This is a genomic window from Streptomyces tailanensis (assembly GCF_008386495.1).
Taxonomy (GTDB): Bacteria; Actinomycetota; Actinomycetes; order Streptomycetales; family Streptomycetaceae; genus Streptomyces; species Streptomyces tailanensis.
On the sequence record NZ_VTHJ01000002.1, the window covers coordinates 51,128 to 106,611 of the forward strand.

Below are 55,484 nucleotides of genomic sequence, written 5' to 3' on the forward strand. Positions count from 1 at the left end.
ACCAGAACACGCTCGCGTGTCCTTGATTGCCACCTGCTCACCACCCCTTCGACAGGGCGCTCAACAACCTCGTCGGCTGGCTCGCCCGCCGTGGCGTCAGCCTCGCCGGCACGGCCGAACTCTCAGTGCGTGGCCGCAAGAGCGGCGAGTGGCGCCGTCTGCCCGTCAACCCCCTGCCGTACGAGGGCAGCCCCTACCTCGTCTCCGCGCGCGGCCATTCCGAGTGGGTCCGGAACATGCGGGCCGCGGGCGGCGGGCGACTCCAAGTCGGCCGCCGGGTGCAGGAGTTCACCGCGGTCGAGCTGACCGACGAGGAGAAGCCCGTCGTGCTGCGGACCTACCTCAAGAAGTGGGGCTGGGAGCTGGGCCGCTTCTTCGGTGACGTCAACGCCGACTCGACCGAAGAGGAACTGCTCGCCGCCGCCCCCAGGCACCCCGTCTTCCGGATCACCGTCAAGTAGGCCCCGACAGTGACCAGCGGCCCGAGTGCCCGTGCCTACTTGTCGAACGCGGTAAGGGCGCGCTGCGCGATCGGGTGGCTCCGGACGATCTCCCCCAGAGACGTCGAACCGCGCACGATGTCCACGAAGGCCCGCCAGGCGGGCCGGAAGCCGGTGAGCGCCGCGTGGAAGAGGCCGGGGCGGCGCTCGAACGCGACCAGCAGCCGTTTGCCGACGCTCATCTCGACGCCGAGCCCCGCCTTGACGGCGAACGCGTAGTTCAGCGCCTGTCGGCGCGTGTCCACCGCGTCGTGCGCCTCGGCGATCCGCACCGCCCACTCCCCGGCGAGCCGTCCCGAACGCAACGCGAAGGAGATCCCCTCCCGCGTCCACGGCTCCAGCAGCCCGGCCGCGTCCCCGCACACCAGCACCCGCCCCCGCGACAGCGGCGAGTCGTCGGCCCGACAGCGCGTCAAGTGCCCGGTGGAGACGCTCGGTTCGAAGCCGGCCAGGCCGAGCCGCCCGATGAAGTCCTCCAAGTACCGCTTGGTGGCGGCACCTTCACCACGCGCGGAGATCACTCCGACCGTCAACGTGTCGCCCTTGGGGAACACCCACCCGTAACTGCCGGGCATGGGGCCCCAGTCGATGAGCACGCGCCCCTTCCAGTCCTCGGCGACGGTCTCCGGCACTGGGATCTCCGCCTCCAGGCCGAGGTCGACCTGCTCCAGCTTCACCCCGACATGCGCTCCTATGCGGCTGGCGCTGCCGTCTGCGCCGACGACGGCCCGCGCGAGCAGCGTCTCACCGCTCTGCAGGACGAGGGCGACCGTGCGCCGGTCCGGTACGGCCGAGCCGTGCTGCTCGACCCGGGTGACCGTGGCACCCGTACGCAGCTCGGCGCCCGCCTTCTGCGCGTGCTCGACGAGCTGCTGGTCGAACTCGGGCCGGCTGATCAGCCCGAACAGCATCTGCTTGGACTTGCGCGTACGGGCGTAGCGGCCGTCGAGGGAGAAGGTGACCGCGTGGACCCGGTCCTTGAAGGGCAGTTCGAAGCCGGGGGGCAGGGCGTCGCGCGAGGGGCCGATGATGCCGCCGCCGCATGTCTTGTACCGGGGCAGCTCCGCCTTCTCCAGCAACAGGACGCTGCGTCCCGCGACCGCCGCCGCGTAGGCGGCCGAAGCCCCCGCGGGCCCCGCGCCCACCACGACGACGTCCCACACCCGCTGCACGTCGTCCGCCGAAGAGTTCTCGCTGCTCACGATGGTCTGCTGCTCCCGATCCAGCCGCCTGCCGCACCTGTCCCACGCATCCTACGGCGGGTGTCGCCGAGGTCCGCTGTGGGAGGATCGGCAGCGCGTGCGCCCTGCACCGATACACCGGGTACGCGCGTACGCACCCACCTACCCAAGCGGACAACGTCGCACCCACGAGGAGCGTGCCCATGTCGTCGAATCCGGTCGCCGAGACCGTCGCCTCACTGATACCGAGGGCGAAGGAGGAGCTGGCCGAACTGGTCGCCTTCAAGTCGGTGGCGGACTTCGACCAGTTCCCGAGGAGCGAGAGCGAGGGCGCCGCGAACTGGGTCGCCGACGCGCTGCGCGCCGAGGGCTTCCAGGACGTGGCCCTGCTCGACACCCCCGACGGCACCCGGTCCGTGTACGGCTACCTGCCGGGCCCCGAGGGCGCGAAGACGGTGCTCCTCTACGCGCACTACGACGTCCAGCCGCCGCTGGACGAGGCCACCTGGCTCTCGCCGCCGTTCGAGCTGACCGAGCGCGACGGCCGCTGGTACGGGCGCGGCGCGGCCGACTGCAAGGGCGGCGTGATCATGCACCTGCTCGCCCTGCGCGCGCTCAAGGCCGACGGCGGCGTCCCGGTCCACATCAAGGTGATCGCCGAGGGCTCCGAGGAGATGGGCACCGGCGGCCTCCAGCAGTACGCCGAGCGGCATCCGGAGCTGCTCGCCGCCGACACGATCGTCATCGGCGACGCGGGCAACTTCCGCGCCGGACTGCCGACGGTCACCTCGTCCCTGCGCGGCATGATCCTCATGCGAGTGATGATCGACGCCCTCGAAGGGAACCTGCACTCGGGGCAGTTCGGCGGCGCCGCCCCCGACGCGCTGGCCGCGCTGATCCGCGTACTGGACTCGCTGCGCGCCGAGGACGGTACGACGACCGTCGACGGGCTCGCGAGCGACGGAACGTGGGACGGACTGGCGTACGACGACGAGCAGTTCCGCAAGGACGCCAGGGTGCTCGACGGGGTGGAGCTGGTCGGGGCCGACACGGTCGCGGACCGCGTCTGGGCGCGCCCTGCCGCCACCGTGCTCGGCATCGACGCCCCGCCGGTGGTCGGCGCCACCCCGTCGATCCAGGCGAGCGCCCGCGCCCTGATCGGCCTGCGCGTGCCGCCGGGCGTGGACGTGCAGCACGCGATGAAGCTGCTCGAAGCCCACCTGACGGCGCACACCCCGTGGGGTGCCCGGGTGAGCTGCGAGCCGATCGGCCACGGCCAGGCCTTCCGCGCCGACACCTCCAGCCCGGCGTACGAGGCGATGGCCGCCGCCATGGCCGTCGCCTACCCGGGCCAGGAGATGCAGTACGCGGGCCACGGCGGCTCCATCCCGCTCTGCAACGCCCTCGCCGCCCTCTACCCGACCGCCGAGATCCTCCTCATCGGTCTCAGTGAACCGGAGGCCCAGATCCACGCGGTCAACGAGAGCGTGTCTCCGGAGGAGTTGGAGCGCATGGCGGTGACGGAGGCGCTGTTCCTGCGCAACTACGCGGCGAGCTGACCCAGTTCACGGCGGGCGTACCCGGGCCGGACCAGTCACACCGGTACGCCCGCCTCCAGATACAGCGCGGCGCCCCGCTCGCGCGCCCGCAACGCCCAGCGCAGCCGCTCGTACCGTACGGGCGGCAGCAGGTCGGCGGCCTCCTCCTCGGTCACGAAGCGCCAGTCGCGCAGTTCGGGGCCGGGCAGGACGGGCCGTTGGGATCCGGTCATGTCGAGGCGCCCGCCGTCGAAGAGGAGGCGCAGTCCGCCGTATCCGGGGGGCGTGGGCGACTCCCAGTCCACGACCAGCAGCCGGGGTACGTCGTCGAGCCGTATCCCGGTCTCCTCGACGACCTCCCGCATGCCCGCCCGGGCCGGCGCCTCGCCGGACTCCACGACCCCGCCGGGGAACTCCCAGCCGGCCTTGTACGTCGGATCGACCAGCAGGACCCGGTCGTCGTCGTCGAACAGCAGCACCCCCGCGGCGACGGTCTCGGCGGTCGGCTCAGGAGTCTGCACGATGTCGCACGGGGGTGCGTCCCCCGTGGCCACGGCGTCGGCGATGCGCCGTGCGGTCTCGTACGGGGTGAGGGCGCTGGTGTCGACGAGGTGGGCGTCGGCGGTGAGCCAACCGCCCAGGGCGGCGCGGTAGGGCGCGATGTGGTCGTACGCCCATTGACGCATCCGCATCTCGCCGTCGGGGAGGTCGGGTGGTATGTCCCGCCCGGCTATTCGCTCTCGCAGTATCGTTTCGGCCGGGGCCAGAAGCAGATGCCGTACGGGTATGCGGCGGGAGGCGAGGCCGCCGAAGATCTCGTCGCGGTACTCCTGCCGGAGCAGGGTCATGGGGACCACGAGGATGCCGCCCAGCTCGGCGAGCAGGGCGGCGGCGGTGTCGACCACGAGCCGTCGCCAGCTCGGCAGGTCCTGGAAGTCGCCGACCTCGGCGAGGCGTTTGGCCGGCAGCATGTGTGTCAGTGCGCCGCCGATGACCTCGGGGTCGAAGAGTGTGCTGTTCGGGATCAGGTCGATCAGTTCCCGTGCGGTGGTGGTCTTCCCCGCACCGAACGCGCCGTTGATCCAAACGACGGTCACGGTTCCCCCTCTTCTGTTGACCCCCTGAGGCTTGCCCTCCACTCCGCCACGGAAACCAGCCGCTGATGAAGAGCCGAAAACACGGTGGCGGGTCCCCCACCGAGTGGAGAACCCGCCGCTGTGCCGGGCGAGACGGACGGGAAATCGGCCGTCTCCTACAAGGCTGTCAGCCCGCCTTGCCGCCGTGGCCCAACTGACCCCGCTGGTCCTGCTGGCCCTGCTGCTTCTGGCCGGTCTTGCCGCCCAGAGCGTCGTCGGCGAGGGCCAGGGGGTCGCCGGCGACCGTCTTACCGACCTTGCCGAGGGTGCCCTCGACGTCCAGTTTGCTGAGCCCGTCGGTCTTTCCGAGTGTGTCCGCGGGCTCGTGACCGTGCGACGGCGTGATGGCCGCGACGACGAAGCCGGTGGCGAGGGAGGCGATGGCGAGCATGCTGCGCTTCTTCATGCCCCGCACAACGGCGGAACGGGGCGAGAGGTCACGGCTGGGTCACGGCCGGTTCTCGACGCCCCGCCAGCGCCGCCGCGGCCGCGCCCACGAGTCCCGCGTCCGCGCCCATCACGGCGGGCGCGACCGTCAGATGCTGGACGAACGACAGCGTGGCGTAGTTCTTCAGCGCGGTACGCAGCGGGGCGAAGAGGACGTCGCCCGCGCCCGCGACTCCCCCGCCGATGACGGCGATGTCGATCTCGACGAGGACCGCGGTGGCCGCGATGCCGGCGGCGAGGGCCTGGGCGGCGCGTTCGAAGGAGGCCCTGGCTATGGGGTCGCCGGCCCGGGCGGCGGCGGCGACCGCCGCGGCCGAGGTGTCGCCGTCGGGGCCGGGCCGCCAGCCGTTCTCCAGGGCGCGGCGGGCGATGTTGGGGCCGCTCGCGATGCGCTCCACGCAGCCGCGGGCACCGCAGGGGCAGGGGTCGCCGTCGAGTTCGACGCTGATGTGCCCGATGTGGCCCGCGTTGCCGGTGGGGCCCGGATGCAGTTTGCCGCCGAGGACGAGTCCGCCGCCGACGCCCGTCGAGACGACCATGCACAGCGCGTTGTCGCGGCCGCGGGCGGCGCCCTGCCAGTGCTCGGCGGCGGTGATGGCCACACCGTCGCCGATCAGCTCGACGGGCAGCCCGCCGGTCACCGCCCGGACCCGTTCGACGAGGGGGAAGCCGCGCCAGCCGGGGACATTCACCGGGCTGACCGTGCCGGCGGAGGCGTCCACGGGGCCGGCGCTGCCGATGCCGACGGCCGTGGCGCGGCTCCACAGCGGGGTGGCGGTCAGTTCGCCGAGCACCTCCTCGACAGCCCGCATCACGGTGGCGCCGTCCTCCTGCGCGGGCGTCGGGCGTTGCGCGCGCACCAGGATCCGGCCGTGGCCGTCCACCAGCGCCCCGGCGATCTTGGTGCCGCCGATGTCGAGCGCGGCCACGAGGTCGGTCTGCATCAGTGTCAGTTCTCCCGCTGCGAGTCTCCTACCGGGTACCCGAATCCAGCGACACCCGGATCTCCGGCCGGAAAAACTGGCAGCACGACGCTCGCCTGGTGGGGGGCGCCGGCCAGAGAATGCGATAGACAGTCTCTCCCGGCTGTGACAACGTTGTCCAGGCTCTATGCTCGACGCCACATCCTCAACAGCGACACAAATCCGACACGGCGCCACCGACAACACCGGTGGACAACACGACACCACCGACAAGGCCGTGAACGACACGGCCTCACCGACAACGCCCGTGGACGACAGGACAGGACAGCGCATCGTGCCCGAGACGGCCCACAGCATCGCCCGCCGACCCGAGAACCGCTATGGCAACCGTCCCACGATGAAGGACGTCGCGGCCCGGGCGGGCGTAGGACTGAAGACGGTCTCCCGGGTGGTGAACGGCGAGCCGGGGGTCACCCCGGACACCGAGCGCCGGGTCCAGGAGGCGATCGAGGCGCTCGGGTTCCGGCGCAACGACAGCGCGCGGGTGCTGCGCAAGGGCCGTACGGCCAGCATCGGCCTGGTCCTCGAAGACCTCGCCGACCCGTTCTACGGCCCCCTCAGCCGGGCGGTGGAGGAGGTGTCCCGCGCGCATGGATCGCTGCTGATCAACGGGTCCAGCGCCGAGGACCCGGACCGCGAGCAGGAGTTGGCTCTGGCGCTGTGCGCGCGCCGCGTCGACGGGCTCGTGATCATTCCGGCCGGTGACGACCACCGGTATCTGGAGCCCGAGATCAGGGCGGGTGTCGCCACGGTGTTCGTGGACCGCCCGGCGGGGCGGATCGACGCCGACGTCGTGCTGTCGGACAGCTTCGGCGGGGCCCGCGACGGCGTCGCCCACCTCATCGCCCACGGCCACCGTCGCATCGGCTTCATCGGCGACATGCCCCGCATCCACACCGCCGCCGAGCGGCTGCGGGGCTACCGGGCGGCCATGGAGGACGCGGGCATACCGGTCGAGGAAGGGTGGATGTCGCTGGGTGTCACCGACCCGGAGCGCGTCCGCAGGGCGGCCGAGGAGATGCTGTCCGGCCCGGCGCCCGTCACCGCGGTCTTCGCGGGCAACAACCGGGTGACGGTCACGGTCGTACGGGTTCTCGCCGAGCACGCCCGCCGGGTCGCCCTGGTCGGCTTCGACGACTTCGAGCTGGCCGATCTGCTCCGGCCGGGCATCACGGTGGTCGCCCAGGATCCCGCCCGGCTGGGCCGTACCGCCGCCGAGCGCCTCTTCCAGCAGCTGGACGGCTCCCTCCTCACCCCTGAGCGCATCGAACTACCGACCCGGCTGATCGCCCGCGGTTCCGGCGAGCTCCCGCCCGCGGACTGACCGTTGGGCGCCCCCGACCCTCGTGCGCTCGAAGCGCTCGGTCTCGCCGTGGCGCCGCGTGAGGATCCGCTGAGCTATCCGGGCGCCCGGCCCCCGCGCTCCGCGCTCCTGGACGGCAACCGGATGCTGCCCCTGGACACACTCGTCCACGAGGACCGCGTCCCCGTCCTCTCGGTGGGCTCCAACGCCTGCCCCGCCCAGCTCATGCACAAGATGGCGGAGCACGGCGTGGAGTGCCGGATCCCCATGGTCAAGGCGAGGGTCACCGGCGTCGGCGTCGGTGTCTCCGCCCATGTGAGCCTGCTGGGCTACATGTCCGCGTCCCCCTTCCACTCCCCCGACTCCACCAGCGAACTCTTCATCACTTGGCTCGACGAGCGACAACTCGCCGTCGTCGACAGGAGCGAGGGCGTCGACTCCCCTACGGGGAACTTCCACCGCGCCACCCTCCCCGCCACCGACTTCCGAGTCGAGCTGGAGTCGGGCGAAGTCCTGGACCACGCCTGGATCTACGTCAACCGGTGGGGCGTCCTGCACAACGGCGGCCCTGGCCCGCGCTCCCACCCCGGCCGCCAGCGTCCGCTGATCACCGAACTGCTCGCCGCGTCACCGGAGTTACGCGACCTGTTCGGCACCACGCCCGACGAGTTCAGCGCCCGAGCACGCGGCAACCGGGCGCTGTGCGTCCGGGGCCGACAGCTGTTCGCCGAGCTGAACTGGACGACGGTGTCGGGCCTGGAGCAGTACGTACGGCCGCATCCGCAGTCGTAAGCCGGTCCTCGGCCCCGCTCGCTTACCGGCCGGAAATCGTCAGGTTCGCCCGTCGGGGGGTCGCGAAGGCCTCCAGGTCGGGGCGGGTCAGGCCGGTTGCCTTGGAGACCTCGTCGATGTCGAGGGCGCCGCAGTCGAGGCCGCGCAGGAGGTAGCCGCTGAGCGCCTTGGCCGTGGCGGGCTCGTCCATGACATCGCCGCCGACGCGGCCCGCATACCGGGACAGGCGGGCGGCGGCCTGTTCATAGCCCTCGCGGTAGAAGGCGAAGACGGCGGCGTAGCGGGTGGGGATGTGTCCGGGGTGCATGTCCCAGCCCTGGTAGTAGGCGCGGGCCAGGGCGCGGCGGGTGAGGCCGTAGTGCAGGCGCCAGGCGTCGTGGACCTTCTCCGTCGGGCCGACCGGCAGGACGTTGGTGGAGCCGTCCGAGACCCGTACGCCGGTGCCCGCCGCCGCGACCTGCATGATCGCCTTGGCGTGGTCGGCGGCGGGGTGGTCGCTGGCCTGGTGGGCGGCGGAGACGCCGAGGCAGGCGCTGTAGTCGAAGGTGCCGTAGTGGAGCCCGGTGGCGCGGCCCTCGGCGGCGTCGATCATGCGGGCGACGGTGGCGGTGCCGTCGGCGGCGAGAATGGCCTGGCTGGTCTCGATCTGGATCTCGAAGCCGATCCGGCCGGGCGTGAGCCCCCGCGCCTTCTCGAAGGCCTCCACGAGCCGGACCATGGCCGAGACCTGCTCGGCGTACGTGACCTTGGGCAGGGTCAGCACCAACCCGTCGGGCAGGCCGCCGGCCTCCAGCAGGCCGGTGAGGAAGATGTCGAGCGTGCGGATGCCTCGGTCGCGTACCGGCGCCTCCATGCACTTCATGCGGATGCCCATGTACGGGGCGGCCGTGCCCTTGGCGTACGCCTCGGCGATCAGCCGGGCGGCGCGGGCGGCCGTCTCGTCCTCCTCGGCGTCGGGGCGAGGCCCGTAGCCGTCCTCGAAGTCGACGCGCAGGTCTTCGATCGGCTCGCGCTCCAGCTTGGCGCGGACGCGGTCGTACACGGGTCCGGCGAGGTCGTCGCTCAGGCCGAGGACGGCGGCGAAGGACGCGGCGTCGGGAGCGTGCTCGTCGAGAGCGGCGAGGGCTCGGTCGCCCCAGGTGCGGAGGGTGTCGGCGGCGAAGACGTCACCGGGGACGTAGACGGTGTGCACGGGCTGACGGGTGCCGGGGTCTCCCGGGTAGCGGCGCTCCAGCTCCGCGTCGACCGGGGCGAGGGAGGCGCTGATCTCCTCGCTGACGGCGCCCGCGAGACTCGTCGCCACGTTCTCCTGCCGGTCCTGCCCCATTCCACACCCTCCATTTTCCGCAGACCGGAATAGACAGTCCGCAAAACGAAGCTAACTGTCGATCTTCACCACGGTCAACACCGTCTCGAAGTGGGATTCCCCATCCTTTCCCCCTGGTCACTGCCGACCCGCCCTCTTCTTCCGTACTCATTGGGCAAGCTTCATCGTGACTTGCAAGGGGAGGGAGATCACGTGCCGAACGAGGTCGGAGTGACGCGCCGCCGGGGGCTCAAGGCCGCGGCGGCCGCCGCCATCGCAGGACCGCTGCTCACCACCGCAGGCTCCACACAGCCCGCTTCCGCCGGCGAGTACGAGGGCGCCCTGAACGTCATGACGTTCAACGTGCGCTTCTCGACCGTCGTCGACAAGACACCGCGCTGGGCCGTGCGCCGACCGGTGATGCGCGAGCTGCTGCGCCGCGAGCGACCGCATGTCATCGGCACCCAGGAAGGGCTCTACCAGCAACTGCGCATGATCGAGAAGGATCTCGGCGGGCACTACGACTGGATCGGCACCGGACGCGGGGGCGGCAGCAAGGACGAGTTCATGGCGATCTTCTACGACACCCGCAGACTCGACCCGATCGAGTTCGATCACTTCTGGCTGTCCGACACCCCGTACACGATCGCCTCGAACACCTGGGACGCGGACTGGCTGCGCATGGTGACCTGGGTCCGCTTCGCCGATCTCGCCGACGGGGGCCAGGAGTTCTACGTCCTCAACACCCATCTGGACAGCGTCAGCCAGTACGCCCGCGAGCGCTCCGCGGGACTCATCGGCGAGACCCTCGCCGGGTGGGACCGGTCGTTGCCGGTCATCGTCACCGGCGACTTCAACGCCGAAGCCCACGACAACAAGGTGTACGGCCTCATGCTGGACATCGGACTGGTGGACGCCTGGGACGCGGCGGCCTCGCGGAGTCCGGCGTACGGGACGTACCACGGCTACCGGGGGCTCAGGCCCGGCGGGCGGCGCATCGACTGGATCCTCACCACGCCCGGGGTGACCACGCACTGGGCCGCGATGAACACCTTCTCCATGGACGGGATGTACCCCAGCGACCATCTGCCGGTGCAGGCCTCGCTGACCCTGGGATGAGCCGAGGCCCCCGTGACCGTAGGTGCGGTCACGGGGGCCTCGTACGCCCGGAGTCGATCAGCCCTTGCGGGCCTTGATCTCCTCGGTGAGCTGCGGGACGACGTCGAAGAGGTCGCCGACCACGCCGTAGTCGACCAGGTCGAAGATCGGGGCCTCGGCGTCCTTGTTGACGGCCACGATGGTCTTCGAGGTCTGCATACCGGCCCGGTGCTGGATCGCGCCGGAGATACCGGAGGCGATGTACAGCTGCGGCGAGACGGACTTGCCGGTCTGGCCGACCTGGTTGGTGTGCGGGTACCAGCCCGCGTCCACCGCGGCACGCGAGGCGCCGACGGCCGCGCCGAGGGAGTCGGCGAGGGCCTCGATGATCGCGAAGTTCTCCGCGCCGTTGACACCACGGCCGCCCGAGACCACGATCGCGGCCTCGGTCAGCTCCGGACGGCCGGTCGACTCACGCGGGGTGCGGCCGGTGACCTTCGTACCGGTGGCCTTGTCGGAGAAGGTCACGGCCAGCGCCTCGACCGCGCCGGCGGCCGGGGCGGCCTCCACGGCGGCGGAGTTGGGCTTGACCGTGATGACCGGGGTGCCCTTGGAGACACGGGACTTGGTGGTGAAGGAGGCGGCGAACACCGACTGGGTGGCCACCGGGCCCTCGTCGCCGGCCTCCAGGTCGACGGCGTCGGTGATGATGCCCGAGCCGATGCGCACCGCGAGACGGGCGGCGATCTCCTTGCCCTCGGCGGAGGAGGGGACGAGCACGGCGGCCGGGGAGACGGCGTCGTACGCGGCCTGGAGGGCGTCGACCTTGGGGACGACGAGGTAGTCGGCGTACTCGGCGGCGTCGTGGGTGAGGACCTTGACCGCGCCGTGCTCGGCGAGCGCTGCGGCGGTGTCGGCGGCGCCGTTGCCCAGCGCGACGGCGACGGGCTCGCCGATGCGGCGGGCCAGGGTCAGCAGCTCCAGGGTGGGCTTGCGGACGGCACCGTCCACGTGGTCGACGTAGACGAGAACTTCAGCCATGGGATTGCTCTCCTGCTTGGATCAGTTTGAGGGGCGGTCAGCGACTGCGGGGCCTTAGATGAACTTCTGGCCCGCGAGGAACTCAGCGAGCTGCTTGCCGCCCTCGCCCTCGTCCTTGACGATCGTGCCCGCGGTGCGCGCCGGGCGCTCGGTCGCGGAGTCGACGACCGTGTAAGCGCCCTCCAGACCGACTTCCTCGGCCTCGATGTCGAGGTCGGACAGGTCCCAGGACTGAACCGGCTTCTTCTTGGCCGCCATGATGCCCTTGAAGGACGGGTAACGCGCCTCGCCCGACTGGTCAGTGACCGACACGACCGCCGGAAGCGAGGCCTCCAGCTGCTCGCTCGCGGCGTCGCCGTCCCGGCGGCCCTTGACCGTGCCGTCCTCGACGGAGACCTCGGAGAGCAGCGTGACCTGCGGAACGCCCAGACGCTCGGCGACCAGCGCCGGGACGATACCGCCGGTGCCGTCGGTGGAGGCCATGCCGGAGATCACCAGGTCGTAGCCGGCCTTCTCGATCGCCTTGGCCAGCACCAGCGAGGTGCCGATGGCGTCGGTGCCGTGCAGGTCGTCGTCCTCGACGTGGATGGCCTTGTCGGCACCCATCGACAGCGCCTTGCGCAGCGCGTCCTTGGCGTCCTCGGGGCCGACGGTCAGCACGGTGATCTCCGCGTCGTCCGCCTCGTCGGCGATCTGCAGCGCCTGCTCGACCGCGTACTCGTCCAGCTCGGAGAGCAGACCGTCCACGTCATCACGGTCGACGGTCAGGTCATCGGCGAAGTGCCGGTCGCCAGTGGCGTCGGGCACGTACTTCACAGTGACAACGATCCTCAAGCTCACGCCGGCTCTCCTACTGCATCGTCTTTTTCCGGGCTGCCTTCTATCCAGGCAGCATAGGCGCCTGAAGCGGCCGATCCCGATCGGGGCGACCCGCGCTCCGAACGAAATATTACTCGCCAGTACGACACCTACGTTCCCGCACTCCGCCACCGCTGAGCAAGCGCTTTGGCTGTGAGTTAGGCAACCCTCTGTAACCAGATGTGAATCTACCCGAAGCCTCGTTCCGCGGCTCAGTCCCTCAGCCCGTTGAACCGCCCCTGGTGGTACAGCAGCGGTCGCCCCACGCCCGACGGGTCGCCGAAGACGACCTCGGCGAGGACGATGCGGTGGTCGCCGGCCGGAACCCGTGCCGCCACCCGGCAGACCAGCCAGGCGAGTACGTCGTCGAGGACGGGAACCCCCTCCGGGCCGCTACGCCAACCGGTGGGCGCCCCGAACCGGTCCGCGCCGCTGCGGGCGAACGTGGCGGCCAGCTCCTGCTGATGCTCGCCGAGTATGTGCACGCCCACGTACTCCGCCTCGGAGATCACCGGCCAGCTGGAGGCGCCGGAGCCGATGCCGAACGAGAGCAGCGGGGGCTCGGCGGAGACCGAGGTGAGCGAGGTGGCGGTGAAGCCGACGGGCCCGGTGCCGTCCTGTGCGGTGATGACGGCGACACCGGCCGCGTGCCGGCGGAAGACCGAGCGCAGGAGATCGTGGGAGGCCGTCTGGGGGGAGGCGAGTCGGGGAAGACCGAGGCCGGAGGTGGCCGTCATGGAGTTGTTTCCCTGGGCATACAAGTCAGGCTGGCGATCGATCATGCGTACAGTCAAGTACGTTCCGTCATCCGGAAGATGCGACACAGGTCACTCCTCGAACGCTCGAACCTCACACGGCGAACTCTCGAACCTCACACGGCCTCGCCGAGCGCGGCGATGACATCCGCCTTGCGCGGCTGTCCCGTCGCGCGCCGCACGATCCGGCCGTCGGCGTCGAGGACGAGCACGGTCGGCGTCTTGAGGATGTCGAGCCGGCGGACGAGGTCGAGATGCTCTTCGGCGTCGATCTCCACATGGGCGACGCCGGGGATCATGCCCGCGACTTCGGTGAGCACCCGGCGGGTGGCCCGGCAGGGGGCACAGAAGGCGCTGGAGAACTGGACGAGCGTGGCCCGTTCGCCGAGTCCCTCCCCCAACTCCGCCACTCCGAGCCGCTTGTCGCCGTCCCGCCCGCGCACTCTGACTCTCCCGCTCCGCCGCCGCTGCAGCACTCCGTAGACGCTCGCCGCGGCGAGCACCAGCACACACACCACGAGTCCGGTCACAGCGTGCTTCAGCGTTCACGCGACTGCAAAGATTCCCGGCGCCTGAACGGGATCGGCTTGCGGAATGCTTGCCTCATGGACATCGATGCGAGAGGTCCGCGTTTCGGCGCGGCCGTGACGACCGTCGTGCTGGCGGTCGTCCTGATCACCGGCAGCGCCTGGCTGCTGGCCTGGCAGACGTTCGCGTTCGCGCTGGGCGCGGCGGGCGGGGTGGCGCGTGCGCCGTACGGCTGGGTCTTCCGCAAGGCCGTACGGCCGCGGATCGGGCCGCCGACAAAGTTCGAGGCGCCCGAACCGCCGCGCTTCGCGCAGGCCGTGGGCCTGGTCTTCGCCGTCGTGGGGCTGGCCGGCTACGCAGTGGGGCCCGAGTGGCAGGGGCTCGCGGCCACCGGGGCGGCGCTGGCGGCCGCCTTCCTCAACGCGGTGTTCGGGTACTGCCTGGGGTGCGAGATGTACTTGCTCATCCGGCGGGTGAGCGTACGCGCGGAGTAAAGGCGAGGTGAAGCCAGATGGTCGGACATGTGACCGACGTGACGAGAATCTCGCCCTTCACAGGTACCAGGACTGGCTACTCGCCCGTTCTTGGGGCACCATCTGCGAGATGCCGTAAACCTACGGCTGCGTAACTTCCCGCCGGGAGCCCCCCTTCCCAGGCAGAGAGAAGGGTCCACTCCGTCCATGGCAGAGCTTGCCTACCGTCCAGCCATCGGTCTCGCCCGCACCCTGTTCAAGGCATGGGACCTGCAGATCGACTGCAAGGGCTCGGAGAACATCCCGCGCTCGGGCGGCGCGGTCCTGGTGAGCAATCACATCAGCTATCTGGACTTCATCTTCGACGGCCTGGCGGCGCTGCCGCAGAAGCGTCTGGTGCGCTTCATGGCCAAGGAGTCGGTGTTCCGGCACAAGATCTCCGGCCCGCTGATGCGCAACATGCGGCACATCCCGGTGGACCGCAAGCAGGGTGAGGCGGCCTACGCGCACGCGCTGGACTCGCTGCGCTCCGGTGAGATCATCGGTGTCTTCCCCGAGGCCACCATCTCGCAGTCGTTCACCCTGAAGAGCTTCAAGTCGGGTGCGGCCCGCCTGGCCCAGGAGGCGGGCGTCCCGCTGATCCCGATGGCCGTGTGGGGCACGCAGCGGCTGTGGACCAAGGGCCACCCGCGCAACTTCAAGCGCAGCCACATCCCGATCACCATCCGGGTCGGTGAGGCGCTGGAGGCCTCCAAGGACAAGTACGCCGGCGCGATCACCCGGCAGCTGCGTGAGCGCGTCCAGGAGCTGCTGGAGGCCGCGCAGCGCGCCTACCCCGTGCGCCCCAAGGGCCCGGACGACACCTGGTGGATGCCGGCCCACCTCGGTGGCACGGCTCCGACCCCGGAGCAGGTCCGCGAGGCCGAGGCCCGCTGATCCCGTTGCGGGGCCGCGGGCTTCGCGGCCCCTCCGCACGGCGCGGGCATCACGGATTCCAGCAGTACGTGGACAGGGAACCGTTGGCCTCCTCCCCTTCGTGAACAAAGGGGATTCCTTCCCTCGCGGGTCGGGCTTTCTGCTTCACAGCCCGCAGCCACCTGGGGTTACCAGCAAGGGACGGTATACCGCCCATGGTCTTACGCAAGCTCCACAGACCTGACTTCCCGCCAGCCCGGCGGTAGACCCGGACGGCTAGGTTATCGCCGACTGGGCACTACCGACTCTATCACCCGATCATCATCACTCCTGACGCTCGGTGACGAACGACGTCCGTACCCCCGTTGTCGACACTCGTCCTGCTGGAGCCTTTCACACGGACGGCGCGTGCACGGTGATACGCGCGCCGGGGCTGAACTTCTCGACCAGTTCGGCGAGTTCGGCGCCCGCGCGCTCGACGTCGGCCACCGGCATGGGCGCCAGGCTCTCCAGGAGGAAGATCGCGGAGGTGGATTCCTCGGTGAGGCGGGTGCGGGGACCCTGGCGCCAGTTCCAGCGGCGGCAGGTCACGCCCACCTCGTCGCGCCATACGACCTCGCCGGGCTCGGGGTGTTCGACGACCTCCTCGCCCGCCGCGGCGGTCACGAAGTCCTCGTCGCCGGTGGCCCGCACGAGGCGCATCCCGCCCTGGATCCGGCCGATGTCCTCACCGCCGGCCGGGATCAGATGGGCGACGCTGATCGCGTTGTAGAGGTCGACGAGGACGTTGATCCGGGGCAGCCCGGTCTCCGAGAGCGCCCGCTTGGCGAGCGCCTCCGCCGAGTTGCGGGTGCGGGAGGGCTTGGCGCCGAACGCCGTGTACGTCTCGCGCCAGGCCGCCATGTGCGGGTCCTCGTGCGGGGCGCGCCCGTCCAGTCGTACGGCGAGACGGCGGGCCGCGTCGTCCAGCAGGGCCGAAGTGCCGTCCGTGCTGGGCCCGTTGACGAGGCCGTATGCCTCGACGGCGACGTGGGTGAAGCCGGGTGCGAGGGCACGCACCTCGTCGGACACGGTCAGGGAGAAGGTCATCGTCTGCCTCAGAGTGCGGTGGGGAGCGTCTTCCACAGGTACGGCCGGTCGGGGGCGGCCTTGAGGGCGCTCAGTACGGCCGGGTGAGGTTCAGCGTACAGGACCGGATAGTCCACCTCATTGGACTGCGGGTCGGGCACCCACGCCAACCGCTCACCGGCGAGGGAGAACCGGGCATCCACGCCGGACTTGTTGCCGCGGGGGTCCTGGCGGTGCCAGTCGCCGTTGAAGCGCACCGCCACCAGCCCGTGCACCACATGCCCGCTGCCGTCGTCGTGCGCCAGCCGCTGATAGCAGAGCGCGGTCGGGATGTCCTCGGCCCGCAGCAGGGCCGCCAGGGCGTGGGCCTTGGCGTAGCAGATGCCGGTGCGCTGTTCCAGGACGTCGGAGGCGCGCCACGTCACGCGCGGGTCGCCGGAGTCCTGCGAGTGAGGAATCTCGTCGCGCACGAACTCGAACGCCAGGCGCGCATAGGCATACGAGTCCTCGGCACCCTTGCCGAGCCGTGCGGCCGTTTCGCGGACGAGCGTGTGGTCGTGGTCGATGGCCTCGTCAGCGGCCAAGTATGCGGACAGGTCCGGGGTATTCTGGATCAGCTCCATACCCACAGAGCATAGGTATGCGATCACCCGAGAGTCAATGCATTTCCGGGTGACCGCATACCTATGCAGAGCGCGTCAGCGCGCCATCTCCTCCTTCAGCGCCGCCACGAATCCGTCCACGTCCTCCTCGGTCGTGTCGAAGGCGCACATCCAGCGGACGTCGCCTGCGGCCTCGTCCCAGAAGTAGAAGCGGTACCGCTTTTGCAGGCGCTCGCTCACGTCGTGCGGGAGGCGGGCGAAGACGGCGTTGGCCTGGACGGGGTGGAGGATCTCCACGCCGTGGACCGCGCGGACGCCCTCGGCGAGGCGCTGGGCCATCTCGTTGGAGTGGCGGGCGTTGCGCAGCCAGAGGTCCTTGGCGAGCAGCGCCTCCAACTGCACGGACACGAAGCGCATCTTGGAGGCGAGCTGCATGGACAGCTTGCGCAGGTGCTTCATGTGGCTCACGGCGTCCTGGTTGATGACGACGACGGCCTCGCCGAACATCGCGCCGTTCTTGGTGCCGCCCAGGGAGAGGACGTCGACGCCGACCGCGTTGGTGAACGTACGCATCGGCACGTTCAGGGCGGCGGCCGCGTTGGCTATGCGGGAGCCGTCCAGGTGGACCTTCATGCCGTGGGCGTGGGCGTGCTCGCAGATCGCGCGGATCTCGTCGGGCGTGTAGAGGGTGCCCAGCTCGGTGCTCTGGGTGATCGAGACGACCTGCGGCATGGCGCGGTGCTCGTCGTCCCAGCCGTACGCCTGCTTGTCGATCAGTTCGGGTGTGAGCTTGCCGTCGGGGGTCGGCACGGTGAGCAGCTTGAGACCGCCCATGCGCTCGGGGGCGCCGCCCTCGTCGACGTTGATGTGGGCGCTCTCGGCGCAGATCACCGCGCCCCAGCGGTCGGTGAGCGCCTGGAGGGCGACGACGTTGGCGCCGGTGCCGTTGAACACCGGGAACGCCTCGGCGGTGGCGCCGAAGTGGCTGCGGACGATCCGCTGGAGGTTCTCGGTGTACTCGTCCTCGCCGTACGCGACCTGGTGCCCGCCGTTGGCCAGGGCCAGGGCGGCGAGCACCTCGGGGTGGGCCCCCGCGTAGTTGTCGCTGGCGAAGCCCCGGATCGCGGGGTCGTGATGGCGACGAGCGTCGGTCTTGGGTGGGTTCACGGCTTCTCTGTGAGCCACAGACGGTTCCCGTTCACTTCGGCGGCGGGCTTGTCCCAGACGCCGGCGATGGCCTCGGCCAGCTCCTTGACATCGGTGAAGCCCGCGAACTTCGCGTTGGGGCGCTCGGCGCGCATCGCGTCGTGCACCAACGCCTTCACCACCAGGATCGCAGCCGCGGACGTCGGCCCGTCGGGGCCCCCGGCCTTGCGGAAGTAGTCGGCCAGGGCCAGCGTCCACGCCTCCGCGGCGGCCTTGGCGGCGGCATAGGAGGCGTTGCCCGCGGTGGGCTTGCTGGCACCGGCCGCGCTGATCAGGACGTACCGGCCGCGGTCGCTGCGCTGCAGGGCCTCGTGGAAGGCGAGGGAGGTGTGCTGCACGGTGCGGACGAGCAGCATCTCCAGGAAGTCCCAGTCGTCGAGGCTGGTCCTGGTGAAGGTCTCGCTGCCGCGCCAGCCGCCGACGAGGTGGACGAGTCCGTCGACCCGGCCGAAGTCCTTCTCGACGCGGGTGGCCCAGTCGCGGGTCGACTTGAGGTCGAGGAGGTCGACCGTGTCGCCGACGACGGTGGCGCCGCCGTGCGCGTAGCGGGCGGCGTCCACGGCCTCGGAGAGCCGCTCCGGGTCGTTGTCGGAGCCGACGACGATCGCCCCCGCGTCGGCGAGGCGCAGCAGTGCCGCCCGGCCCGCGGGTCCGCCCGCGCCGGCCACCGCGATCACCGCGCCACTCAGTGCACCGTTGCCGTTCCTCATGGTCTTCGCCTCCTGAGCAGCGCCTACGACGTCTACGGCCCGGGCGCTCACGCGGCGGCCCGCTCGGCGGTCGCCGCCGTGATGCCCTTGGTGGAGGCGATCACGTTCTTCAGCTTCTTGGCGAGCGCCTCATAGAACATGCTGAGCGGAAACTCGTCCGGAAGCACGTCGTCGACGAGTTTGCGCGGCGGCTGCGTCAGATCGAGGGCGTCCGGGCCCTTGGCCCAGCGGGAGCCGGGGTGCGGGGCGAGGTAGCCGGCGACGAGCTCGTACCCGGCGAACCAGTGGACGAGCTTCGGGCGGTCGATGCCGTCCCGGTAGAGCTTCTCGATGTCGGCGCAGAGCTGGTTGGTGACCTGCGGGGCGCGCTGCCAGTCGATGTACAGCTTGTTGTCCGTCCAGCGGACCACGTCGTGCTTGTGCAGGTAGGCGAAGAGGAGCTGGCCGCCGAGCCCGTCGTAGTTGCGGACGCGCTCGCCGGTGACCGGGAAGCGGAACATGCGGTCGAAGAGGACCGCGTACTGCACGTCACGGGCCTGCGGGACGCCGTCGGCCTCCAGTTTCACGGCCTCCTTGAAGGCTGTGAGGTCGCAGCGCAGCTCTTCGAGGCCGTACATCCAGAACGGCTGGCGCTGCTTGATCATGAAGGGGTCGAAGGGCAGGTCGCCGTGGCTGTGGGTGCGGTCGTGGACCATGTCCCACAGGACGAAGGCCTCTTCACAGCGCTTCTGGTCGCCGACCATCTCACTGATGTCCGCGGGAAGTTCGAGGCCGAGGATGTCGACGGCGGCGTCGGTGACGCGGCGGAAGCGGGCGGCCTCACGGTCGCAGAAGATGCCGCCCCAGGAGAAGCGGGCCGGGGCCTCGCGCACGGCGATGGTCTCCGGGAAGAGGACGGCCGAGTTGGTGTCGTAGCCGGCGGTGAAGTCCTCGAAGGTGATGCCGCAGAACAGCGGGTTGTCGTAGCGGGTGCGCTCCAGCTCGGCCAGCCAGTCGGGCCAGACCATGCGCAGCACGACCGCCTCGAGGTTGCGGTCCGGGTTGCCGTTCTGCGTGTACATCGGGAAGACGACCAAGTGCTGGAGGCCGTCCGCGCGGTTGGCGGCGGGCTGGAAGGCCAGCAGCGAGTCGAGGAAGTCGGGCACCTTGAAGCCGTCGTCGGCCCAGCGCCGCAGGTCCTTGACGAGCGCCTCGTGATACACGGCGTCGTGCGGCAGCAGCGGCGAGATCGCCTGGACCGCGCCGATCACGTCCTGGACGGCCAGGTCGGCGTCCGCCGGGTCCGGGGCATCGTCGGCATCGAAGTCGACCGAGCCGTCCTCGGACTGCCATGGCCGGATCCGCTCCACGGCATCCTTGAGCACGGGCCAGGCCGGGTGCTCCACCACCCTGCCGACCGAAGGAACAGTGCCCTCCGCACCCAGTTGCGCAAGAATTTCCGTCATGACCCCATCCTCCACGGGAGAACCTTTCGTAGGGACACCGTATGTAGGCGAGGCGCTCCGCCGCAAGACGGCCGATCAAGAGCGACCGGTGGCGACTCGCGTGGCGACCCGTACGGCGGCCCGCGAGTCAACGCGCGCCGGACTCGCCCACTCAGGGATGACCCGACTCGTGCGCACGGGTGCCGAAACGGTCTTCTTCGCCGCTGTGGGACGGCTCGAAAGGGCTGTGCACATGCGGATACATCGCCGGGCCGGAGGACTACGCTGCGGCCCAGCCGCGTGCCGCCCCCTCCCGGTCACGCGGGCCGAGCCGCAGTCGACGGAAGCGAGTCAACCTTGAACTTCCTCACCATCGGTCACCGCGGAGTCATGGGTGTCGAACCGGAGAACACCCTCCGTTCGTTCGTCGCCGCCGATCGCGCGGGCCTCGACGTCATCGAACTCGATCTGCATCTGAGCAAGGACGGCGCGCTGGTCGTCATGCACGACGCGGACGTGGACCGGACGACGGACGGTACGGGCCCGATCGCCGACAAGACCCTCGCCGAGCTGCGCGCCCTGGACGCGGGCCGCGGCGAGCGGATCCCCACCTTCGAGGAGGTTCTGGACGCGGTACGGGCACCGCTCCAGGCCGAGATCAAGGATGTGGCGGCGGCCCGGGCCCTCGCCGAGGTCATGCGCCGGCGCGACCTGGCGGGCCGGGTCGAGGTGCTGTCCTTCCACGACGAGGCGGTCGCCGAGATCGCCCGGCTCGTCCCGGGCGTACGCACCGCGCTGGTCGCCAGCCGCTACGGCACCGACGTCGTGGACCGGGCCGTCGCAGTGGGCGCCCCCACCGTCGTACTGAACATCCGGCGGCTGACGCTGGAGGTCGTCGAGCACGCCCGCAAGGCGAACCTGCGGATCATCGGCTGGGTTGTGAACACCCAGGACCATCTGCGGCTGGTGCGCGCGCTGCAGCTGGACGGCGCGACGACCGACTACCCGGACATCAAACGCACGGGCCGCTTCACCGCGTGACGGCTACCCGAGCTCCTTGAGCTCCTTGAGCTCCTTGAGCTCCTTGAGCTCCTTGAGCTCCTTGACCAGCAGCTCGAACTGCAGGTCCGCGCGTTGCGGAATGCCGAACCGCTCGTCGCCGTACGGAAACGGCGTCATCCGTCCCGTACGGCGGTAGCCGCGCCGCTCGTACCAGGCGATGAGGTCGTTCCGTACGGAGATCACGGTCATGTGCATCTCCTCGGCGCCCCAGCTCTCGCGCACGATCCGCTCGGCCTCGGCGATGATCACCTTTCCGAGGCCGCCGCCCTGGAGCGCCGGGCTCACCGCGAACATCCCGAAGTAGGCGTGGTCACCGCGGTGTTCGAGCTGACAGCAGGCGACCACGGTGCCGTCGCGCTCCACGGTCAGCAACCGGCTGTCGGGGGCCTTGATGACCTCCAGAACCCCCTCGGGGTCGGTGCGCTGGCCTTCGAGGATGTCGGCCTCCGTGGTCCACCCGGCCCGGCTGGAATCTCCCCGGTACGCCGACTCGATCAGCGCGACGAGAGCATCCACGTCGGCGTCGGTGGCGTCACGGAAGGTCAGGCCGGTGGCGGCGGTCTCCATGGGGCGCTCCTGAGGGATCTCGGCGCGGCTCGGGCAGGGACGAGGGTATCCCTTGGCCCGGCTAGTCTCCGATGCATGGTCCATGTACTCAGCAGCCGCACGCTCCTGCGCCCCACCGACCCCGAGCGTTCGCGTGCCTTCTACGGGGAGCAGCTGGGGCTTCCCGTCTACCGGGAGTTCGGTACGGGCGAGCACCGGGGCGTCGTGTACTTCCTCGGCGGTGGCTTTCTGGAGGTCTCCGGGCGCTCGGAGATCCCGCCGTCGCCCGCGTTGAAGCTGTGGCTTCAGGTGGCGGACGTGGCGGCGGCGCACGACGAGCTGGTGGCCGCCGGGGTGGAGGTGCGGCGGCCACCGGTGAAGGAGCCGTGGGGGTTGGTCGAGATGTGGATCACCGACCCGGACGGCACGGAGATCGTACTGGTGGAGATCCCGGCGGACCATCCGCTGCGGTACCGGCCGGGGATCTGAAGCCTGCCGCCGGTTCTTGACCAGCGGTGGCCGGGGTCGGGGCGCGGGCATAGCGTGCTGAATGGGGTCGTCCTTGCGGGAGGAACGCCATGAAGCTCGACGCACCGGTGACCGGCGGGCCCTGCTGGACCGAGCTGGGGACCAGTGACCTGGAGGCGGCCAAGCGGTTCTACACCGAGCTGTTCGGCTGGCGTCCGGAGACGGATCCCCGGCAGGAGGCGGGCGGCTACACCGTCGCGCATCTCGGTGACGCGGCGGTCGCCGCCCTCACACCCCTGTACCAGGAGTCGCAGCCGGTGGCCTGGAACGTGTCGTTCGCGGTGAGCGACGCCGACGCCACGGCGGAATCGGTACCGGCGGCCGGCGGGACGATCCTCGTCGAGCCCATGGACGTCTTCGACATCGGGCGGTTCGCGGTGGCGCTCGACCCGGGCGGCGCGGCCTTCCAGCTGTGGCAGGCCCGTTCCTTCCCCGGCGCCGGGCTGTTCAACGCGCCCGGCGCGCTCGGCTGGGTGGAGCTGCTGACCCGCGCTCCGGAACAGGCCAAGGCCTTCTACACCACGGTGTTCGGCTGGAGCGTGAGCGCCGCTGAGCACTACACGCAGTGGGGCATCGGCGGCGCCGACTTCGGCGGCATGATCACGATGGACGACAAGTTCCCGCACGAGGTGCCCGCGCACTGGCTGCCGTACTTCGCCGTCGAGGACGTGGACGACACCGCCCGGATCGCGGCCGAGGCGGGCGGCACCATGCTCATGGAGCCCACGTCGGTGCCGGAGGGGCCCCGGATCGCGGTGCTGCGGGACCCCCAAGGGGCCGTGTTCGGCGTGTATGTGGCCGGCGAGGAGGGCTGAACCGGGTACGGCCCGCGCCGGTGTGCTTGTGTTGGAGTGCCCTCCATCTCCTAGCGTCGTATCCACGAACCGTTCGACAGTTCAACAGGGGGATGCATCGTGCGTTACACACTGTTCGGCAGGACCGGTCTGCGGGTGAGCGAACTGGCCCTCACCTCGATGCCGACGCGATCGCTCGCCTCGACGAGGTGAGCTGCCGTCGCTAGGCTTCCCGCACGAGTTCCTACGGGAGCCCGGCATCCGGCGGAACGTGTATGGCCCTCACTGGCGGGACATCCGCAACCCGCGCTCCTTGACCGACTAGGCGCGGGGGACGCCCAGGCGGCCCTCCAACTGGATGAGCAACTCCTCCAGGAGGACGGCGAGTTCGCGTCGGTTGTCGGCTTCGACGCCAGAGAGGACGGCTGTCTCGTATGACAGTTGTTCCGGCAGGACGCTGTCCACGAGGTCGCGGCCGGTGTCGGTGAGGCGGACGTGGGCGACGCGGCGGTCGCGGGTGTCGCCGCGTCGCTCGACCAGTCCGCGCTCTGTGAGCGCCTTGAGGCGTTTGGTGACGGCGGCCCCGGAGGCGAACGTCTCGCGGACGATCTCACTGGGGGTCAGCTCGTGGCCGGTGCGGCGCAGGGTGGCGAGGACGTCGAACTCGGGGCGGGTGAGACCGGCGCGGCGCAGCGGGGCGTCCTCGGCCTGTTGGAGGAGGGCGGCGCAGCGGTTGACGCGGCCTATGATCTCCATCGGCGCGGTGTCGAGACCGGGGTGCACCGTCTGCCACTGCCGCACCACCTTGGCGACCGTGTCCCCGAGAGCCGCGCCGCTCCCCGTCGCCGTCCGCCCGTTGCCTGCCGTCATGCCCGTGCGCCCTCCGAAGCCTGGAACCCGTGCCGTCGTGCCGTCGCCGTGAGCGTACGGTGTCCGGCCTGCTCGGCGTGTGTCACCCGCTCCGAGGACCATGCGCGTTGCCACCATTCGCCGGCCGCGGCGTCGGTGGTGGCGCGCAGTTCGAGGAGGGAGGCGGACAGGCGGCGGCGCGCGGCCGACAGTGTGCCGGGCGCGGCGTCGGGGTCGGCGGCCATGCGAACCGTGTGCTGCCGGGCTCGTTCCACGGCCGCGAGGGCCTCCTCGACGCGGGCGCCGGCACGCCGGTTGGTGACGGCGATCGCCGCGACCAGGCCCACCAGGGCACCGACGAGGGTATCGACGACCCGGTCGGTGATCAGCTCGCCCGGGTTCTCGTACCGCGCGAACTCGGTGACCAGCAGCGCCAGCGGGGTCACGCAGATCGTGCCGAGCCAGTAGTTGCGGCTGATCAGCGCCTCGGCACCGAAGTTGAGGGCGAGACAGCACAGGACGAGCGCCCCCGGGTGGAGGTGTGCCAGCGGGACCACGGCGACGAAGGCCAGGACACCGGCGAGGTTGCCCGCGACTCGTTGCACGGCCCGGTTCCAGGTGAGCGTGATGTTCGCCTGATAGAGGGAAGCGGCGGTGACCAGGGCCCAGTAGGGGCGGCCGACCCCGATGGCGAGGGAGGCGTATCCAGCGAGGGCACAGCCGACCGCGGTGCGTACGGCGACGGGGGTGAGTGGGCCGAGCCGGCTCCACAACGGGAGCTTCCGGGACGGGAGTTCGGCCGCCTCGTCGAGCAGTGCGTCGGCTGCTGCTGTCGGGGTGGTGGCCTGCGGGACGGGTCCGGTGCCACGTAGTTCTCGTGCCCAGGCCCGCAGTCGGTGGGGGGCTGCGTCGTCTGGGTCGGCGAGCGTGGCCTCGGCGTGGGTCAGGAGCCGGACGAGGGTGCGCCGGGGCTCGGTCCGGGTGCCGGCGGAGAGCAGGGTCTGCCACGCGGTGTGCACCGCCGCCGCGGCGGCCGTATGGGTACGCGGCCGGTCGGAGCCCATGGCCCCGACGTACGCGGCCACCGTGTCCAGGGCCTGGGCGGCGGCACGGCGTTCTGGCCCGTACGGCCGTACCAGCGCGGGGGCCATGCACACGAGCCAGGCCCAGGTGCCCGCGAGGGAGGCCGCCGCGAGATGGCCGGGGACCTGGGCGAGGGCCTGGGGTGCGAAGAGGGCCGCTGAGGTGATGAAGGTGAAGATGATGTTGGCGGGCGGTCCGATCCGGGTCGCGTCGCAGAGCGCCTTGTGCGCGGCGGCGAGCAGCGCGCCCACCGTGACCAGCACTACGGCGTCGGCGGTGAGCGACGCGGTGACGAGCGCGACACCGAGGCCGCCGACCATGCCGAGCACCACCCACGCCAGGGCCCGGGCGCGGGCCGCGTACGGGCGGCTGTGGGCGTAGAGCGCGCACAGTGACCCGGCCATCGTGTACAGCGCCAGGTCGAGGCGGCCGAGCGCCAGCAGCGTGAGGTTCGGCGGGGCGGACGCGGCGACGACGCTCAGCGCGGGCTTGAACCAGATCTCGGAGGGCCTGCCCGCCCGGAGTACTCCAGAGAGGGGGAGCCGGCGGACACGGGGAGGTCTGACGCTGCTCATGCCGATAACATTAGCAGGTGTTTTACTCGTGAAATATCTCCTGAACCATCTGCCGACGGTGCACCCCGCGCGCTCCCCCGAGTACGCCCTTGCGCTCGTATGCGCACCATCCCGCACGGGCATGCCCTGACCGACGTCGAGCCTGGAGGTGCGCGGTGCACGGACCGGCTTCGCTCGGCTGGCTGCTGGTCGCGCTGTGCGCGCTGACCGGGGGCTACTGCCTGCTGCGGATGCGCAGCGCCGTCGAGGAGCGGCGCCGGGCCGCGGGCGGTGAGGCGTTGATGGGCTTCGGCATGGCCGTGATGGCCGTGCCGGCCGCGGCCGTGGCACCGCCGCGCTGGGCCTGGCTCGCGTACGCGGCGGTGTTCGGGGTGGTAGCCGTGCGCACCCTCTGGGCCTCCCGTACCGGCCCGCACCATCTGCACCATCTGGTGGGCGCGCTCGCGATGGTCTACATGGCCGCGGTGATGGCAGTCTCGCCCGGAGGCGGTCACGGCGGGGCGGGGCTGCCCCTCCTCACCGGGGTTCTGCTGCTGTACTTCGCCGGCTATGTGCTGTGGGCGGGTGTCCGGCTGATCCCGGTACCGGCCGCGGTCGATGCCCGGGTTCCGGCACCACGGGTCACCGGCTGGGGTGACCGCCCGGAACTGGCACGGGCCTGCCGACTCTCCATGGGCATCGGGATGTTCGCCATGCTGCTCATGGTCTGACCGCTGTACGGACTGTCAACCGCCGTACGAAACCGTGGTCTGCGTCACTTCCGCGTCGCCGCCCATGTCGCCGTGCCCTGCCCCGCTCATAGGCTGCGCCCATGATGGTCCCCGCGGCGTTGTTGCTGCTCGGCGCCCTGACCGCCGTCGTCGCCCCGCGGGTGCTGGCCCGGGCCGACTGGGCGGACCGTGAACCGGTGGTCGCGCTGTGGGTGTGGCAGTGCGTTGTGGCGGCCGTACTGCTGTGCTGTGTGCTGTCGATGGCCCTGAGCGCCGCCGCGGCCTGGGCGGAGGTGCGCGGGCGGTTGTTCGCGCCCGCGCCGAGTGGGGTCGTGGAGGCGTACGCGCTGGGCACGGGCGCTTCGTGGGCCGCGATCACGGCGGTGGTGCTGGCGTGCGGGGGGCTGTGGACGGGGACGATGCTGGTTCGTGAGATCGTCCGGGCCCGTAGGCGCCGCCATCGGCGCCGGGCCGAACTCCTGCTCCGCGCCCCGCTGTTGCCCGGTGAGGAGCAGGGGGCCGACCGGCTCGTGGTGGTGGAGGGAGAGCGGCCGGACGCCTGGTGGCTGGCGGGGGCGGCGCCCCGACTGGTCATCACCACGGCCGCGTTGCGCCGGCTGAAGGGACGGCAGGTGGACGCGGTGGTCGCGCATGAGCAGGGGCACGCGCGGGCGCGGCACGACTGGCTGCTGCACTGCTCGGCGGCGCTGGCGGGCGGCTTCCCCCGGGTGCCGGTGTTCGCCGCGTTCCGCGACGAGATGCACCGCCTGGTCGAACTCGCCGCCGACGACATGGCCTCCCGCCGCCACGGCCGCCTCACGACCGCCCTCGCGCTCGTCGGGCTCAACGAGGACCGCGGGGTGTTCGGGCCCTGCTCGGCGCCGGAGGCCCATGTGCCGCACCGCGTCCACCGGTTGCTCGCTCCCCCGGAACGTCTCACTCCGGTGCGACGGCTGCGGCTGACCGCGTGCGCCGCGCTTGTACCGGTGGTGCCCGTGCTGGTGGCTTTCGTACCGGGGTTGCGGGCACTCGCCATGCCGTGACGCGGCAAAGAACGAACAAAGAACAGCCCAAGAACAACGTGCGGCGCCCGGTCTTTGCTCCGGTCGCGGCGCGTGACAGTGATCTCACACCCCGGCGTTGGCCTGACGCCCCAGAAATCGGCCAGGATCGCTGTATGCACTCCCCCACCGTCGACTCGCCGCCCCACCGCCCGTCGGCCGACCGCACCACGCGCGCCGCCGCGGCGTTCGCGGCGCCCACCGTCCTGCTGCTCGTCCTGGTCGCGCTCTCCTGGGGGCCGCTGATGTCGCTGGACGAGACCATCGCGGACACCACACACAGATGGGCCGTCGACGAAACGGGCATCACGCACGCGTTCCGTATCCTGACCGACTGGGTGTGGGACCCGGTGACGATGCGTCTCCTCGCCGCGGCCGCCGCGATCTGGTTGGTGTGGCGGTACAGAGCATGGTGGCTCGCCATCTGGCTGGCGGTCACCTGCACGGTGGGCACGGCCTTGCAACAGGGGCTGAAGGCCGCCGTCGGCCGGGAGCGGCCCGCGTGGCCCGACCCCGTCGACTCCGCCCACTACGCCGCGTTCCCCTCCGGCCACGCCATGACGACCACGGTGGTCTGCGGTCTGCTGCTCTATCTCCTCCACCTGTACGGCGCCGGACAGACCCTCGTGCGTACGGTGCTGGCGGTGTCCGCGGTCTCCGTCGTGGGCGTGGGCCTGACCCGGGTCTGGCTGGGCGTGCACTGGGCGTCCGACGTGGTCGGCGGCTGGCTGCTGGGCCTGCTGACGGTCGCGCTGGCGGTGCTCGCGCACGAGAAGTGGCGTGTCCCGGCGCGCACTTGACCGGGTACGGGACGGGCGCGAAGGATTGCCGCCATGACGATCAAAGGCGTGCTGTTCGACTTCTCCGGAACGCTCTTTCGTGTCGAGTCCACCGAGTCCTGGCTGCGCGCGGTGCTCACGGACGCAGGTCTCGCCCTTCCTGAGCCGGAGCTGCTCCGGACCGCCGAGGCCCTGGAGCGGGCGGGCGCGCTGCCCGGCGGGGCGTTCCCGGTGGAGCCGCCGACCGGCGGGCCGGGTGAGCTGTGGGCGGTCCGGGACCGGAGCGCCGAGCACCACCGGGCCGCGTACACGGGGCTCTCGCGTCGGGTGCCACTTCCCGACCCGGTGCTCCACGACGCGCTGTACGACCGCCATATGACGCCGCCCGCGTGGAGCCCGTACCCGGACGCGGCCGACGTCCTCGCCGCCCTGCGGGAACGCGGGGTAGCCATCGGCGTGGTGAGCAACATCGGCTGGGACCTGCGCCCGATCTTCCGCGCCCATGGCCTCGACCCGTACGTGGCCGCGTACGTCCTGTCGTACGAGCACGGCATCCAGAAGCCGGACCCCCGGCTGTTCACCCTCGCCTGCGAGGCGCTCGGCGTCGACGCGCGGGACACGCTGATGGTCGGTGACGACCGGCGCGCCGACGGCGGCGCGGCGGCCCTGGGGTGCGGGGTGCACTTCGTGGACCATCTGCCGGCGGCGGAGCGGCCGGACGGGCTGCGGCCGGTGCTCGACCTGATCGGCTGAGGCACCGTCACCGTCGGCCGACATGCCGTCCGTCACCCACCGCTGGACGTCCGTCCCGGACCGTCCCCCGTGCGGCCCGGGACGAACAGCGGCCCGGGAGGGGCACGCTGGGTGGCCGCCCGGGAGCGCTGAGTATAGTTGGCTGGCAGCCAGTCAACGCAGGAGTTACAGGATGTCCCCGCGCAGCGCCTCGGTCAATGAAGAGTTGCGTCGCCGTTCGCGGGAGCGACTGCTGCAGGCCGCGGTCGAGTTGGTGGACGAGCGGGGCTACGAGGCCACGACGCTCGGGGACATCGCGGACCGCGCCGGATCCGCGCGCGGGCTGGTGTCGTACTACTTCCCCGGCAAGCGCCAGCTCGTCCAGTCGGCGGTGCACCGGCTGATGCACCGGACGCTGGAGGAGGCGCTGGAGCGCGAGCCGCGCAGCGAGGACGGGCGGGAGCCGATGGCGCGGGCCGTCGACGCGATCCTGGAACTGGCCCGGGCCCGGCCGGTGCTGATGCGCCAGCACATGGCGGGGATGCTGCAGAACCCGGCGGGGCTCGTGCAATGTCCCGAGCAGCAGCGGCTGGGGGCCCTGCTGCGGGACACGGTGAGCCGGCACGGCTCCACGGACCCGGAGGCCGACTACCCGCTGCTGCGCGCCCTGTTGATGGGCGCGGTGTACGCGATGGTGCTGCCGAACGGGCCGCTGCCGATCACCACGCTGCGGGCCGAGCTGTTCCGGCGCTACGGACTCGACTGGGAGTCGGGCGTCCCGCCGGCCCCCGAAGGGCCCGGCGGGACGTGCGACAGGGATCTGTCGCGGTTCTTCGCGACCTGACTCGCCGTTCTGGCCGACTACCAGCCGAAGCCGAAGTAGTCGGGCTGCGTCTGCACGTTGAGCTCACGCATGTGGACCCACTTGGCCGGGTCCGTGCGCCGGTCACTGAGCTTCAGTACGTCGAAGCCCTTCGCCATGTCGTTCGAGTAGATGTAGCCGTTGTAGTAGTACGCCGACCAGGCACCGCCACCGACGAGAGTGTCGGTGGAGATCGGACCGCGTTCGAAGTAGGCGATCTCCTTGGGCTTCGAGGAGTTGGTGAAGTCCCAGACCGAGACACCGCCCTGGTACCAGGCCTGGACCATGATGTCCTTGCCCAGGACCGGGATCAGCGAGCCGTTGTGGGCGACGCAGTTCTCGGTCTCCGCCTGGTGGCGGGGGATCTTGAAGTAGCTCTTGAAGACGAGCTTGCGGTGGTCGCCCTTGCCGACGATCTCGTAGATGCCGTCGGCGCCGCGGTTCGGCCCGATCTCCGCGTTGCAGGTGGCCGCGTTGCCGCCGCCCAACTCATCGGTGAAGACGACCTTGTTCGCCTTCTGGTTGAAGGTCGCCGAGTGCCAGAACGCGAAGTTCACGTTGTCCTGGACCTGGTCGATGACCTTCGGGTGCTCCGGGTCCTTGATGGAGAACAGGATGCCGTCACCCATGCAGGCACCGGCCGCCAGGTCCTTCGACGGCAGCACCGTGATGTCGTGGCAGCCCGTCGTCTTGGAGACACCGGGGTTCGTGGGCGAACCAGGGTTGCCGCCGCCGTCCGCGCCCTCACCGGGGAAGAGGACCGGGAAGCTCACCACGGCCGCCTTCTGAGGGGACTTGCGCGGCACCTTGATGACCGAGATGCCGTCGTGCGGCGGCTGGCAGTCGGGGAACGAGGCGCTCGGCGAGTACGAGGAGACGTACACGTAGACGTATCTGCGCTCGGGCACCAGCGTGTGGGTGTGCGAGCCGCAGGCGGTCTCGACGGCGGCGACGTACTTCGGGTTCCGCTTGTCGCTGATGTCGAAGATCTTCATGCCCTCCCACGACGACTTCTCGTTCGCGGGCTGCGTGGTGCTGTTGCAGGAGCTGTCGCTGCGCGAGGAGTCGGTGGACAGGAAGAGCAGATCGCCGGAGACGGATATGTCGTTCTGCGAGCCCGGGCAGAGCACCTGGGCGACCGTCTTCGGGGCCTTGGGGTTGCTGATGTCGAAGATACGGAAGCCGTCGTAGTTGCCGGCGAAGGCGTACCTGCCCTGGAAGGCGAGGTCCGAGTTGGTGCCGGGCAGCGCGTCCTTCGGGATGTTCGTGACGTGCTGGATGTTGTCGGAATGGACGATCTCGTCCTGGCCGGGTATGTCGCCGACGGCTATCGCCGCCCGCGTCTTGGCGGCGTCGCTCTTGGAGACCTCCTCCCGTGCGGCGGGCGAGTCCCCGGGGTCGGGGGTCGCGGCCGCCGGTGCGGCCGTGAGCAGCGCGGCCAGGAGTCCGGCCGCCGTCGCGGCGACTCCTAAACGTCTGCGTCGCGTCCGAGGATTGTTCAACAGGGTCACTGTGTCCTCCCGTGTAGCCGTTCGCAGTTGAACGGTTCAGCCACCTCCGAAGTATCGTCTTCATCATGCACAGAACAACAGACGGCAATGCATTTGTAACGTACAAATTTGATCACGGACGCCTGAAACCGTGTTAGTAACTTTCGTCAACACTCATGAGGTGTACGTCCGTTCCTGTGCCCCAGGAGGTCACTGTGCTCGTTCGCCACACGTTCCGCACACCGCTGGTCACGGCCTCACTGACGACCGCGCTTCTCCTGCTCACGGGGTGCGATTCGGGATCGGGATCGGACCCCGACGGCGATTCCGCTAAAGCCTCCGGACCCGCGGTGATTGCCCCCGGGAAACCCGGTGAGGCGGCCCGGACCCTCTCCCCCGAAGAGGCCGAGAAACAGCGCGCCGAGGACGATTCACCGAACTCGGCGGACTTCACCTACGCCCGCATGATGATCGAGCACCACACCCAGGCCCTGGACATGACCGAACTCGCCCCCGAGCGGGCGGCGTCGACCCGGGTGAAGCGGATCGCCGAGCGGATCTCGGCCGCCCAGGAGCCCGAGATCAAGGCCATGGAGAGCTGGCTGAAGAACAACGACGGGGTGAAACAGGGCACTTCGCACGACCACGCGGAGATGCCCGGCATGGCGAGCGAGGCCCAGCTGAAGGAACTCGGCACCCTCGAAGGGGAGTCGTTCGACCAGCTCTTCCTGAAGCTGATGATCACCCATCACGAAGGAGCGGTCACCATGGCCACGGATGTGAAGGCACAGGGCAACAACATCCTGATCGAGGAGATGGCCGACGACGTGATCGCCCAGCAGACGACCGAGATCAGCCGGATGCGCGACCTCGTGAAGTAACCACCGGGCGTGGGCTCAGCGCCGGGTGTGGCGGGGTGTCAGCAGGCCCGCGTCCCGTGCCCCGGCGATCAGCCTGAGCGACTGGCGGCGGCTGTGCCCGGTCGCGCACATCACCGCGAGCACCGGGTCGTGGCCCGACCGCTGCGCCGCCAGATACTCCTCGGCCACCAGCCGCCGCCCCTCCACACCGTGCGGCCACACGGGCCTGGCCCGGCGCGCGGGCCAGGGCCCCGACGGGCGCTCGTACGGCAACGCGCCGACCGGTGGCTCGGGCGCCGCGCCGCACGCCTCGAAGAGCGGGCCCTCGATCCAGTCGGCGAGCTCCGCGAGGTCGTCGAGGGACAGCGGCGGCTGGGCCCGTACGTCCTCCAGGGACAGGCGCCCCTCGGACACCACGGCGAGCATCTCGACCCTGGCCCCGTCCGGGAAACTCAGCCGGGCGGTGAACCAGGCCGTGACACCGCCGGCTTCCTTTACCTCCCACGCAGGCCGCACGGACACCGCGCCGTCCTGACAGTGGCGATCAGAAAGATTAAGAAAGAAAGCTTCCATCACATACGCAACGTAAGCGAATGATCACATCCGCTCTGCCCAGCCACGCGCCGGGGGCGCGCCCGGTACCCCGACGGCGCAGCGCCACCCTCCGCGCCTGAAGCTCCCCTCCCCCGGCACGCCTCGCGGTGCGATCCTTGAGACATCAGCGATCTCCTCGCGTAAGGAGCTCCGCCGTGCTGAGTGTCGCCGTCATCGGTTCGGGCCCGAGCGGGTGCTACACCGCCCAGACCCTCGTCCAGCAGGATCCCGACGTGCGCATCGACGTTCTGGACCGGTTGCCGTGCCCGTACGGCCTGGTGCGTTACGGCGTGGCGCCGGACCACGAGAAGATCAAGTCGCTGCAGAACAATCTGCGCACCGTGCTGGAGCACGAACGCGTCCGCTTCCTCGGCGGCGTCCCGGTAGGCCCCGGGGGCGTGCCGGTGGCCCGGCTGCGGGAGCTGTACCACGCGGTCGTGTACTGCGTGGGCGCCGCCACCGACCGCCGGCTGGGCATCCCGGGCGAGGAGCTGCGCGGCAGCTGGTCGGCGACCGAGTTCGTCTCCTGGTACAGCGCGCACCCGGACGCCGTCGGCTGTGCTTTCGACAGGACGGCCCTCAGCGCCCGGTCCGCGGTGGTGATCGGCGTCGGCAACGTCGCGGTGGACGTGACCCGCATGCTGGCGCGCGGCGCGACCGAGCTGAGCCCCACCGACATGCCCCAGGCCGCCCTCACCTCGCTCGCCGCCAGCGAGGTCACCCACATCCACATGGTGGGCCGCCGCGGCCCCTCCCAGGCCCGCTTCACCACCAAGGAGCTCCGCGAGCTGAGCACCCTCCCGGACACCCGGGTCACCGTCAACCCGGCGGAGCTGGAGTTGGACACCGCGTACGTGGATCCCGCCGCGCTCCCCGCCGCACAACGCCGCAACGTGGAGGTCCTGCGCGGCTGGGCCACCGCCCCACCCGCCGAGGGCCGCCACCGCATCCGCCTGCGCTTCTTCCTCCGCCCCGTCGAACTCCTCGCCGACGGTGACCGCGTCTGCGGAGTCCGCCTGGAACGCACGGCACCGGACGGCCACGGTGGGGTGACCGGTACCGGCCGGTACGAGGAGATCGAGGCCCAGCTGGTCCTGCGTTCGGTCGGCTACCGCGGCGTACCGCTCGAAGGCCTCCCCTTCGACCCCGGCCACGGCACGGTGCCGCACCTCGCCGGGCGAGTACTGCGCGACGGCACGGCAGCACCGGGCGAGTACGTGGCCGGCTGGATCAAGCGGGGCCCGACAGGTGTCATCGGCACCAACCGCCCGTGCGCGAAGGAAACGGTGACGTCACTGCTGGAGGACGCCTCCGAGCTCGTACGACGGGAGGTGCCGGACGATCCGCTGGCGGCACTGAGGGCGGAGGGCTGCACACCGGTCGAGTGGTCGGGATGGCAGGCGATCGAGAGGGCGGAGGCAGCGCTGGGCGCGTCGCTGGGCAGGGGCGTGGTGAAACTCCCGGACTGGGAGTCCCTGATGACCGCCGCGAACGGGAGCGCCCCGTAGGGGCGCGGGGCTGTGTCGATATGCGGCTCCGCCGCGCGGGCGCGACCAGCCCCCACCACCCGTACCTGGCACACAAACCGGCAACACCCCAGAAATCAACAAACTGTGCAATGCCTCTATGGTCTCGCCCATGGCATCCACCACCCACCCGGTCGACGAAGTACCTCCCCTACGCCAACTAGCCGCTTTCGGCCTCCAACACGTCCTGGCCATGTACGCCGGCGCGGTCGCCGTCCCCCTGATCGTCGGCGGCGCGATGCGGCTCCCGCCGGAGGACCTCGCTTACCTGATCACCGCCGACCTCCTGATCTGCGGCATCGCGACCCTCATCCAGTGCGTCGGCGTATGGCGGTTCGGCGTCCGGCTCCCGATCATGCAGGGCTGCACCTTCGCGGCGGTATCCCCGATGGTGCTGATCGGCACGGAAGGCGGCGGCCTCCCGGCAATCTACGGCTCGGTGATCGTGGCCGGACTGGCGATCATGCTGCTGGCGCCGGTCTTCGGCCGACTGCTCCGCTTCTTCCCGCCCCTCGTCACCGGCACCGTCATCCTGATCATCGGCCTCTCCCTGCTGCCGGTGGCCGGCAACTGGGCGGCCGGCGGCGTGGGCGCCAAGGACTTCGGTGCGCCGAAGAACCTGGCACTCGCGGCCTTCGTCCTCCTGGTCGTGCTCGGCGTGCAGCGCTTCGCCCCGGTCTTCCTCAGCCGTGTCGCGGTGCTGATCGGCATCGTCGTGGGGCTCGCGGTCGCGGTGCCGTTCGGATTCACGGACTTCGGCGGGGTGAAGGAGGCCGACTGGCTGGGCATCAGCACGCCGTTCCACTTCGGGGCGCCCACGTTCGAGGTCTCGGCGATCGTGTCCATGCTGGTGGTGGCCCTGGTCACCATGACGGAGACGACCGGTGACCTGATCGCCGTCGGCGAGATGACCGACCGCGAGGTGAAGCCGCGCTCCCTCGCCGACGGACTGCGCGCCGACGGGTTCTCCACGGTCCTGGGCGGTGTGTTCAACACCTTCCCGTACACGGCGTACGCGCAGAACGTGGGCCTGGTCGGCATGACCCGCGTCCGCAGCCGCTGGGTCGTCGCGGCGGCCGGCGGGATCCTCGTCCTGCTCGGGCTGCTGCCCAAGCTGGGCGCGGTGGTCGCGGCGATCCCGGCACCGGTGCTCGGCGGAGCGGGGCTGGTGATGTTCGGTACGGTCGCCGCGAGCGGACTGCGCACGCTGGCGCGGGTCGACTTCCAGGGCAACGGCAACCTGACGATCGTGGCCGTCTCGGTGGCCGTCGGCATGCTGCCGGTCGGGGTGCCGACGGCCTACGAGAAGTTCCCGGACTGGTTCCAGACGGTGATGAACAGCGGCATCAGCGCGGGCTGTCTGACGGCGATCGTGCTGAACCTGCTCTTCAACCACCTTCCGGCGAAGGCCGGTTCGCTTCCGTCGCTCACTTCCGCCCGAGCAGGCGCAGGGGAACCGACTGGGCCAGCACCCGGTAGCCCTCGGGGTTGAGGTGCAGCCAGTCGCCGTCGTGGAGGGTCGGGAGGAGGCGGCTCGGGTGGTCGGGGTCGCGGACCGCGCGGTCGAAGTCGATGACGGCGTCGAAGCGGCCGCTGGTGCGGATCCAGGTATTGACCGCCTGCCGTGCCGCCTCGCGGTGCCCGGCCGCGTCGTCGTAAGGGGTGTTGCCGTCGAATGGCAGCAGGGTCGCTCCGTAGACGTCGATGCCCTGGGCGTGCGCGCGGACGACGATCTGCTCGTAGGCGGCGATGAGGTCGGCGGTGACGCGCTGTTGCGCGGCAGGGGTGGCCTCGGCCGTGCCGATGTCGTTGATGCCCTCGAAGACGATCAGCTGTTCCACAGCACTGTGGGCGAGGATGTCGCGGTCCAGTCGGGCGAGGGCGCCCGGGCCCAGGCCGTCATTGAGGACGCGGTTGCCTCCGGCCGCCTGGTTCACCACCGCGATGTTCCTGGTGCCGGGTTTCTGCTGGAGGCGGTCGAAGAGCTGGTCGGGCCAGCGGTTGTTGCCGTTGGTGGTGGAGCCCCGACCATCGGTGAGCGAGTCACCGAGGACGGCGACCGCGGTCGTGGCGGGCCGGGAGAGCACCTCGACATCGCTGAGCAGATACCAGTGGTTGGTGGAGGTCGCGCCGGGAAGGTCCTCGGCCCGGGTGTGGTCGCCGTGCCGGAGGTAGGAGGTGGTGCGGGAGCCCGGGTGCGAGGTGAGGGCGAGGGAGGCCTGGCCCTCGGCGAGATACGCCGTCACGGTCAGGTTGGAGCCCGGTGCCAGGGTGAAGTCCAGGGGGTCCGAGACCACTTGGGCGCCGACGGGCACGCTCGTGGACTCCCGCCCGCTGAACGTCACCGTCCGGGTGGTGCCCGGCTCTATCGCCCCGACCCCGGCCTGCCCGCCCAGCGGGAGCGCCACGGTCACCGCGGTCAGCGGCAGCGCGGTGCCGCCGAAGGCATTGGAGAAGCGCAGCCGGACGCGGTCGCCGCCGGTGGTCACGCGCACGGTCTGCCGCAGGGTGGTGTCGACGAGTACGGCCCGGTCACCGGTGAACGGCGCGGGCGGCATGTTCCCGGACTCGGTGAGCTGGGGCATCGCGGACCAGGTGTTCACCCAGTGCCGGGCGGACGCCGCCGCGTCGCCGGCCCCGGCGTCGCGCTGCGGGCTCCCCACGAGGGCCACCACGGCGGACGAGGTCACCACGAGGGCCAGAGCGAGGACACAGACGGCGATCAGGTGGGCGAGGGACCCCCTTCTCGACGCCTCGGACGGCTGCGGGCTGCTGGACAACTCCACGAGCGGGGACCTTTCTCGGGCATGCGGAACATGAACGGGAGCCGGAGGCGCGGAACATGAACGGAGCCGGGCGCACGCCGGGTGGCGCGCGCCCGGAGGGGCGGTCAGGACGTGGCAGGACGCGTCAAGCGGTCGTACACGCGGTCCCGTTGAGGGCGTACGCCGTCGGTACCGCGCTGTTGCCGGTGTGGCTCGCCTGGTAGCCGACGCTGACGCTCGCGCCAGGCGCGATGGCGGCGTTGTACGAGACGTTGGTCGCGGTCACAGCGCCGCTGGTCGGGCTGTACGTGGCGCCCCAGCCGTTGGTGATGGTCTGTCCGGCGGGCAGGGTGAACGCCAGCCGCCAGCCGTTGATCGCCGTCGTACTGGTGTTGGTGATGGTCACCGAGGCGGTGAGGCCGGTGTTCCAGGTGTTGGGGGTGACGGTCACCTTGCAGGGGCCCGCCGGGGGTTGCGGCGCGGGACCGGACGAGTTGTTGAGGCCGAAGAAGGTGAGGACGCGCTCGCCCATGCCCCAGGCGTACAGGTTGTGGCCGGTGCCCTGGAGACTGACGGCCTCGACCAGGGCGCGGTCACCGGTGCCGCCGTAGCGGGTGCGGGTCCAGTTGGACTGGGGCGAGTCGGTGGTGGTCGGCGTCTGGCTGACACCGTGGACGTTGGTCCACTGCTTGATCTCCTCGCCGAAGTTCGGGTAGCGCAGGACGTCGTCCTCGGTGCCGTGCCACAGCTGCATGCGCGGCCGGGCTCCGGTGTAGCCGGGGTAGGCGCCCCGGACGAGGTCGCCCCAGGCCTGCGGGGTGCGGATGATGATGCCGCCCGCGCAGTCGCTGTTCCACTCGGAGCCGTTGGTGGTGGCGAAGCAGGCGAAGGGCACGCCCGCGAACGCGGCGCCGGCGGCGAACACGTCGGGGTAGTCGCCGAGCAGGACGTTGGTCATCATCGCGCCGGAGGAGATGCCGGTGACGAAGATCCGGTCGGTGTCGGCGTCGTAGGTACGGACGGTCCAGTCGACCATGGACTTGATGCCCACCGGGTCGCTGCCGCCGCCGCGGCGCAGCGCCTGCGGGGAGGCGACATCGAAGCACTTGCTGCTGCGGGTGACGGACGGGTACACGACGATGTAGCCGTATTTGTCGGCGAGTTGGGCGTACTCGGTGCCGTTGTACATGGCGGGCCCGGAGCCGGTGCAGTAGTGCACGGCCACGAGGATCGCCGGGTTGGCGGTGACGCTCTCCGGTACGTACAGGTACATCTGCAGGTTGCTGGGGTTCTCGCCGAAGCCGGTGATCTCGGTGAGCGCCGCCCGGGGTGCGGCCTCGGCCCTCGCGTCCGGAGCTGCCGCGGCCGCGGCCGTGGGCGCGGTGAGGAGCGTGGCGGCGAGCAGCGGCACCAGTGCTCCGAGGAGCGCGACGAGTAACGCACGCAGCGGTCTCCGCGCGGTGGTGTGGGGGGTGACGGACACGTCGTCGTACCTTCCTGTGACGGGTTCAGCAGGAGGAGTTGGTCTGGGTGAGCAGGCCCAGCCGCCAGGGGAGTTGGGAGTAGTCGCCGCTCGACGCGGGGTCCATGCCCTGGTACAGGTAGCGCAGCCGGCACGGGTTGATCTTCTGGGTCTGGTCGACGCCGTCGCGGATCAGGTCGCCGTGGCTGAAGTCCACGGTCCAGGCGGGTTGTCCGGCCTCGAAGGTCACGTTGGTGGAACGGATGAAGGGATCGGCCTCGGTCTCCGCGAGAGGCGTCCACGTACCGCCCAGGCTGTCGGCGGTCCAGGCGCGGAAATAGCGCCGCCAGTCGGACTTCGTGGCGAGCGCCTCGACGAGCATCAGGTACGTGCCGCTGTCGCCGATCCGGTAGACGTTGCTCGCCTCGAACAGGTCGAAGCGGTTGGGCTCGGAGAGCACGATCGCGGTGTCCCGGAAGCCGTTCGGGAACTCGCCGAGGGTGGTGCGGGAGCGGTACTGGTGACCGTTGCCGTCGGAGAAGAACAGATAGCAGTCGGTCGTGTCGCGGATCGTCCAGAAGTCCAACCAGGCGCCGTTGCCCTTGTTCTCGGTGACGATGGGCGGCTCGCTGTCGAAGAAGTACCTCGGCGCGCTCCAACTGCCCGGATCGGCGGGGTTGTTCGAGGTGGAGTACGACGGCGGACCGGTCTGGTAGACCATGTACCAGAGCTTCTGGGGCGCGAAGTAGAACACCTGGGGCGCGGCGGCGTACCGGTTGCCGATGTTCGGGTTGGTGCCGAGGAACGTCTGGGGTGCGGCCGCCGCGTCGGACCAGTCGGCGAAGCTGGTGTGCGCCAGGCTCCACGCGCCCGCCGTGTCGGCGGTGGTCGCGTAGACGTGCCACCGGTCGCCGTATCGGAAGACCGTGGGGTCCTTGATCGAGACGATCGGGTGCGTGGCGTCCGGCTTGGGGGAGATCAGCGGGCCGGTCGAGGACCAGCTGAACGAGCCGGGCAGTGGGCCCGCGCCGCCGGTACGGGAGGCGTCGGCGGCCGCCGGGCCGGGGGCCAGCGAGGTCAGGCCGACGGCCAGTAACGCCAGGACCAGTCCGCTGATGAACGTACGCATGCGTGGAGTCGCCATCGACTCACCCCTCTCGGAAGGGAAGCGCTCGGCGAGCATCGTGGCATGCACATGGCCGCCCTGGAAGCGCTCCCACGCGTCGAAAGAATTCGCTCGCGCCGACCGCCAGGGGTGCCTGTCCCGACCCGCGAAGGGTGGCCGCTCCCCCACCAGGGGTGACGGAATGCGTTTTGCGCAAAGCGTTGACTAGAAAGCGCTTGCCCTCTACGTTCCGTTCAGCAGTGTGAACCAGCTGCGCACTACTCCGCGTGTGGGCCGACACGCGCCAGAACCCAATCAGCCTGGGGTTGCACACCTTCCGGGACACCGAGGGCTCCACTTCCTCGAGCCCCGCCGCTCACACAAATCAATATGGCGAACGCTGTTCATGTACATGACCCATAAGCTCTTCCTGAAGGGACGCACCCGCATGCGTACCGTCCCCCCACGTACACAGGCGCAAAGATCAGTCAGGGTGGCCGCCGCGGCCGCCCTGGCGGCGGCCGCCGTCCTCGCCCTGCCGCAGTCCGCGGGAGCCGCGGAGACCGCGCCGATCGGCTACGGCGCCGGGACAACCGGTGGCGGCAGCGCCACCCCGGTCACGGTCTCGACACTCGCCGCCTTCAAGACCGCCGTCACGGGTGACACGGCCAAGGTCGTCCGCGTCAGCGGACTGATCTCGCTGAGCGGTCAGGTCGACATCGGCTCCAACACCACGGTGCTGGGCGTGGGTTCGTCGTCCGGGTTCACCGGTGGCGGCCTGCGGATCAAGGAGGCGACCAACGTCGTCGTCCGCAACCTGAACATCAGCAAGCCGGTCGCACCCGCCGACGGCGTCACCGTCCAGGAGTCCACGAAGGTCTGGATCGACCACAACTCCTTCTCGGCGGACCGTGATCACGACAAGGACTACTACGACGGGCTGCTGGACATCAACCACGGCTCGGACTACGTGACGGTGTCCTGGAACACCTTCAAGGACCACTTCAAGGGATCGCTCGTCGGCCACAGCGACAACAACGCCTCCGAGGACACCGGTCACCTGAAGGTGACGTACCACCACAACCACTTCGGCAACGTGTACTCGCGCATCCCCAGTCTGCGCTTCGGCACCGGGCACTTTTACAACAACTACGTGGACGGCGCCGACACCGCCTGCCACTCGCGCATGGGCGCTCAGATGCTCGTGGAGAACAACGTCTTCCGCAACACGAAGATCGCGGTCACCACGAACCGCAGCAGTGACGTGGACGGCTACGCGAATCTGCGCGGCAACGACCTCGGCGGAGCCGCCACCGAGGTCTCCCAGGTGGGGTCGTTCACCACCCCGCCGTACGGCTACACCGCGGAGTCCGCCTCGTCCGTCGTCGCCTCGGTGACGTCGGGTGCGGGCGCCGGGAAACTCTGAGAACCCTCCAACCCCCCATCCGCTCGGACAACAGAAGGAATCGGGACATGACTTCTGCAGCACGTCCACGCGCGCATGCACGCGCGATGACCGGGACGGTGGCCGCCTTCGGTCTCTCATTTGGCATGATCATGACCAGCGGCGCCACTCCGGCGAACGCCGCCACCTGGCCGACGCCCACCAACAGCCAGCCGGTGAGCTCCACCATCTCGGTGTCCGGCACCAGGGACGGCGGCATGGTGCGCTACTACGGCAGCGGCGACCTGGCCGGTGACGGCCAGGAAGAGGGCCAGGACCCGATCTTCAAGCTCGCGGCCGGCGCCACGCTGAAGAACGTCATCATCGGCGCGCCCGGCGCCGACGGCATCCACTGCGAGGGCAACTGCACCCTGCAGAACGTGTGGTGGGAGGACGTCGGCGAGGACGCGGCGACCTTCCGCGGCGGCTCCACCTACACGGTGACCGGCGGCGGCGCGAAGAAGGCGGCGGACAAGGTCTTCCAGCACAACGGGCCGGGGACCCTGAACATCTCCAACTTCGCCGTCAGCGACTTCAAGACGCTGTACCGCTCCTGCGGCGACTGCTCCACGCAGTACACGCGCAAGGTGAACCTCAACAACATCGAGGTGACGGGGACCGGCTCCACCGCACGGCTCGTCGGCATCAACGTCAACCGGGGCGACGTGGCGACACTGCGCAGGATCACGATCCTCAACGACAGCGGCCGCAAGGTCATCCCGTGCCAGAAGTACAACAACAACACGGCGGTCGGTACGGGCCCCGACAGCACCAACTGCCTGTACTCCACGTCGGACATCACCTACAGGTGAGACCGCTCATCACCCACCGGTGAGTCCACTCCCGGCGGCCGGACGGAGCCTCCCCCCACGGGCCTCGTCCGGCCGTCGGACGTTCAGCCGGTGCCGTGCAGTCGAGGGCCCGGCCGGTGGGCCGTTCACCAGGTCTTGCGCTCCCACAGCGGGCCGATCAGGGCCCACTCCTCGTCCCACTGGTCCATCCGCCGCCGCTCCAGGCGGCCGCGTACGAGCCTGCCGCCCACGTAGGGCACGGCCGCGACGCACACGCCCGCCAGACCGCCGACGAGCGCGGCGCGCAACTGGGCCTGGGACTCGCCGGCGGGCTTGGTGACCAGGCGGCCCTCGGTGTCCGTCCAGACGGTGACCTGGGTGCCCATCAGGGTGGCGGGCTCGACCCGGGCCTGGCCCTGGCGCTCGGAGCCGTCCGGTGCCGTCCAACGCACCTTCGCCCACACCTTCTCGGCCCCCGGTCCACTCGTGGCGGACGGCTCGGGCGCGTCCTGGGTGAGGAGCGCGGCGGTGGAGCGCCACTCCGCACGCTGCCGGGCGAGACCGGACTCGACGGACTCCGCCGACAGCAGTCCGGCGATCACCCCTCCGCACACGGTCAGGGCCCAGGCGGCCAGCACCACCCAGGACTCCAGCCGGTCGCTGCGCCGTTTGAGCGGGTTGCGCCGCCATCGCCACAACCACACCTTCGGACCACGGAATGCCACCATCGGGGGCACCCTCCCTCACGCACGCAGGACAGCCGGACCTCTCTCCCATACGGCGGCGCTCCCCGCACTGCTCATGCGACGTGGGTCACGCCGCCCGGCCCCGGCTCCCGCGCCGACCGCCGATTCCTCGCTCACATGCCTGCTGACCTGCGGTGACAGTGTCTCGACGGGTGACTGTCAGTGGTGGGGTGCAGACTGGCCCGTGACTGAGACGACGACGTCCCGGAGGTGGTCGGCATGACCGAGGTACTGCTCACCGTAGGCACCCGCAAAGGGCTGTTCATCGGGCGGCGGCGAGGCGGCGCCGGGGGTGCCTGGGAGTTCGACGAGCGCCCCTACTTCAACGCGCAGGCTGTGTACGCGGTCGCCATCGACACCCGCACGGACACGCCCCGGCTGCTGGTCGGCGGCGACAGCACACACTGGGGTCCGTCCGTGTTCCACTCCGACGACCTGGGCCGCACCTGGACCGAGCCGGCGCAGCCCGCGGTCAAGTTCCCGAAGGACACCGGCGCCTCCCTGGAGCGGGTGTGGCAGCTGCACCCGTCGGCCGCCGAGCCGGACGTGGTGTACGCGGGCACGGAGCCGGCCGCGCTGTACCGCTCCGAGGACCGCGGCGAGACCTTCGAGCTGGTACGACCGCTGTGGGAGCACCCGACCCGCGACAAGTGGTTCCCGGGCGGTGGCGGGGAGGGGCTGCACACCATCCTCACCGACCGGCGGGACCCGCGCGCGGTGACGGTCGCCGTCTCCGCCGCCGGCGTGTTCCGCACCGAGGACGGCGGCGCGAGCTGGTCGCCCTCCAACTCCGGTGTCTCCGCGGTGTTCCTGCCGGACCCCGACCCGGAGTTCGGCCAGTGCGTGCACAAGGTCGCCCGGGACGCGGTGACCCCCGACCGGCTGTACCTCCAGAACCACTGGGGTGTCTACCGCAGCGACGACGCGGGCGCGCACTGGACCGACATCGGCGAGGGCCTGCCGTCCACCTTCGGGTTCGCCGCGGTCGCCCATCCGCGGCGCGGGGACACCGCGTATGTGTTCCCGATCAACGCGGACTCCGACCGGGTCCCGGCCGACCACCGCTGTCGCGTCTTCCGCACGGCGGACGCGGGCAAGAGCTGGGAGCCGCTCTCGGCGGGGCTGCCGACGGAGGACCACTACGGCACGGTGCTGCGCGACGCGATGTGCACGGACGGCGCGGATCCGGCGGGGGTGTACTTCGGCAACCGCAACGGCGAGGTGTACGCGTCGGCCGACGACGGCGACAGCTGGCGGCAGTTGGTGTCGCATCTGCCGGACGTGCTGTGCGTGCGCGCGGCGGTCATCGGCTGAGGCGGACGGGAAAGCGTGGACATGAACGGGGGATTCTCGTCACGCGGGTCACGCGGGTCACGCGGGTCGTTCGGTGAGCACCGGTGCCGACCGCCAAGTCGGCCCGGAGTTCGCCCTGTTCGGCAACGAAACGGTCAACGCCGGTCACCCGCCGACCACCGGTTGATCGTCACCGCCGTTACGGCAGTAGGGTGACGCCGTGGCACCACGACCGTTGCACGAAATCGTCGAACCGGGCTGGGCGAAAGCTCTGGAGCCCGTGGCCGGAAGGATCGCCGAGATGGGCGACTTCCTGCGCGCGGAGATCGCCGCGGGGCGCACCTATCTCCCGGCCGGCCCGAACGTCCTACGGGCCTTCCAGCAGGCCTTCGACGACGTCCGCGTCCTCATCGTCGGCCAGGACCCGTATCCGACACCGGGGCACGCGGTGGGGCTGTCCTTCTCGGTCGCTCCGGAGGTACGACCGCTGCCGGGCAGCCTGATCAACATCTACCGGGAGCTCAACAACGACCTGGGCCTCCCCCACCCGTCCAACGGCGACTTGACCCCTTGGGCCCAGCAGGGCGTACTGCTGCTCAACAGGGCGCTCACCACGGCCCCGCGCAAGCCCGCCGCGCACCGCGGCAAGGGCTGGGAGGAGGTCACCGAGCAGGCGATACGGGCGCTGGCCGCGCGCGGGCGCCCACTGGTGTCCATCCTGTGGGGCCGCGACGCCCGCAATCTCCGCCCTCTCCTCGGAGACCTCCCGTCCATCGAGTCCGCCCATCCCTCCCCCATGTCGGCCGACCGCGGCTTCTTCGGTTCCCGCCCCTTCAGCCGAGCCAACGACCTCCTGACCCGGCAGGGCGGCACTCCCGTGGACTGGCGCCTGCCATGACCGGCGGCGGCGACGGGCGTTCCGTCGTGCTCGCCGTGGACTCCGGTGGCTCCGGGGTGCGCGTGGCGGTGGCCGTGGGTGGTGAGGTGCTCGGGGAGCCGCTCGCGTCACAGGAGCCGGTGCGGACCGGGGTGCGGGGCATCGATGCCGGGCATCTGATGGAGCAACTGCTGCCCATGGCACGGCGGTTGATCGACGGCGCCGGGCTCGGCCGTCCCGTCGCGGTGGCCGTCGGGGCCGCTGGGTTCGCCTCGCTAGGGGAGCACCTGCGTGCCGAACTGCCCTCGGCGTTGGCGCGTGAACTGGGGGTGCGCCGTGTCGCGCTGGTGGCGGACGCGGTCACCGCGTACACCGGCGCGCTCGGCTCCCGGCCGGGGGCGGTGATCGCTGCCGGTACGGGGCTGATCGCGATCGGTACGGACCTGGAGAGCTGGCGTCGGGCGGACGGCTGGGGGCATCTGCTCGGGGACTGCGGCAGCGGGGCGTGGATCGGGCGGGCAGGGCTGGAGGCGGCGCTGCGGGCGCACGACGGGCGGAGCGGCGGTTCGGCCCGGCTGCTGGCGTGCGCCGAGGAGTCGTTCGGTCCGGTCGACGGACTGCCCGGGCGGCTCTACCCCAGACCCGACCGCCCGGCGGTGCTCGCCTCCTTCGCACCCGAGGTGGCCGCCTGCGCCGCCGACGACCCGGTGGCGGCCGACATCCTGCGCACGGCGGCCCGGCACATGGCCGACTCCGCGGCCGCCGTCTGTCCGGCCTCGGGCGAGCCCCGAGTGGCGCTCACCGGGGGCCTGTTCCAGCTGGGCGAGCCTCTCCTCGTACCGCTGGAGGCGGAGTTGGCGGAGCGGTTGCCGTACGCGCGGCGGGTGGCCGCGGAGGGGGATCCGCTGCGCGGTGCCGTGCGTATCGCGGCCGATCTGGCCATCGGCGAACTCCGGTTGCCGTACGACAAACATATGTTGTACGTGGTGGCCGAAACGTAGTACCTGAAATACGGAGCAAACCAGCCTGTCGGACAAGCACCACTGTGGGCGGCCAAGAACGCTGCTCAGCAGATAAATGCGGTATTGATCGGCCCTGATTGACCCTGATCGGCACGTAACTCATCAGACAAATCCGGACGGATACCGCTCACCTGCACCCTCCCCGAACAGGGGAACCCAAGAAGCCAGTAACATGCGGCGCCATGAGCTCCCCCACTGGGCCCGCGTCCGGCCTGCCAGTACGAATGCCGCGACCCCGTCAGCCGGGAAGGCATCGCCGCCCCGAGCCGCTGGCGGCTCCCGAGGGCGCGCCCGCGCTCGTCCTCGCGGTGCCCGGCACGCCCAGCGCCGCCACGCGCGGCCTCGCCGAGGAGGTCGTGAGCATCGCCCGCTCCGAGCTGCCCGGCCTCGACGCCCGCATCGCCTACGTCGATGGCGGCTCCGACGAGTTCCCCACGCTGCAGTCGGTGCTCACGTACGCCGCCGAGGAGCGCACCGCCCGTTTCGAGCAGGCACGCGCCGCCGGCCTGGACGTCAAGGAGCCCGACGGCCCCGTCGCCGTCGTCGTGCCCCTGCTGGCCGGTCCCGACAGCGCGACCCTGCGCCAGGTCCGCCAGGCCGTCATGGAGAGCAGGATCGCGGCCGAGCTGACCGATGTCCTCGGCCCGCACCCGCTGCTCGCCGAGGCGCTGCACGTGCGGCTGTCCGAGGCTGGTCTGGCGCGTGCCGACCGGGCCCGGCTGTTCACCGTGGCCACCGCCGCCGACGGCATCATCCTCGCCTCCGTGGGCGGCGAGGAGGCCGTGCAGGCGGCCGGGATCACGGGCATGCTGCTGGCCGCGCGCCTCGCCGTGCCGGTGATGGCCGCCGCGCTCGACCAGGACGGCTCGATCACCTCCGTGGCCGAGCAGCTGCGCTCCTCCGGCTCCCAGCAGCTCGCGCTCGCGCCGTACCTGATAGGGCCGGAGATCGACGCCGATCTGATCGAGGCGGCCGCGAAGGAGGCGGGCTGCTCCGCCGCCGAGGCGCTGGGCCCGTACCCGGCGATCGGCAAGCTGGCGCTCGGCAAGTACACGACGGCGCTCGGTATCTCGCCGCAGCAGCCGCAGGGCATGCCGGTTCGCTGACCGCATACGGCCGAGGGCCCGCTCCTTTCGTAGGAGCGGGCCCTTCCAGCACGGCCCTGCGGGCCGCTGAAAAGCACGGGGCGCAGCCCCGTCTTTTCAGGGGCGCGGGGAACCGCGCGAGCAACCAACGACAACCCGCACCCGCCATACAAACCCCACCCCCCGAGCTCTCACGCGAAGCGGGGCCGAAGGGGCAACTACCCCTGGGGACGGGAATGAGTAGGGGCGGGGGCGAAATCCTCAGGCCTGGGCGAAGGACGTGCCGCGTAGGGGGTGGGAGAGCGACGTCAGGGCCTGTTCCAGGCGGTGGAGGTGGGCCAGGGCCTGTTCGGCGCCGGGGTGGTGGGGCGGGGGCCCGGCGTCGGCTCCGGTGAGGTGTTCCGGGGACGCGCCCACCAGCGTGGCGACGGCCGACTCGACGCGGTGGCAAGCGGCCGTGAGGCGGGTGTCGTGGGAGGCGTCGGGATCGGCGGCCACGGCGGCGAGGCCGCGGGCTTCGCGGGCGCAGTCGTCGAGCAGGGCCAGCACCTGGCGGGCCCGTTCCTTGCGGGGGCGCAGCGGGTTGAGCGGGTGCACCAGGGGCGCGAGGGAGAGTCGTACGCGCCCCAGGAGCGCCTCCAGCTCGGCCACGCGCGGCGCGGGGTCCGCATCGGGGTCCCCGGCCAGGCGCCGGGCCGCTGTCGCGGTGCAGCCGTGGACCTCGTGCAGGGCACGTCGTACCCAGCGGTTGGTGACGGCGTCCGTGGTGACCGGCAGGATCAGCGCCACGGCGAGCCCGGCGCCGAGCGCGCCGACCCCGGTCTGGGCGAGCCGGAGGCCGAGAAGCGCCGGGGTCAGGACGCCGAGGAGACCGTAGAGCAGGCCCACCATGACGGTCACGCACAGCATCATCCAGCTGTAGGACAGGGCGGCCGTGTAGAAGATGCCGAACACGCACACGGCGATCAGTGCGGCGGTGGGGGCCGGAGCGCCTTGCAGGGGTACGGCGACCAGGAGTCCGACGAGGATGCCGGTGATCGTGCCGAGGAGGCGGCGGAAGCCGCGGACCAGGGTCTCGCCGCGTGATGTGGTGTTCACGAAGATCCACCAAGCCGTACCGACGGCCCAGTACCAGCGCTCCTGGGAGAGGACCTGGCCCGCGACCATCGCGAAGGCGCAGGCCGCGGTCGCCTGGAAGGCCTGGCGGGTGGTGGGGCGGGCTAGGGGGTGTCCTGAAAGTCCCGTGCGGTGCCCGCGCCCGCCGCGGGTGGGGGTCCCCCCGCTCGAGCGGAGCCGAGAGTGGGGGAGGCTGGTGTCACAGCCGGTGCGTGCCCTCGGCGTGCCGGACGAAGGCCCTCGATGGGGGTCCCCCCGCTCGAGCGAAGCCGAGAGTGGGGGAGCGTGCCGGGCGCCGCGGGTGCTGTGCGGGACTTTCACCACACCCCCTGGTCCGCGGCCGTCCTTCGGGGCGGGCGCGGCCGGCGGCGGGGTGCGCCGTTCGATGCACCAGGCGGCGAAGCGGACCGCCGAGGAGGCCATCAGCGAGAGGGTCATCGCCGTGTACAGGTCCGGCAGTTGTGCGGGGACGGCGTGCAGGAACTGGGTGACGAAGAACGTCATGAAGGCGAAGATGCCGAGCGCGTGGCCGCGCGGTCCCCAGCGGCGGGCGTACACACCGCAGAAGATGACCGCGAGCCAGGCGGCGTCGCGCAGGGCCGGCGTCTCGTGCAGCAGCGTCGCGAGGGCCAGGACCGGGAAACCCGCGGCGGGCAGCAGCGCGGTGGTGACCGCCTGGCCGCGCACGGTCGGGTCGGCGACCGTGAACAGGGCGAGGAGCGCCGCGAGTCCGCCCGTGATCGAGGCGGTCAGCGACAGCCCGGCCAGCTCCGACAGGGTCACCGCCAGCGCGATGCCGAACACCGCCCGCAGGGAGACCCGCAGCCGCAGCAGCCCCGGGTCCGGAGCCATGAACATCCTCTTCATCGCAGGCCGCCCGCCCCTCTCCCGTACAGATCCCGTGGTCGGACCCGTACAAATCCCGTACCGATGCCTGTCCTCATGACATGGGAATGGCGCCGCGGCACGGATCCGGCTTCATTGCCGTCCTGCGCTGCGCGGCGCCATTTGATGGGCATCAGGAAAGCATCCGGGGAGCAGTGGCTCAACCGGCGTTCGATTCACTGGGCCATTGGTACAGTCGGCCGTGATCGCCTGACCTCGCAGGGAGGCCAACGGACCATGGCCGTGGACGAGCTCGACACCCGCATCCTGCGGCTGCTGCTGGAGCAGCCGCGTACCAGCGTGCGCGAGTACGCCCGTATCCTCGGCGTCGCCCGAGGCACGCTCCAGGCGCGGCTGGACCGGCTGGAGCGGGACGGTGTGATCACCGGTTCGGGGCCGTCGTTGTCCCCCGCCGCACTCGGCCACCCCGTGCTGGCCTTTGTGCACATCGAGGTGACCCAGGGGCATCTGGACGACGTGGGGGACGCGCTGGCGGCCGTACCGGAGATCGTCGAGGCGTTCTCGATCACCGGCGGCGGCGATCTGCTGACGCGGGTCGTGGCCCGGGACAACGCGCATCTGGAGGACGTGATCCAGGCGCTGATCAGTCTGCCGGGCGTGGTGCGTACGCGGACGGAGGTGGCCCTCAGGGAGCGGGTGCCGTACCGGCTGTCGCCGTTGGTCGAGTCGATCGGCCGGGCGGCGAGGAAGTGATCGGCGGAGAGGCGATCGACAGAGAAGTGATCGCTGACATCCTGGGGGCATGAGCATTCTCGGCAGCACTCCGGTCATCTTCGATCTCGACGGAACGCTCGTGGACAGTGAGCCGAACTACTACGAAGCAAGCCGCCGGACCCTGGCCGAGCACGGAGTCACGGACTACAGCTGGCCGGACCATGAGCGCCACGTGGGCATCAGCACCCGGGAGACGGTCGTGTCGTGGACCGAGCGGTACGGTCTGGACGCGCCGGTCGAGGCGGTCCTCGCCGACAAGAACCGCCACTATCTGGAGTTGGCCCGCGCCGGGACGCATGTCTATCCGGAGATGCGGAAGTTCGTGGAACTGCTGGCGGCCGACGCGGTGCCGATGGCCGTGGCCTCGGGTTCGTCCCGCGAAGCCATCGAGGTGATCCTGAAGGGCACCGGGCTCGACGCGCGGCTGCGGACCGTTGTGTCGGCGGACGAGGTCGGCCGTGGCAAGCCGGCGCCCGATGTGTTCCTGGAGGCGGCCCGGCGGCTGGGCGCGGCCCCGGCCGACTGTGTGGTGGTGGAGGACGCGGCCCCGGGAGCGGCCGCCGCCCACGCGGCCGGGATGCGGTGCGTCGCGATCCCGTACGTCACCGCCCAGGCGGACGATCCGGCGTTCGCGACGGCGGGGCTGTTGGTACGCGGCGGGCAGGAGGAGTTCAAGGCGGGGGAAGCGTACGACTGGCTCGTGGCGTCCCGTTGAGCGGCATCGCGCCGCGGAGCCCGGTACGCCGAAGGTGTCGGTGGACCGGGCTCCGTTGCTTGCTGCTCGTGCAGGATCAGGACGCCGTGTCGCCGCCCGTCCCCCGGGCCCGCCGGTGGAGGATCCAGCCCGTCACGGTGAGCGCGGCGGCCGAGGCGGCCACGCCGAGCACGGTCATACCCGTGGAGGCGAGGCTGCCGCCGTCGCCCGTCGTGGTGCCGCCGCCCGTGCTGCCGGACCCGCCCGTGCTGCTGCTACCGCCGGTGCTGGTGCTGCCGCTGGTCGTGCCGCCGCTGGAGCTGCCGCCGTCGTCACCGTCGCCCTCGTCGTCGGTGTCCACCGGGTCCTGGCCGACGAAGGCGACCGGGACCTTGACGTCCTGGGAGCGGTCCCCGGACAGGGTGTGGTCGGCGCGGGTGGCGAGGACGCACGTGGCCTTGAAGCAGTCGGTGAACTCGTCCTTCGCGTCGACGGTCAGCTCGACCTCGAACTTCCCGCCCTCCTCGTACGGGGTCGCCAACTCCTCGCCGTAATCCGGCGGGTTGGAGGAGATCCACGCGGAGGAGTGCGACTCGCCCGTCATGTCGACGCCGCCGATGCAGGGGGTGGGCAGTTCGCCGTCGCCGTTGTCGACGCACAGGGCGACGTAGATGCCCTTCTCCTCGTCGTAGCCGGAGCCGGTGATCTTGAGGGTCTGGTTCTCGGTGGCGAGGTTGTTGACCGGGGTGACGGTGAGCTTCTGGCCCTCGGAGCCGGTGACGGTCTTCGTGCCGGACGGCTCGTCGTCCGCATCGCCGTCGCCGCCCCCGTCACCGCCGCCGGTGCTGCTGTCGGCCTCGGTGACCGTGAGGGTGATGGGCGAAGTACGGGTCGTGCCCACGGAGTTCTTGAACTCGGCGCGGTACTCGTAGCCGTCGTGCGCGGCCTTCGCCGTGAAGGTGTACGCGTTCTTCGTGGCGCCCTCGATGTCGGTCCAGGTCTGGCCGCCGTCGGCGCTGACCTGCCACTTCACGGTGGGCTCGGGGAGGGCCTCGGCCGCCGCCACGAGCGACACCTCGGTGCCGGGGGCCACGGAGCGGTCCGTCGGCGACTGGGTGACCTTCGGGGTCATCCGGCGGTCGAGCTTGATGATCAGGCTCTCGGCCGGGTTAGTGGCGTAGACGGAACCGGCGCCCGGGAGGACGGCGATTCCAGCGAGGCTGGTGAAGCGCGTGCCCGGCAGGGCGAGCGTCTGGGCGGCCTGCTCGAACGTCGCGCTGTCGTAGACGTCCAGGGCGCCCACGTTGTCCGCGCCGTCGTCCGCGTTGCCGTAGTCGCCGCGGAGGACGAAGGCCTCCTTGGTGGTCTTGTCGAAGGTCACGGCCATGGGCCGGTCGGTGCCCTTCAGCGTGGCGAGTGACTTGCCGTCCTTGTCGTACACGAGGGCCGAATAGCCGCTGCCCACCCAGACGTTGCCGGTCTCCACGTCGACCTCGACGAAGGCGAGCAGGTCCGTGGGCAGGTCGACCGTGGCGGTGACGTCGAGGGAGGCGGCGTCGATACGGCGCAGTTTCCCGGCGGCGGCGTCGGCGGACCAAATGACGCCGCGGGTGGTGTCCACACCGAACTCGGCGCCGCCGTCGAGGGTCACGGAGTCCTTGACCGTGCCGGTGGCGATCTCGACCTTGGAGAGCACCGCCCCCTGGGAGATCAGGACGGTGCCGGCGTCGGTGCCGGGACCCACTCCGGTGATCGAACCGCCGGCCGGCCAGACGCCCTTGGCGGCGGTGTCGCCGTCCTTGGCGGTGCCGATGCCGCGCACCGGGTACTGGAATACGACCCCGTCACCGGCGAGCGGTGCGACGATCCGCTGGATGTTGCGGGGGCCCAGGACGCCGGTGGAGCTGGGGGCCTGGGCGACGTGGCTGAGGAGTTTGCCGTCCTTGGGGTCGAGCGCGTAGAGGCCCGCCTCGTTTACGTCCGAGGTGTCGGGGATGTTGGAGGAGCCGACGTAGAGCTTCCCCGACTCCGGGTGCAGCAGGGTGTCCTGCGGCTGGCCGACGTTGTTGTAGGAGGCCGACTTCACATAGCTGACGGTGCCGGCGGGTAGGTCGACGCCGTCACCGTCGCCACCGCCGTCACCGGGGTCCTGGCCCTCGAAGGTGACGGGGATGCGCACGTCCTGGGAGCGGTCTCCCGCGGCGCGGTGGTCGACGCGGGTGACGACCGAGCAGGTGACCTGGGTGCAGTCGAGGCCGGTGTCCTTGGACTTGACGGTGATGTCGACGTCGAATGTGCCGCCCTCGCCGAAGGTCTCGGTGAGGTCGCCCTCGTTGGGGTCGTCCTTGGGCACGATCCACTTCGAGGCGCCGCTGTCGCCGGTCTGGTCGGCGCCACCGAGGCAGGGCGTGGGGATGCGGTCGTCGCCGTTGTCCTTGCAGAGGGCGACGTAGATGCCCTTGGTCTCGTCGTAGCCCTCGCCGGTGACCTTGAGCGTCTCGCCGTCGGGGTTCAGATTCGCGGAGGCGGAGACGGTGAGCTTCTGGCCGTTCTTGCCGAGTGCCGTCTTCGGGGTGTCGGCCGCCTGCGCGGCGGAGCCGACGGTGACGGCCGTCGCGGCGGCGGCCACCAGGGCGGCGGCGCCGAGGAGCGCGGCGGGGCGTCTGAGACGGAGTCCGGACGGGCGGGCCGGGCCTCGCCGGTCCGTCGTGTCGTCAGTCATGAGGGTTCCTCACTGCTCGGGTGCGCCCCGCACCCGGGGGACGCCGAGGGCCGGACCCCGTCAAGTGGGCCCGGCCAATGGGTGGTTAGTGGAAGGTGACCGGGATGTGCGCGTCGTACGTGCGGTCGCTGAGGTCGGTGAAGTCGGTGAAGTCGGCGCGGGTGACGACGGCGAGACCCGCGCGGGCGGCGGCACGGGCGGTCGGAGCGGTGGGCACGGCTCTCATAGCGGGCGTGCGCCTTTCTCGGTCGTCGGGGTTCTCCCCTGGGTGGGGAGAAGCCGGGACGGGCCGGCCGGAGCGGGGCCGGCCCGTCGCACCAGTGGGAGCGGTGGACGCTTACTGGAAGGTGACCGGGACGTGGACGTCGTACCTGCGGTCGTTGGTGTCGAAGTGGTCGGCGCGGGTCACGATGGCGCAGGTGACGTCCTCGCCGCAGACGCTGCCGTCTTCGAGGGTGGACTTGACGTAGATGTTCACGCTGAAGGTGCCGCTGGTGCCGAACTTGGAGCTGTTGGCGAAGAGGCCGCCCCAGGTGTTGTTGATCCAGTGCGAGGCGCCGGTCGAGCCGTCCTCGTCCTGGCCGCCGAGGCAGGGGGTCGGCTTGTCGGCGCCCTGGGCGCCGTTGACCACGCAGAGGCCGACGTAGATGCCCTGGCTGGTGTTGAAGCCGGAGCCGGAGACGGTGACGACCTGGCCCGACGCGGCGGCCGTGTCGGGCCCGGTGACCGACAGGTTGTACGTGGTGCTGCCGTCGACGATCGTGCGGGTCGAGGTGGCGGCGGAGGCCGAGGTGGCCAGGCCCAGCGTCAGCGCGGCGGAGGCGGCGACGGCGATACCGGCGCGGGCGGCGATGGGGGTCCCCCCGCTCGAGCGAAGTCGAGAGTGGGGGAGGGCGGAGGGAACGACTCTCACGGGAGAACCTTTCTCGAAGTCGAAGTGCGCGAGATCGAGCGAATCAATCTCGCCACTTAGGTAAGGCTTACCTAACTTGAGCCGTGATCCGTTTGTCAACATACGGCAAAGCAGGTTCAACTGAGCTTCGCGTCACAGGTGTTCAGGCCGAGGGCGTGGCGGCGAGCACGGTGAACCCGGCCGTGGCCTCGCGGCCCCCGGTCGCCGAGTACAGCCGGATGTCGTGTGCGCCCTCGGTCGCGGTGTCGTACAACGGGAATGCGCGGGCTACCCGGCCCTCGTCGTCGGCCACGGCCTGGAAGCGGGTGTCGTCGTCGATCGCGACCAGCACGACCTCGCCCGGCTCGAACCCCTCGCCCGTGACGCGCTGTTCGGCGCCGGGTGCCAGGCTGGGGGTCTCCACGGCGGCCGACTGGGCCGCGTCGGTCCCGGTTTCGCCCGCGTCGCCACCCTCTGCGGTCGTACCGGCCTCGGCGCCTGTCTCCGTCCCCGTCTCCGGCGACGGCGACGGCGACGGCGACCGCGACGGTGTCTCCTCGGTCCCGCTCTGCGGCTGTTCCGTGCCGTGCGCGGAACCGTTACTTCCGGTGCCGACCGTCAGGTCGAGCGGGGCGAGTTGGGCCCCTTCCTCGTACGAGCGGCCGCTCCACTCGGTGAGCAGTGCGGCGCCCTCGGCCGTCAGCGAGACTTTCAGGCCGGCCCAGGTCGCGCCGCCGCTGCGCACGGTCGGCGCGGCGCCGGTGCCGATCTCGGCCAGCTTCAGGTCGTCGGTCTCCCCCGCGCGTTCGACACGCACGTCCAGGGTGCCGGTGCCGCCGTCGAGACGCAGGCGCGGTTCGCCGAGCGTGAGGGCGTCCGCGCCGGAGGTCTTTAGGAAGAGCGAGCCGTCGAGGTCGACGACCGCGTCACCGGCGGCCGGATCCACGCTGCCGCCGTCGACCGGGAACCAGCTCCGGCCGCCGGAGCCACGTACGGCGGGCGCCTTCGCCGTCACCGTCGCCGTGTCGCCCGTGGCCGACGCGAACGTCGGGCCCCAGCTCGCGTATCCGCCGGACACCTCCCGTACGGCCCGCTCTTCTTCCTGTGCCGTCGCCGTGCCCTGGCAGAGCAGGGCGAGCAGCGCGCCCGCCGCCGTCACGGTGGCACCAGGTCTGTTCATCACCTCGAAGTCCTCCCTGGAATGTCGGCCCCCGGGCCGACGAGACGCCCCGCTTCCGGAACGTCAACCGGCTTGCCATTGACCTTCATTGACGTCAGCGGGTTTCCGCGCTTCCGCCCGTAGCCGCGGCGGGGGTACGGCGGCGGCGTGCCCAGAACCAGGCCGCTCCGCCGGCCGCGACCAGACCGCCCGCGGTGATGCCGAGCGGTACGGCGGCGCTGCCCGTGTCGGCCAGCGGGTCGTCCGACGTGGTCGTGGTGCCGTCGGAGCCGCTGGTGCTGCCGGTGCCGCCGGTGGCCGTGCTCGACGCGCCCGCCTTCGGGGTCGCCGTGCTCTCGCTGCCGGAGTCGCCGTCGCTGTCGCCGTCGGCACTGGCGAAGGTCACCGGGATGCGGACCGTCTGGCTCTGGTCGCCGCCCCGGGTGTGGTCGTTGCGGGTGATCACCGCGCAGGTCACGCCGGACTTGGTGCAGTCGGTGTTGGCGTCCTTGGCCCGCACCTTGATCTTCACCGAGAACGTGCCCTTGTGCCCGCTGCCTTCGTAGGGCTGGGCCAACCCCTCCCCGTACGAGGGCGGGTTGGAGGAGACCCACACCGAGGCGCCGGACTCGCCGGACATGTCGACGCCGCCGACGCAGGGGGTCGGGGTCTTGCCGGCGCCGTTGTCCACGCAGAAGGCGACGTAGATGCCCTTCTCGGTGTTGTAGCCGGTGCCGGACACGGTGACCGTCTCGCCGTCCGGGTTCAGTCCGGAG

General features: G+C 70.9%; 55 protein-coding genes (1 of these 55 cut by a window edge). 26 read left to right on the top strand and 29 right to left on the bottom strand.

The genetic code is table 11. The features are described 5' to 3' along the window. Nucleotides 1-26 precede the first annotated feature (26 nt). Nucleotides 27-461: a nitroreductase family deazaflavin-dependent oxidoreductase gene (locus F3T56_RS02115; RefSeq protein WP_149822925.1), complete on the top strand. Its 435-nt coding sequence runs from the start codon at nt 27-29 to the stop codon at nt 459-461. A 35-nt stretch (nt 462-496) separates the two neighbouring features. On the opposite strand, the gene F3T56_RS02120 is transcribed toward F3T56_RS02115, so the two are convergent. Further along, nucleotides 497-1,702 (bottom strand): geranylgeranyl reductase family protein, encoded by a 1,206-nt coding sequence (locus F3T56_RS02120; RefSeq protein ID WP_149822926.1) that lies wholly within the window; start codon nt 1,700-1,702, stop codon nt 497-499. Nucleotides 1,703-1,884: 182 nt separating this feature from the next. Here F3T56_RS02120 and F3T56_RS02125 point away from each other — a divergent pair, with 182 nt between their 5' ends. Continuing rightward, nucleotides 1,885-3,240: a dipeptidase gene (locus tag F3T56_RS02125; RefSeq protein ID WP_149822927.1), complete on the top strand. Its 1,356-nt coding sequence runs from the start codon at nt 1,885-1,887 to the stop codon at nt 3,238-3,240. A 35-nt stretch (nt 3,241-3,275) separates the two neighbouring features. On the opposite strand, the gene F3T56_RS02130 is transcribed toward F3T56_RS02125, so the two are convergent. From F3T56_RS02130 to F3T56_RS02140, 3 genes are all read right to left on the bottom strand, one after another. Then, nucleotides 3,276-4,316 carry an NUDIX hydrolase gene (locus F3T56_RS02130; RefSeq protein ID WP_149822928.1) on the bottom strand — a complete coding sequence of 347 codons (1,041 nt, stop codon included), beginning with the start codon at nt 4,314-4,316 and terminating at the stop codon, nt 3,276-3,278. A 166-nt stretch (nt 4,317-4,482) separates the two neighbouring features. After that, nucleotides 4,483-4,761 carry a hypothetical protein gene (locus tag F3T56_RS02135; RefSeq protein WP_149822929.1) on the bottom strand — a complete coding sequence of 93 codons (279 nt, stop codon included), beginning with the start codon at nt 4,759-4,761 and terminating at the stop codon, nt 4,483-4,485. Between the two features lie 31 nt (nt 4,762-4,792). Then, nucleotides 4,793-5,746 (bottom strand): ROK family protein, encoded by a 954-nt coding sequence (locus tag F3T56_RS02140; RefSeq protein ID WP_149822930.1) that lies wholly within the window; start codon nt 5,744-5,746, stop codon nt 4,793-4,795. A 286-nt stretch (nt 5,747-6,032) separates the two neighbouring features. Between F3T56_RS02140 and F3T56_RS02145 the strand changes: the two genes are divergently transcribed. After that, the gene (locus F3T56_RS02145; protein ID WP_172638790.1) at nt 6,033-7,109 is read left to right on the top strand and encodes a LacI family DNA-binding transcriptional regulator; all 1,077 of its coding nucleotides are present in this window, start codon (nt 6,033-6,035) and stop codon (nt 7,107-7,109) included. Nucleotides 7,110-7,112: 3 nt separating this feature from the next. Then, nucleotides 7,113-7,880, top strand: coding sequence for a hypothetical protein (locus tag F3T56_RS02150; protein WP_149822931.1), 768 nt, complete (start codon nt 7,113-7,115; stop codon nt 7,878-7,880). A 22-nt stretch (nt 7,881-7,902) separates the two neighbouring features. Here the strand turns inward: F3T56_RS02150 and F3T56_RS02155 are convergent, their stop codons facing one another. Next, entirely contained in the window at nt 7,903-9,207 is a 1,305-nt protein-coding gene (locus F3T56_RS02155; RefSeq protein WP_149822932.1) for a DUF6986 family protein, read from the bottom strand. 192 nt (nt 9,208-9,399) lie between these two features. Here F3T56_RS02155 and F3T56_RS02160 point away from each other — a divergent pair, with 192 nt between their 5' ends. Continuing rightward, nucleotides 9,400-10,305: an endonuclease/exonuclease/phosphatase family protein gene (locus tag F3T56_RS02160; protein WP_149822933.1), complete on the top strand. Its 906-nt coding sequence runs from the start codon at nt 9,400-9,402 to the stop codon at nt 10,303-10,305. Between the two features lie 57 nt (nt 10,306-10,362). Here F3T56_RS02160 and F3T56_RS02165 read toward each other — a convergent pair whose 3' ends face one another. From F3T56_RS02165 to F3T56_RS02180, 4 genes are all read right to left on the bottom strand, one after another. Continuing rightward, complete coding sequence (locus F3T56_RS02165) at nt 10,363-11,325, bottom strand: electron transfer flavoprotein subunit alpha/FixB family protein (RefSeq protein WP_149822934.1); 963 nt, start codon at nt 11,323-11,325, stop codon at nt 10,363-10,365. 54 nt (nt 11,326-11,379) lie between these two features. Then, a complete protein-coding gene (locus F3T56_RS02170) occupies nt 11,380-12,165 on the bottom strand; it encodes an electron transfer flavoprotein subunit beta/FixA family protein (protein ID WP_149822935.1) in 786 nt (261 codons plus the stop codon). 230 nt (nt 12,166-12,395) lie between these two features. Beyond that, on the bottom strand, nt 12,396-12,920 hold the full coding sequence (locus tag F3T56_RS02175) for a flavin reductase family protein (RefSeq protein WP_149822936.1): 525 nt from the start codon (nt 12,918-12,920) through the stop codon (nt 12,396-12,398). Nucleotides 12,921-13,054: 134 nt separating this feature from the next. Beyond that, entirely contained in the window at nt 13,055-13,468 is a 414-nt protein-coding gene (locus F3T56_RS02180; protein ID WP_149822937.1) for a thioredoxin family protein, read from the bottom strand. 75 nt (nt 13,469-13,543) lie between these two features. Here F3T56_RS02180 and F3T56_RS02185 point away from each other — a divergent pair, with 75 nt between their 5' ends. Together F3T56_RS02185 and F3T56_RS02190 are read left to right on the top strand one after the other, a co-directional pair. Then, entirely contained in the window at nt 13,544-13,960 is a 417-nt protein-coding gene (locus tag F3T56_RS02185; protein WP_149822938.1) for a DUF4395 domain-containing protein, read from the top strand. A 186-nt stretch (nt 13,961-14,146) separates the two neighbouring features. Next, nucleotides 14,147-14,875 (top strand): lysophospholipid acyltransferase family protein, encoded by a 729-nt coding sequence (locus tag F3T56_RS02190; protein ID WP_149822939.1) that lies wholly within the window; start codon nt 14,147-14,149, stop codon nt 14,873-14,875. 372 nt (nt 14,876-15,247) lie between these two features. Here F3T56_RS02190 and F3T56_RS02195 read toward each other — a convergent pair whose 3' ends face one another. From F3T56_RS02195 to F3T56_RS02215, 5 genes are all read right to left on the bottom strand, one after another. Next, nucleotides 15,248-15,943, bottom strand: coding sequence for a B3/B4 domain-containing protein (locus tag F3T56_RS02195; protein WP_149822940.1), 696 nt, complete (start codon nt 15,941-15,943; stop codon nt 15,248-15,250). A gap of 8 nt (nt 15,944-15,951) precedes the next feature. After that, nucleotides 15,952-16,545 carry a transglutaminase domain-containing protein gene (locus tag F3T56_RS02200; protein WP_149822941.1) on the bottom strand — a complete coding sequence of 198 codons (594 nt, stop codon included), beginning with the start codon at nt 16,543-16,545 and terminating at the stop codon, nt 15,952-15,954. 75 nt (nt 16,546-16,620) lie between these two features. Beyond that, nucleotides 16,621-17,691 (bottom strand): threonine aldolase family protein, encoded by a 1,071-nt coding sequence (locus F3T56_RS02205; RefSeq protein ID WP_149822942.1) that lies wholly within the window; start codon nt 17,689-17,691, stop codon nt 16,621-16,623. Next, nucleotides 17,688-18,440: an SDR family NAD(P)-dependent oxidoreductase gene (locus tag F3T56_RS02210; RefSeq protein ID WP_149822943.1), complete on the bottom strand. Its 753-nt coding sequence runs from the start codon at nt 18,438-18,440 to the stop codon at nt 17,688-17,690. The genes F3T56_RS02205 and F3T56_RS02210 overlap by 4 nt, the downstream gene beginning before the upstream one ends. A gap of 47 nt (nt 18,441-18,487) precedes the next feature. Continuing rightward, nucleotides 18,488-19,885: a DUF6421 family protein gene (locus tag F3T56_RS02215; protein WP_149822944.1), complete on the bottom strand. Its 1,398-nt coding sequence runs from the start codon at nt 19,883-19,885 to the stop codon at nt 18,488-18,490. A 336-nt stretch (nt 19,886-20,221) separates the two neighbouring features. Between F3T56_RS02215 and F3T56_RS02220 the strand changes: the two genes are divergently transcribed. Next, entirely contained in the window at nt 20,222-20,905 is a 684-nt protein-coding gene (locus F3T56_RS02220) for a glycerophosphodiester phosphodiesterase (RefSeq protein ID WP_149822945.1), read from the top strand. A gap of 3 nt (nt 20,906-20,908) precedes the next feature. Here the strand turns inward: F3T56_RS02220 and F3T56_RS02225 are convergent, their stop codons facing one another. Beyond that, nucleotides 20,909-21,493, bottom strand: a complete 585-nt coding sequence (locus F3T56_RS02225) for a GNAT family N-acetyltransferase (RefSeq protein ID WP_149822946.1) — start codon at nt 21,491-21,493, stop codon at nt 20,909-20,911. A gap of 75 nt (nt 21,494-21,568) precedes the next feature. On the opposite strand from F3T56_RS02225, the gene F3T56_RS02230 reads away from it, so the two are divergent. After that, a complete protein-coding gene (locus F3T56_RS02230) occupies nt 21,569-21,961 on the top strand; it encodes a VOC family protein (protein ID WP_149822947.1) in 393 nt (130 codons plus the stop codon). A gap of 89 nt (nt 21,962-22,050) precedes the next feature. Further along, entirely contained in the window at nt 22,051-22,815 is a 765-nt protein-coding gene (locus F3T56_RS02235; RefSeq protein ID WP_149822948.1) for a VOC family protein, read from the top strand. 300 nt (nt 22,816-23,115) lie between these two features. Here the strand turns inward: F3T56_RS02235 and F3T56_RS02245 are convergent, their stop codons facing one another. Both F3T56_RS02245 and F3T56_RS02250 read right to left on the bottom strand, forming a co-directional pair. Further along, a complete protein-coding gene (locus F3T56_RS02245) occupies nt 23,116-23,664 on the bottom strand; it encodes a MarR family winged helix-turn-helix transcriptional regulator (RefSeq protein ID WP_149822949.1) in 549 nt (182 codons plus the stop codon). After that, nucleotides 23,661-25,301: an FUSC family protein gene (locus F3T56_RS02250; protein WP_149822950.1), complete on the bottom strand. Its 1,641-nt coding sequence runs from the start codon at nt 25,299-25,301 to the stop codon at nt 23,661-23,663. The genes F3T56_RS02245 and F3T56_RS02250 overlap by 4 nt, the downstream gene beginning before the upstream one ends. Nucleotides 25,302-25,456: 155 nt before the next feature. Here F3T56_RS02250 and F3T56_RS02255 point away from each other — a divergent pair, with 155 nt between their 5' ends. From F3T56_RS02255 to F3T56_RS02275, 5 genes are all read left to right on the top strand, one after another. After that, nucleotides 25,457-26,011 (top strand): DUF5134 domain-containing protein, encoded by a 555-nt coding sequence (locus F3T56_RS02255; protein ID WP_149822951.1) that lies wholly within the window; start codon nt 25,457-25,459, stop codon nt 26,009-26,011. 101 nt (nt 26,012-26,112) lie between these two features. Beyond that, complete coding sequence (locus F3T56_RS02260; RefSeq protein WP_149822952.1) at nt 26,113-27,054, top strand: M56 family metallopeptidase; 942 nt, start codon at nt 26,113-26,115, stop codon at nt 27,052-27,054. A 134-nt stretch (nt 27,055-27,188) separates the two neighbouring features. After that, on the top strand, nt 27,189-27,872 hold the full coding sequence (locus tag F3T56_RS02265; RefSeq protein WP_149822953.1) for a phosphatase PAP2 family protein: 684 nt from the start codon (nt 27,189-27,191) through the stop codon (nt 27,870-27,872). A 33-nt stretch (nt 27,873-27,905) separates the two neighbouring features. Further along, the gene (locus F3T56_RS02270) at nt 27,906-28,604 is read left to right on the top strand and encodes an HAD family hydrolase (protein WP_149822954.1); all 699 of its coding nucleotides are present in this window, start codon (nt 27,906-27,908) and stop codon (nt 28,602-28,604) included. Nucleotides 28,605-28,776: 172 nt separating this feature from the next. Next, nucleotides 28,777-29,427: a TetR/AcrR family transcriptional regulator gene (locus F3T56_RS02275; protein ID WP_149822955.1), complete on the top strand. Its 651-nt coding sequence runs from the start codon at nt 28,777-28,779 to the stop codon at nt 29,425-29,427. A gap of 17 nt (nt 29,428-29,444) precedes the next feature. Here the strand turns inward: F3T56_RS02275 and F3T56_RS02280 are convergent, their stop codons facing one another. Further along, nucleotides 29,445-30,956 (bottom strand): LVIVD repeat-containing protein, encoded by a 1,512-nt coding sequence (locus F3T56_RS02280; protein WP_149822956.1) that lies wholly within the window; start codon nt 30,954-30,956, stop codon nt 29,445-29,447. A gap of 155 nt (nt 30,957-31,111) precedes the next feature. Between F3T56_RS02280 and F3T56_RS02285 the strand changes: the two genes are divergently transcribed. Then, nucleotides 31,112-31,816, top strand: coding sequence for a DUF305 domain-containing protein (locus F3T56_RS02285; RefSeq protein ID WP_149822957.1), 705 nt, complete (start codon nt 31,112-31,114; stop codon nt 31,814-31,816). Between the two features lie 15 nt (nt 31,817-31,831). Here the strand turns inward: F3T56_RS02285 and F3T56_RS02290 are convergent, their stop codons facing one another. Further along, nucleotides 31,832-32,317, bottom strand: a complete 486-nt coding sequence (locus tag F3T56_RS02290; RefSeq protein ID WP_149822958.1) for a DUF6214 family protein — start codon at nt 32,315-32,317, stop codon at nt 31,832-31,834. Nucleotides 32,318-32,544: 227 nt separating this feature from the next. Here F3T56_RS02290 and F3T56_RS02295 point away from each other — a divergent pair, with 227 nt between their 5' ends. Next, entirely contained in the window at nt 32,545-33,897 is a 1,353-nt protein-coding gene (locus tag F3T56_RS02295) for an FAD-dependent oxidoreductase (RefSeq protein WP_149822959.1), read from the top strand. A 130-nt stretch (nt 33,898-34,027) separates the two neighbouring features. After that, a complete protein-coding gene (locus tag F3T56_RS02300; protein WP_246203337.1) occupies nt 34,028-35,407 on the top strand; it encodes a nucleobase:cation symporter-2 family protein in 1,380 nt (459 codons plus the stop codon). Here the strand turns inward: F3T56_RS02300 and F3T56_RS02305 are convergent. The 3 genes from F3T56_RS02305 to F3T56_RS02315 all read right to left on the bottom strand — a co-directional run bounded on the left by F3T56_RS02305 (nt 35,343) and on the right by F3T56_RS02315 (nt 39,286). Continuing rightward, the gene (locus F3T56_RS02305; RefSeq protein WP_149823183.1) at nt 35,343-36,641 is read right to left on the bottom strand and encodes an SGNH/GDSL hydrolase family protein; all 1,299 of its coding nucleotides are present in this window, start codon (nt 36,639-36,641) and stop codon (nt 35,343-35,345) included. The genes F3T56_RS02300 and F3T56_RS02305 overlap by 65 nt on opposite strands. Nucleotides 36,642-36,825: 184 nt before the next feature. Further along, a complete protein-coding gene (locus F3T56_RS02310; RefSeq protein ID WP_149822960.1) occupies nt 36,826-38,163 on the bottom strand; it encodes an extracellular catalytic domain type 1 short-chain-length polyhydroxyalkanoate depolymerase in 1,338 nt (445 codons plus the stop codon). A 25-nt stretch (nt 38,164-38,188) separates the two neighbouring features. Next, nucleotides 38,189-39,286, bottom strand: a complete 1,098-nt coding sequence (locus tag F3T56_RS02315) for a glycoside hydrolase family 62 protein (RefSeq protein ID WP_246203339.1) — start codon at nt 39,284-39,286, stop codon at nt 38,189-38,191. Between the two features lie 409 nt (nt 39,287-39,695). On the opposite strand from F3T56_RS02315, the gene F3T56_RS02320 reads away from it, so the two are divergent. Further along, the gene (locus F3T56_RS02320; protein ID WP_149823185.1) at nt 39,696-40,673 is read left to right on the top strand and encodes a pectate lyase family protein; all 978 of its coding nucleotides are present in this window, start codon (nt 39,696-39,698) and stop codon (nt 40,671-40,673) included. Between the two features lie 47 nt (nt 40,674-40,720). Continuing rightward, entirely contained in the window at nt 40,721-41,503 is a 783-nt protein-coding gene (locus tag F3T56_RS02325) for a pectate lyase (RefSeq protein ID WP_149822961.1), read from the top strand. 125 nt (nt 41,504-41,628) lie between these two features. Here F3T56_RS02325 and F3T56_RS02330 read toward each other — a convergent pair whose 3' ends face one another. Beyond that, nucleotides 41,629-42,210 carry an Rv1733c family protein gene (locus tag F3T56_RS02330; protein ID WP_149822962.1) on the bottom strand — a complete coding sequence of 194 codons (582 nt, stop codon included), beginning with the start codon at nt 42,208-42,210 and terminating at the stop codon, nt 41,629-41,631. A 237-nt stretch (nt 42,211-42,447) separates the two neighbouring features. Here F3T56_RS02330 and F3T56_RS02335 point away from each other — a divergent pair, with 237 nt between their 5' ends. The 4 genes from F3T56_RS02335 to F3T56_RS02350 all read left to right on the top strand — a co-directional run bounded on the left by F3T56_RS02335 (nt 42,448) and on the right by F3T56_RS02350 (nt 46,526). Beyond that, nucleotides 42,448-43,542 carry a WD40/YVTN/BNR-like repeat-containing protein gene (locus F3T56_RS02335; protein WP_149822963.1) on the top strand — a complete coding sequence of 365 codons (1,095 nt, stop codon included), beginning with the start codon at nt 42,448-42,450 and terminating at the stop codon, nt 43,540-43,542. Between the two features lie 199 nt (nt 43,543-43,741). Next, the gene (locus F3T56_RS02340) at nt 43,742-44,419 is read left to right on the top strand and encodes a uracil-DNA glycosylase (RefSeq protein WP_149822964.1); all 678 of its coding nucleotides are present in this window, start codon (nt 43,742-43,744) and stop codon (nt 44,417-44,419) included. Continuing rightward, on the top strand, nt 44,416-45,399 hold the full coding sequence (locus F3T56_RS02345; protein ID WP_149822965.1) for an N-acetylglucosamine kinase: 984 nt from the start codon (nt 44,416-44,418) through the stop codon (nt 45,397-45,399). Before F3T56_RS02340 ends, F3T56_RS02345 begins: the two co-directional genes overlap by 4 nt. Before the next feature lie 203 nt (nt 45,400-45,602). Further along, nucleotides 45,603-46,526 carry a sirohydrochlorin chelatase gene (locus F3T56_RS02350; RefSeq protein WP_149822966.1) on the top strand — a complete coding sequence of 308 codons (924 nt, stop codon included), beginning with the start codon at nt 45,603-45,605 and terminating at the stop codon, nt 46,524-46,526. A gap of 240 nt (nt 46,527-46,766) precedes the next feature. On the opposite strand, the gene F3T56_RS02355 is transcribed toward F3T56_RS02350, so the two are convergent. After that, nucleotides 46,767-48,479 (bottom strand): FUSC family protein, encoded by a 1,713-nt coding sequence (locus tag F3T56_RS02355; protein WP_246203340.1) that lies wholly within the window; start codon nt 48,477-48,479, stop codon nt 46,767-46,769. A 264-nt stretch (nt 48,480-48,743) separates the two neighbouring features. Between F3T56_RS02355 and F3T56_RS02360 the strand changes: the two genes are divergently transcribed. Next, nucleotides 48,744-49,220, top strand: coding sequence for an Lrp/AsnC family transcriptional regulator (locus F3T56_RS02360; protein WP_149822968.1), 477 nt, complete (start codon nt 48,744-48,746; stop codon nt 49,218-49,220). A gap of 49 nt (nt 49,221-49,269) precedes the next feature. Further along, a complete protein-coding gene (locus tag F3T56_RS02365) occupies nt 49,270-49,956 on the top strand; it encodes an HAD family hydrolase (RefSeq protein ID WP_149822969.1) in 687 nt (228 codons plus the stop codon). Nucleotides 49,957-50,032: 76 nt separating this feature from the next. Here the strand turns inward: F3T56_RS02365 and F3T56_RS02370 are convergent, their stop codons facing one another. From F3T56_RS02370 to F3T56_RS02385, 5 genes are all read right to left on the bottom strand, one after another. Then, a complete protein-coding gene (locus tag F3T56_RS02370; protein WP_149822970.1) occupies nt 50,033-52,657 on the bottom strand; it encodes an immunoglobulin domain-containing protein in 2,625 nt (874 codons plus the stop codon). An 85-nt stretch (nt 52,658-52,742) separates the two neighbouring features. Beyond that, the gene (locus tag F3T56_RS49215) at nt 52,743-52,874 is read right to left on the bottom strand and encodes a hypothetical protein (protein ID WP_281291795.1); all 132 of its coding nucleotides are present in this window, start codon (nt 52,872-52,874) and stop codon (nt 52,743-52,745) included. Between the two features lie 120 nt (nt 52,875-52,994). Further along, on the bottom strand, nt 52,995-53,570 hold the full coding sequence (locus tag F3T56_RS02375; protein WP_425473534.1) for a hypothetical protein: 576 nt from the start codon (nt 53,568-53,570) through the stop codon (nt 52,995-52,997). Between the two features lie 142 nt (nt 53,571-53,712). Then, the gene (locus tag F3T56_RS02380; RefSeq protein ID WP_149822971.1) at nt 53,713-54,729 is read right to left on the bottom strand and encodes an HtaA domain-containing protein; all 1,017 of its coding nucleotides are present in this window, start codon (nt 54,727-54,729) and stop codon (nt 53,713-53,715) included. A gap of 94 nt (nt 54,730-54,823) precedes the next feature. Beyond that, a protein-coding gene (locus tag F3T56_RS02385) for a neocarzinostatin apoprotein domain-containing protein (protein ID WP_246203341.1) crosses the window boundary here: on the bottom strand, nt 54,824-55,484 show its 3' portion. It continues 158 nt past the right edge of the window; only the last 661 of its 819 coding nucleotides appear in the window; its start codon lies beyond the right edge, outside the window; the stop codon is at nt 54,824-54,826.

Bases quoted from the DNA above. Each gene is read 5' to 3' on its own strand.
- F3T56_RS02125 (WP_149822927.1), top strand. From the start codon at position 1,885: ATGTCGTCGAATCCGGTCGCCGAGACCGTCGCCTCACTGATACCGAGG.
- F3T56_RS02135 (WP_149822929.1), bottom strand. From the start codon at position 4,761: ATGAAGAAGCGCAGCATGCTCGCCATCGCCTCCCTCGCCACCGGCTTC.
- F3T56_RS02140 (WP_149822930.1), bottom strand. From the start codon at position 5,746: ATGCAGACCGACCTCGTGGCCGCGCTCGACATCGGCGGCACCAAGATC.
- F3T56_RS02155 (WP_149822932.1), bottom strand. From the start codon at position 9,207: ATGGGGCAGGACCGGCAGGAGAACGTGGCGACGAGTCTCGCGGGCGCC.
- F3T56_RS02165 (WP_149822934.1), bottom strand. From the start codon at position 11,325: ATGGCTGAAGTTCTCGTCTACGTCGACCACGTGGACGGTGCCGTCCGC.
- F3T56_RS02175 (WP_149822936.1), bottom strand. From the start codon at position 12,920: ATGACGGCCACCTCCGGCCTCGGTCTTCCCCGACTCGCCTCCCCCCAG.
- F3T56_RS02185 (WP_149822938.1), top strand. From the start codon at position 13,544: ATGGACATCGATGCGAGAGGTCCGCGTTTCGGCGCGGCCGTGACGACC.
- F3T56_RS02190 (WP_149822939.1), top strand. From the start codon at position 14,147: ATGGCAGAGCTTGCCTACCGTCCAGCCATCGGTCTCGCCCGCACCCTG.
- F3T56_RS02195 (WP_149822940.1), bottom strand. From the start codon at position 15,943: ATGACCTTCTCCCTGACCGTGTCCGACGAGGTGCGTGCCCTCGCACCC.
- F3T56_RS02200 (WP_149822941.1), bottom strand. From the start codon at position 16,545: ATGGAGCTGATCCAGAATACCCCGGACCTGTCCGCATACTTGGCCGCT.
- F3T56_RS02210 (WP_149822943.1), bottom strand. From the start codon at position 18,440: ATGAGGAACGGCAACGGTGCACTGAGTGGCGCGGTGATCGCGGTGGCC.
- F3T56_RS02215 (WP_149822944.1), bottom strand. From the start codon at position 19,885: ATGACGGAAATTCTTGCGCAACTGGGTGCGGAGGGCACTGTTCCTTCG.
- F3T56_RS02225 (WP_149822946.1), bottom strand. From the start codon at position 21,493: ATGGAGACCGCCGCCACCGGCCTGACCTTCCGTGACGCCACCGACGCC.
- F3T56_RS02230 (WP_149822947.1), top strand. From the start codon at position 21,569: ATGGTCCATGTACTCAGCAGCCGCACGCTCCTGCGCCCCACCGACCCC.
- F3T56_RS02235 (WP_149822948.1), top strand. From the start codon at position 22,051: ATGAAGCTCGACGCACCGGTGACCGGCGGGCCCTGCTGGACCGAGCTG.
- F3T56_RS02245 (WP_149822949.1), bottom strand. From the start codon at position 23,664: ATGACGGCAGGCAACGGGCGGACGGCGACGGGGAGCGGCGCGGCTCTC.
- F3T56_RS02250 (WP_149822950.1), bottom strand. From the start codon at position 25,301: ATGAGCAGCGTCAGACCTCCCCGTGTCCGCCGGCTCCCCCTCTCTGGA.
- F3T56_RS02260 (WP_149822952.1), top strand. From the start codon at position 26,113: ATGATGGTCCCCGCGGCGTTGTTGCTGCTCGGCGCCCTGACCGCCGTC.
- F3T56_RS02265 (WP_149822953.1), top strand. From the start codon at position 27,189: ATGCACTCCCCCACCGTCGACTCGCCGCCCCACCGCCCGTCGGCCGAC.
- F3T56_RS02270 (WP_149822954.1), top strand. From the start codon at position 27,906: ATGACGATCAAAGGCGTGCTGTTCGACTTCTCCGGAACGCTCTTTCGT.
- F3T56_RS02275 (WP_149822955.1), top strand. From the start codon at position 28,777: ATGTCCCCGCGCAGCGCCTCGGTCAATGAAGAGTTGCGTCGCCGTTCG.
- F3T56_RS02285 (WP_149822957.1), top strand. From the start codon at position 31,112: ATGAGGTGTACGTCCGTTCCTGTGCCCCAGGAGGTCACTGTGCTCGTT.
- F3T56_RS02300 (WP_246203337.1), top strand. From the start codon at position 34,028: ATGGCATCCACCACCCACCCGGTCGACGAAGTACCTCCCCTACGCCAA.
- F3T56_RS02315 (WP_246203339.1), bottom strand. From the start codon at position 39,286: ATGGCGACTCCACGCATGCGTACGTTCATCAGCGGACTGGTCCTGGCG.
- F3T56_RS02320 (WP_149823185.1), top strand. From the start codon at position 39,696: ATGCGTACCGTCCCCCCACGTACACAGGCGCAAAGATCAGTCAGGGTG.
- F3T56_RS02325 (WP_149822961.1), top strand. From the start codon at position 40,721: ATGACTTCTGCAGCACGTCCACGCGCGCATGCACGCGCGATGACCGGG.
- F3T56_RS02330 (WP_149822962.1), bottom strand. From the start codon at position 42,210: ATGGTGGCATTCCGTGGTCCGAAGGTGTGGTTGTGGCGATGGCGGCGC.
- F3T56_RS02335 (WP_149822963.1), top strand. From the start codon at position 42,448: ATGACCGAGGTACTGCTCACCGTAGGCACCCGCAAAGGGCTGTTCATC.
- F3T56_RS02345 (WP_149822965.1), top strand. From the start codon at position 44,416: ATGACCGGCGGCGGCGACGGGCGTTCCGTCGTGCTCGCCGTGGACTCC.
- F3T56_RS02350 (WP_149822966.1), top strand. From the start codon at position 45,603: ATGAGCTCCCCCACTGGGCCCGCGTCCGGCCTGCCAGTACGAATGCCG.
- F3T56_RS02355 (WP_246203340.1), bottom strand. From the start codon at position 48,479: ATGTTCATGGCTCCGGACCCGGGGCTGCTGCGGCTGCGGGTCTCCCTG.
- F3T56_RS02360 (WP_149822968.1), top strand. From the start codon at position 48,744: ATGGCCGTGGACGAGCTCGACACCCGCATCCTGCGGCTGCTGCTGGAG.
- F3T56_RS02365 (WP_149822969.1), top strand. From the start codon at position 49,270: ATGAGCATTCTCGGCAGCACTCCGGTCATCTTCGATCTCGACGGAACG.
- F3T56_RS02370 (WP_149822970.1), bottom strand. From the start codon at position 52,657: ATGACTGACGACACGACGGACCGGCGAGGCCCGGCCCGCCCGTCCGGA.
- F3T56_RS02380 (WP_149822971.1), bottom strand. From the start codon at position 54,729: ATGAACAGACCTGGTGCCACCGTGACGGCGGCGGGCGCGCTGCTCGCC.